Source organism: Bacillus sp. LR--39 (assembly GCF_053613335.1).
Genome location: NZ_JBSIOT010000006.1, coordinates 1 through 55165, shown reverse-complemented (window position 1 = coordinate 55165; position 55165 = coordinate 1). Strand labels below are relative to the sequence as shown.

Here is a 55165-nt window from a genome sequence, read left to right as displayed (position 1 = left end):
ATCAAACTCTCCGATAAAGTAGTTTGACTGACTACGCACATCGCTGTGCGATTTATTTAAAACTTTGAATTAACAGGTACGTTTTGTCTTGTTTAGTTTTCAAAGATCATTTTGTCTTTCGTTCAAGCGACTTTATTATTTTATCTTATCAATCTCTTGAAGTCAATAACTTTTTAAATTTCTTTTTTTTCGTCAGCGCCTTGTTTAGCGGCAACGAATAATAATATACCACCTCGCAAATAATAGTGCAATAGTTTTTCAAAAGAAAATCAAAAAAGTTTTATGAGCGGCTTGTTTCTAAAAAAGCGCCGTACTGCGATAAGCAGAAACGGCGCCTTCCCTTTTATTAGCGTTGTCTCATTTGAGGGAATAATAAAACGTCTCTGATAGACGGAGCATTTGTTAACAGCATGACAAGGCGGTCGATACCGATACCCAATCCCCCGGTCGGCGGCATGCCGTATTCAAGAGCTTCAACGAAGTCTTCATCCATCATATGCGCTTCATCGTTTCCTTCTTCTCTTTCTTTTAATTGCGCTTCAAAGCGTTCCCTCTGGTCAATAGGGTCATTCAGCTCCGTAAACGCATTAGCGTGCTCACGGCCGACGATAAACAGCTCAAAACGGTCTGTAAAGCGAGGGTCCTCCGGATTTTTCTTAGCAAGAGGAGAAATCTCTACAGGGTGGCCGTAAATAAATGTAGGCTGAATGAGTGTTTCTTCAATTTTTTGTTCGAAGAATTCATTGATGATATGACCTACCGTCATTGAATTTGTGATCTCGATACCATGCTCTTTTGCATGACCGCGCGCTTCTTCAACAGTCATCTCATTCCAGAAATCTACACCTGTCGCTTCTTTGACCGCATCTACCATGTGGAGTCGTTTCCATTCAGGTTTCAGATCAATCTGCTCTTCTCCGTACTGGATTGTGGTGCTTCCAAGCACTTCCTGCGCAATATGTGCTACGAGGTTTTCCGTAAGACTCATAATATCTTTATAATCGGCGTACGCTTCATACAGCTCGATCATCGTGAATTCAGGGTTATGGCGTGTAGAAACACCTTCATTACGGAACACACGGCCGATTTCGTAGACTTTTTCCAATCCGCCGACAATCAGGCGTTTTAGGTGCAGTTCAATCGCAATACGCATATAAAGAGGCATGTCGAGCGCGTTATGGTGCGTGATGAACGGGCGTGCAGACGCTCCTCCCGGTATGCTGTGCATCGTAGGTGTTTCAACTTCTAAGTATCCATGGTCATCTAAGTATCTTCTCATCGCTTGGATGATTTTGCTGCGTGTGATAAACGTTTGTTTGCTGTCAGGGTTTACGATGAGATCGAGATAGCGCTGGCGGTAACGCTGTTCAACGTCTTTTAACCCATGATATTTATCAGGAAGAGGACGCAGTGCTTTTGTCAGCAGTTCAAAAGATGTCGCTTTGACAGAAAGCTCGCCTACGTTTGTTTTGAAAACTTTCCCCGTGATGCCGATAACGTCTCCCAGGTCTGAAGATTTAAAGATTTCATATTGTTCTTCGCCGACACTGTCTTTTCTTACGTAAATTTGAATTTGACCTTCTAAGTCCTGCAGATGCGCAAAGCCGGCTTTCCCTTTTCCGCGCTTTGTCATCATACGGCCTGCAATGGTCACTTCGATCGCTTTTTCTTCCAGTTCTTCTTTAGAAAGATCCTGGTAGGCGTCAATGATCTGTTGAGATTGATGCGTTCTCTCGAAACGTTCGCCGAAAGGGTCAATGCCGTTTTCTCTCAGCTGGTTCATTTTATCTCGTCTGACTTGCAGCTGGTCGTTCAATTCCTCATGATTTTGCTCTTCTTGACTCATTGGTATCACTCCGTTACATTTTGTTTTCACGAAAAAGCAGAAAAACTGCCAGCGGCAAGCTGGCAGTGAGCAGCAATAGAGGGTGTATATTAACCTACTTTTGCATCTTGAAGCTCTTTTGCCTCTGCTTCGGCGGTAAATGCATCTAAAAGCTGCACAACTTCTTCACGCGTCTCACATTGGTTAATTTCGTTGCGTACATTCGCATTGCCTCTGACACCTTTCAGATACCAGGCAGCGTGTTTTCTCATTTCTCTGACTGCCACATTTTCGCCTTTTAACTTAATCAGGCGATCTAAGTGCAGTTTGCATACCGACATTTTTTCACGGACTTTCGGTTCGTCTTTTAACTCACCGGTTTCAAGGTAGTGCACCGTACGGTAAATCATCCACGGGTTGCCGAGTGCGGCCCGGCCGATCATGACGCCGTCAACTCCTGTTTCCTCAAGCATGCGTTTCGCGTCCTGAGGCGTTTTGACATCCCCGTTTCCGATGACGGGAATGGAGACGGATTGCTTCACTTCTTTAATGATATCCCAGTTCGCAGTGCCTTCATACATTTGCACTCTTGTGCGGCCGTGCAGGGCAACGGCTTTTCCGCCGGCACGTTCAACGGCTTGGGCATTTTTCACTGCATAAATGTGCTCTTCATCCCAACCCATTCTCATCTTCACTGTAACCGGCTTATCAACAGCATCTACTACTGCGGATACCATTTCATAAATCTTATCAGGATCGAGTAGCCATTTGGCGCCCGCATCGCATTTTGTAATCTTGGGTACGGGACAACCCATGTTAATATCAATAATATCAGCAGTCGTGTTTTGATCTACAAACTTCGCCGCTTCCACAAGGGTTTCCTTTTTTCCTCCAAAAATCTGAAGGCTGAGCGGTTTTTCACGTTCATCAATGTAAAGCATCCCCATTGTTCTTGCGTTGTTGTAAAGAATCGCTTTGTCACTGACCATTTCAGCGCATACCAATCCGGCTCCGAATTCCTTTACAGTCAATCTGAACGCTGAGTTGCAGACACCGGCCATAGGGGCAAGCACGACCCGGTTTTTCAATTGAATATCACCGATTTTAAACATTTTTCCCCTCCTTTCATTATTTGTCTATTTTTCAGGCGGGGCCAATTCGTCCGCACTTATATTTAAAACATCTGCCGCATCTTGAATGATGGCATCTGACGGCAATCGGTTTCCGCGTTCAATTTCACCGACAATAGAAACTGATACACCTAATGCTTTTGCAAATCCTTCTTGAGTATAACCTTTCAGCTTTCTGAATGCACGAATTCGCCTACCCCAGATTTCTGCTTCCATACTCTTACACCTTCTTGGTTTGTTTCAGCGCTTACCGTGATATGATCCGCCTGCGGACATATTTCTTTTAACGGCGCAAGGACAAATAAGCGCTCATACATTCTCGGATGCGGAACAATCAGCCGCTCTGTTTCAATATTTTCACGATTATACAGCAAAATGTCAAGGTCTGCCGTCCGCGGTCCCCAGCGAATCTCTCTCGTTCTGCCTAATTCAGCTTCAATGCTCTGCGTTACGTCAAGAAGTTCAAAAGGAGATAACGCCGTTTTCACTTCAACCGCCATATTGAGAAACTGATCTTGATCCTCATAGCCGACGGGATCTGTTTCATATATGGAGGACACCTTTGACACCGTCACGCCATGATGACGGCTGAGCATGGCCACTGCCTGGCGCAAATAATGTTCACGGTCGCCCATATTGGAACCGAGGCCGATATATGCCGTATTGTTCATGATTTCTTTCTCGTCATTTCTATGGCTACTGATTTATAATGGCCAGGAATCGGCGGGTCAGGCTTAACAACCTTTACCGTACATTGCTGCACCGGCTCAAATTTCTCAAGGACGGTGTCTGCGATCCGTTCCGCAAGGGTCTCGACCAAATTAACGGGCTCGCCCTCAACGATGCCGCGGCAGACACTGTACAATTCCGCATAGTTAATGGTATAAGAAAGGTCATCCGTTTTTCCCGCTTTGCTCAAATCCAGTTCGGCAGTCAGGTCTACTTTGAAGCGCTGGCCGAGTTTGTTTTCTTCTTCGAATACGCCGTGATATCCGTAAAACTCCATACCTTCTACATATACTTTATCCATAATGTACGCCTCCTTTGTTCAACATAGCATCCATCATCTTAGTCATTCTTGCGATCTCTTTGACATCGTGCACCCTCACAATGTCGCAGCCTTTCTGGACGCCAAGGCATACTGTCGCTCCCGTTCCCTCGGCACGTTCTTCAGGGGGAAGGTCAAGCACACGGCCGATGAACCTTTTTCTCGATGTCGCCAGGAGCAGCGGATAACCTAACCCGCTGAACACCTCCAGCTTGTTCATGACAGCCAGATTGTCCTCATAGTTTTTCGCAAAGCCGATCCCCGGATCCAGAATCATGTTTTCATCTGTGACGCCGGCTTCTGCGGCAATTTTTACGCTTTCCATCAAGTCTGCAAGCATATCAGGAATAAGATCGTTGTAGTTTCTTTCCATGCGATTATGCATTAAGATAATCGGAACCCCGTGTGCGGCGGCTACTGACGCCATGTCAGGATCACCTTTCGCCCCCCAGATGTCATTAAGGATAGAGGCTCCCGCTTTGACCGCTTCGTCTGCCACGGACGCTTTATACGTATCGATTGAAAGCGGAATGTCCAGCTCGCTTGTAATCCGTTCTATGACGGGGATGACTCGTGACATTTCCTCATCAGCCGACACGAGTGATGCGCCGGGCCTTGTCGATTCGCCGCCGATATCTATGATATGCGCCCCTTCTTCAGCCATCTTCGCCGCATGCAGAAGCGCCCTTTCCGTACTGTCGTATTTGCCGCCGTCTGAGAAGGAGTCTGGCGTTACATTTAATATCCCCATAACGAGCGTCTTCTCTTTATAGGACAGAGCGCCTTTTTTTGTATGAATCAGTTTAGGCTGTTCAATTGTTTGCTGCGCCATTTTGTTCCTCCTCCTGTACATTCATTTTGTTTATTTCCTGCTGATACTGCTTACAGAGCAATTGCACCGTTTTTCCGCTCATTCCGGGCAGCGGAACTTCCTCTATTTTAGAAAACGGGATGATTTCAAGCACGGAGTTTGTCAACCATGCTTCATCTGCTTCAAGCATTGATTGAAAACGGAATCGGCCTTCGGTGACTTCTGTCCCCTGCCGTTTCAATTCATCAATGACAAACTGTCTTGTTACCCCATCGAGAATTCCCGTATCCAAAGATGGCGTAAAGACCTTGTCTCCTTTTCGCCAAAACACGTTGGAGACAATGCCTTCCGCGACATCTCCTTCTCCGGTCAGGAAAATCCCTTCAAGATTAGGATCATTCCCGATCTCCCGTTTAGCGTACATGTTGTTTAAATAGTGATGGGATTTTAACCGAAAAGTTCCTTCAGGCGTATTTCTCCGGACAGAGAGAAGCCTGCCTTCTTTTTGAACAGGCAGAGTTTCCGGATTGAGCCGGTTGACGAAACAAAGGACGGTCGGCTTTTCATAAGTCTGCGCGGCAAACCCCTTATCGCTGACGCCTGCCGAGATGTTAAGCCGGACACGCGCGCTGCCGTCCTTTATGTCATTGAGGTGCAACAGTCTCCGAAGCATATCAAGCAGCTCCTGTTCGTTCACCTCATATGCAATCTGCAGATCCCGAAGCGCCCTGTTGAGCCTGGCGACATGCGCATCCGGCAGAAACGGCCGGCCGCTGTAAAGCCTGAACGTCTCGAACGCGCCGATCCCGTACAGATAACCATGGTCAAAAGGAGAAAGCGCCGCTTCTTTCTCCTCTATATATTGACCATTCAAATATATAATCACACCGACACTTCCTTTTTGCGGTGTGTCTCTATAAAGTTTCTGAGCATCTCTTTGCCGAAGGAGGTCATGATGGATTCCGGATGGAACTGAACACCTTCAACAGGCAGCTCATGATGGCGGATTGCCATAATTTCTCCTTCTTTGGTTTGAGCGGATACCGTAAAACAATCCGGCAGCGTGTCCGCTTTGACAATAAGTGAATGGTACCGGGTGGCGACCAGCGGATTTTGCAGGCCTTTAAAAATCGTCTGGCCGTCATGCATAACTTCTGACGTTTTGCCATGCATGAGCCGCTCTGCTCTGACGACATCGCCGCCGAATACTTGCGCAATCGACTGATGCCCGAGACATACGCCGAAAATAGGAATACTGCCGGCAAAATGTTTGATGGCTTCGAGGCTGATCCCCGCTTCAGCAGGACTGCACGGCCCGGGAGAAATCATTAAGAAGTCCGGACCCAGCTCTTCAATCTGCTCAATCGTAATCTCGTCATTCCGTCTGACGATCAGTTCCTCCCCGAGCTCACCCAAATATTGAACCAAGTTGTACGTAAATGAATCATAATTGTCAATCATTAAAATCATCTCTGCTCACCTCGTCTGATTTTTTGTCTCTTCTTCACTCAGCTCTAACGCCTTTTTCATCGCAAAAGCTTTTTTGAACGATTCCTTGTATTCATGCTTCGGAACCGAATCAATAACCACTCCTGCTCCGGACTGCATAAAAGCATGTCCGCCGGCTGCATAGATCGTCCGGATCACAATGTTAAACTGCAAATCTCCGTTGAATCCGAACCAGCCTATAGATCCAGTATAAAGCCCCCGTCTTGTCGGCTCAAGCTCTTCTATAATTTCCATCGTTCTCACTTTGGGCGCTCCCGTGATGGTGCCCCCCGGGAACACCGCATGAATAATGTCTGTCGCGTCATATCCGTCCTGCAGCTCTCCCTGTACGTTTGACACGATATGCATGACGTGGGAATACTTTTCGATCGCCATAAACTCGTTAACCCGCACGGAGCCGTAGCGCGATACGCGCCCGAGGTCATTGCGCTCAAGATCAACAAGCATGACGTGTTCCGCACGTTCTTTTTCGTTGTGAATTAATTCATCAGCCAAAGCCTTGTCTTCAGCATCGTCTTTTCCTCTTGAACGCGTACCCGCGATCGGTCTCGTTTCAAGCTTCTTCCCCTTCTTTGTCACCAATAGCTCCGGCGACCCGCATATCACTTGAAACCCCGGTGTCTCGAGATAGGCCATGTAAGGAGACGGATTGACGTTTCTCAAGTGTTTATACACCTCATACGGATGAACGGATAAAGACTGAGACTGCCTGATGGACAAATTAACCTGGAACACATCGCCGCTCGCGATATATTGTTTAATTTGTTCTACAGCCTGTGAAAATCCTTCCTCAGTGAACGGAGCGGCGTACGATCCGTCCCCATTCCGATTCAGCGGTGAAAAAGGCTCGTCCGCCGTTTGGAGGGAACACCACATGTCCTCTAAGCCGGACAGCTTTTCTTTTGCAAGATCCGCTTCTTCCGCTTCAGTATGGGTAATGAGCCATAACGCCTCTTCCTCATGGTCATAAACGGCCACATCATCAAAAACAAGAAAGTAAATATCGGGTGTTTCCAGATCATCTAACGACAGCATCTTAAAATTCTCAATATATCGGGCATAGTCGTAACTGATAAAACCAATCGCACCGCCCTGAAAGTCCGGAAACTCAACGTTTGTTTCCGTTCCGAGCGTTCCAAACCATTCATGAAAGGCCCGCAGCGGGTCACCTTCTTTAAACAGTGTTTCTCCCTCATGCTTGATCGTAGTAATTCCGTCTTTCCCTCTGACGGACGCAATCGGATCTAGACCGGCTATACTGAATCTTCCCCCTCTCGCGCTTTCGAGCAGAACATGCCGTTTTCTCGATTTCGAAAGGTTTTCATATCGCTGTAAAAATGCTTGTTTCGTAAAAGGTATTTTTCTTCCTGCCGGTCTGCGTTGTGCCATCATATCAATCCTCTGCTTCGTTTTACTGTAGTTTTATTTTAAAGCAATCACACTGGTGAAAAAAGTGAATTTCACTTCCAACCATAAAATTCGAAACGTTTTTTGGATTTTCGATGCTTCAGGCACAAAAAAACTCCCGGATACAGCCGGGAGCCGTGTGTATGTCTCTATTCAAACTGATAAAGCGGTGTGCTTAAGTAACGTTCTCCGTTACTAGGGATGATCGCAAGCACTTTCTTGCCTTTCCCGAGTTTTTTCGCGATTTCCAGCGCCGCGTAAATGGCCGCTCCGGAAGAAATGCCGCCGAGAATCCCTTCTTCTTTTGCCGTTTTACGGGCATATTCAAATGCATCCTCATTTTTGACGGGAATGATTTGATCATAGATGTCCGTATTCAATGTTTCAGGGACAAATCCCGCTCCGATACCCTGAATTTTATGCGGGCCCGGTTTTCCGCCGGAAAGAACCGGAGAATCAGCCGGCTCTACCGCATAGATTTTGATGGATGGATATGCTTCTTTCAGCACTTCGCCCGCTCCCGTGATGGTTCCGCCGGTACCGATTCCGGCCACGAACGCATCAAGCTGGTCGTCACCAAACTGTTCTACGATTTCTTTCCCCGTCGTTTGACGGTGAATTTCCGGGTTTGCCGCATTGTTGAATTGCTGAGGCACAAAGTATCCGTTTTCCTCCGCAAGTTCTTCCGCCTTTTTAATGGCGCCCTTCATTCCTTCTGCGCCGGGAGTCAGCACAAGCTCCGCTCCGTATGCGCGCAGCAGATTGCGTCGTTCCATACTCATTGTATCAGGCATAACGAGAATGGCTCTGAGACCTTTAGCCGCTGCCACCATCGCAAGACCGATCCCTGTATTTCCGCTTGTCGGTTCAATGATTGTGTCGCCGGCTTTTAATTTTCCTTCTTTTTCAGCCGCTTCAATCATCGCCGCTCCGATACGGTCTTTTACGCTGCTGCCCGGATTCATGTATTCAAGCTTCAGATATACATCTGCACTGTTTTCATCCGTCAGGCGATTCAATTTCACAATAGGAGTATTTCCGATTAGTTCAGTAATAGAATTTGCAATACGCACCATGTTGGACACCTCAATTTCCGACTAAATTTATTGGTATTATAAATATAAGTTATCAATTTCAAAATTTTTTGTCAATCATTTAGTTCTTTTTTCCCCGTAGAACCAAGAGACCCCCGCCTCTTTCCACAGCGTTTTGACTGTCGCCTTGTCACCTAATTGATCCATCGCGATCTGGCGTCTGATTTGACTTCTCACTTCATTGTATGAGAAAGTTCTTGCTTTAAGCTTTTCTTTCAGCTGAATGACGGCATATCCTGAAGAAACTTTAATCGGTTCAGCGGACCATTCATCTTCTTTGAGATTTTTAGCTTCTGTGATATATGCCTGCGGGATATTTTCCTGGTTTTCTGTCACAAAGCCGAGGTCTCCGCCATACTGAGACGTGTATCTGTCCGTGGAACGCTCAGCGGCGACGGCTTCAAAGCTGGAACCGCCTTTCAAATCAGCAAGCACCCTGTCCGCCTCTTCCTTGTTTTTGACGACAATGTGCCTGATTCTGTAGGAATCATCGAAATGGTACAGTTCTTTATTTTTATTATAAAATGATTGCATTTCCTTATCCGATATATCGATGTCCTTCGTCAGCAGTTCTTCAAGAAGAATGTTGTAGCGGATCTGGTCTCTCCATTCTTTTTCGGTAATATGGCTGTCTTCATAAAATGAATTATTCACCGCTTTGATTAAAAGAAATTCACGTTCCAATTCGGTGTTTGAAACTGTGAGTTTATTCTTTTTCGCAAGTTCTTCCACTACTTGTGCATTAATCATGTCTTCCAGAGTTGATTTTCCGTACTCGTCTTCCATCTTTTTCATCCAGTCCTGCCGTGTGATATGTTTATCACCGATTGTCGCGATGGATTCTTCAGATGACCCTGCAGCTTGGGATTTTGTTAACTTATACGCCACTGCTACACTGCATACCAACAGCGCCGCTACAATAATCGTCAAAAGTGTTCTCGATTTCAAAATCTACCCCATCCCTTTTACAAAATAGAACAACCCGCTAAAGAGCTAGCGGGTTGTTTCGTCACGAAGCTCTTCCAGTTCTTCTTTTGTAAATAAATATTTCTCATTACAAAAATGGCAAACCGCTTCGGCTTTTCCGTCTTCTTCTATCATATCTTGTATTTCTTTTTTGCCTAGTCCTAAAATGGCCGTTTCGAATCGATCTTTTGAACAAGAACAGTGAAATTTGACCGGCATTGTTTCGAGAACGTCCGGTTTTTGACCCAGAACTTCTTCTAAGATTTCTTCCGGTGTCAGGCCTTTTTGAATCAATTTTGAAATCGGTTCGATTTGAGATAATTGCTTTTCAATTGTTGAAATGGTTTCTTCATCAGTCCCCGGAAGAAGCTGAATGATGAACCCGCCCGCAGCGAGAATCGTGTTATCAGGATTTACTAGAACACCTACGCCGACAGATGAAGGGACTTGTTCAGAAGAAACAAGGTAATACGTGAAGTCATCACCGAGTTCACCCGAGACAATCTCTACTTGCCCCGTAAAATAATCACGCAAGCCCAAATCTTTTACGACACTGAGTGTTCCGTCAGTTCCGACCGCCCGTCTGACATCCAGTTTCCCTTGTTCATTGAGGTCAAAATGAACGTGCGGGTTTGATACGTATGCTCTTACCTCACCCTTTGCGTTCGCATCTGCGACAATGGCTCCGATCGGGCCGCCGCCTTCTATTTTGACTGTCAGCTTATCTTCACCCTTAAGCATCGCTCCGAGTATCAGAGACGCTGTCATCGTCCGGCCGATTGCGGCTGATGCCGTCGGCCACGTGTCATGCCTTCTTTGCGCTTCATTTACCATATCTGTCGTTCTGGCTGCATAAGCCCGCACTTTACCGTCATATGCAATTGCTTTAATTAAATAATCCATCGTTTACCTCCTATACGTGACCCACGCGATTTCGCTCATAAATGATTTCCAGCCCTTTTAAAGTAAGAAACGGGTCAACAATATCAATACAGTCTGATTCGTTTGCGATTAATGACGCAAGCCCCCCTGTCGCAATGACTTTCGGTTCTTGTGTGGCCTGCCATTTCATCCGCTTTACAATGCCTTCAACTTGTCCGACATAGCCGAAAAGGATGCCGGACTGCATGGCGCTTACCGTGTTTTTGCCGATGATATTGTCCGGTCGGGCGATTTCAATTCTCGGAAGCTTGGCCGCGCGTGAGTACAGCGCTTCCGTTGAAATTGTAATGCCGGGAGCAATCGCGCCGCCCATGTATTGTTTGTTTTCATCGATGTAGCAATACGTCGTCGCCGTTCCGAAATCAACAACAATTAAGGGGCCGCCATACTGCTGAATCGCCGCAACGGCATTGACGATTCTGTCAGCTCCCACTTCTTTCGGATTGTCATATTTTATATTTAAACCTGTTTTCATTCCCGGGCCGACAACCTGCGGCTCGATGTGAAAGTATTTTGTGCACATTCTTTCTAAAGAGAACATAATCGGCGGCACTACGGATGAGATGATAATCCCTTCAATCTGTTCAAACATCAGTCCGGAATGTTCAAATAAGGAGCGGAGCAGCATGCCGAATTCGTCTTCTGTTTTGTGCCTGCTCGTTTCTATGCGCCAATGATATTCTAGTTCCCCATCATGATATACACCAATCACGGTGTTGGTGTTCCCCACATCTATAACCAGTAACAACCTCTATCACCACTTTTGAATAGTTTCTAATCATAACATTTTCAACATTCTACAATACCATACACGATCTGCGGCTCTTTTGTAAACAAAACGAAACCAGTAAAAAAACCGCCGGTATACGCCGGCGGTTTTTATATCAGAAAGCGAACTATTCTTTCGGCTCGTCTTTCTTTTCGTCTTCTGTTTTAGACAGGATGTTTACTTTCACATCGTCTTTTTGAAGATGGTCATCTGAGAAATTGCGCTCAGGGAGTTTTCCGTGATCCACGAGATGCTTGATTTGTTCCGCATCTAATGTTTCCACATCAAGCAATGTCTGAGCAATCAATTCAAGCTTATCGCGATTTTCAGTCAGGATGGTTTTCGCACGCTCATAACATTCTTTAATGATGCGCTGAATTTCCTGATCGATTTCGTAAGCGATCTGATCACTGTAGTTTTGCTCGTTGTTGAAATCCCGGCCCAGGAATACTTGACCGCCTTGAGATTGACCGAACTGAAGCGGTCCGAGTTTTTCTGACATACCGAACTCTGTCACCATTCTTCTGGCAATGTTCGTTGCCCGCTGGAAGTCATTGTGAGCCCCCGTGCTGACTTCGCCGAAGATAATTTCCTCCGCAACACGTCCGCCCAGAAGACCGACAATTTTATCGAGAAGTTCAGGTTTTGTCTGGAAGTAACGGTCTTCTCTCGGAAGCATGACCGCGTATCCGCCCGCCTGCCCCCTTGGAACGATCGTTACTTTATGAACCATATCGGCTTCATCCAGCACAAGTCCGATAACGGTGTGACCGCCCTCGTGGTACGCCACGATATTGCGTTCTTTTTTCGAGATGACGCGGCTCTTCTTCGCAGGACCCGCAATGACACGGTCCGTTGCTTCATCAATGTCGCGCATATCAATTTTCTTCTTGTTTTGACGGGCAGCAACGAGTGCCGCTTCGTTAAGAAGGTTTTCTAAATCTGCGCCTGAGAAGCCAGGTGTTCTTGAAGCGATTGCTTTTAAGTTCACCGTCTCATCAAGCGGTTTGTTTCTCGCATGCACCTGCAATACGGCTTCACGGCCGATGACATCCGGACGGTCTACCGTAATCTGACGGTCAAAACGTCCCGGACGGAGCAATGCAGGGTCAAGAATGTCCGCACGGTTTGTCGCAGCGATAATAATGATTCCTTCATTCGCACTGAAACCGTCCATCTCTACAAGCAGCTGGTTCAGCGTCTGTTCGCGTTCATCATGCCCGCCGCCAAGACCGGCGCCGCGCTGACGTCCTACCGCGTCGATCTCATCAATGAAGATCAGGCAAGGCGCATTCTTTTTCGCATTTTCGAATAAATCACGCACACGGGAAGCACCGACACCGACAAACATTTCAACGAAGTCAGATCCGCTGATGCTGAAGAAAGGAACGCCCGCTTCACCGGCTGAGGCTCTCGCAAGCAATGTCTTACCGGTTCCCGGAGGTCCGACCAGCAGCACGCCTTTAGGGATTCTGGCGCCAAGCTCGGCGAATTTGCGGGGATCTTTCAGAAACTCAACAACCTCAACGAGCTCCTGCTTCTCCTCATCCGCGCCGGCTACATCTTTAAACTTCACGCGTTTCTTTTCTTCCGTATACAGCTTCGCTTTGCTCTTTCCGAAGTTCATGACACGGCTTCCGCCGCCCTGAGCCTGATTGAGCAGGAAGAAAAACAGAATAAAGATGATGACAAACGGAATGATCGTCGTTAAGAACGTCACCCACCCGCTTGTTTCCTGTGCGGGATCAACTTTTACGTCCGTCTTTTTAATTGCGTCAAATATCTGGTCTGCTCCTTTTCCTTCAGGAACATGTGTTAAAAAGTACTGGTCTTTGTCGTATTTTTTCAGCTGTCCTTTTACCTCATAAACACCTCTGACAGGCTGAACCGATACGCTATCAACTTTCCCTTCATCGAGGTTCTTGATAAACGTACTGTACGACATATTTTCTGTTTTCGGGTTTGAGGTCTGGAAGTAACTCACAACCCCGATTACTACTAATAAAATAAGTAAATAAAAAATGGTATTACGGAAGACCCGATTCATTCCTTACCTCCTCCCACAGTAAGCACAACTATGTTCAATAGTACCATAGAAAATCATTCCAATACAACCGATAACCATCTCGGAAGCAGGCAGCCGATCAGCTTTCATAAATCGCCGGTTTTAATACTCCGATGTAAGGCAGATTGCGATAGCGTTCGGCATAATCAAGTCCGTAACCCACAACAAACGCGTCAGGAACTTCAAAGCCTACGAAGTCTGCTTTAATGTCCGCTTTTCTTCCGCTTGGTTTATCCAACAGGGTAACAATCTTAATTGATTTCGCTTTACGATATCGGAAGAGTTCTACGAGATAGCTCAAGGTTAACCCACTGTCGATAATATCTTCAATGATTAAGATGTCCCGGCCTTCTACAGATGTATCCAAATCTTTGATGATTTTGACTTCTCCGGAAGAAACCGTGGAATTTCCGTAGCTTGATACATCCATGAAGTCCATTTCCAAATATGTATCAATATGCTTTATAAGATCAGCCATAAAAGGAAGCGCTCCCTTTAACACACCGATTGCCAACGGAAACGTGTCGCTGTACTCGCTTGTTAATTGTTCTCCAAGCTGTTTTACTTTCTGCTGGATCTCATCTTCTGAGATCAGCACTTTTTCGATATCCTGTTTCATGTTAATGCTTGCCCCCTACACTTTTCATGCTGTCTATATTGTAATACAATGCGGTCACTGTTTGAAATCACAAGATCGTCAAAGATGGATTTTTTCAAGCCAGGCAGCCAGATAATTTCACCGCTCGCATCCGTTACAATCGGCCATTCGTCCCGATCCCGCAGAGGCAGTTTATGATCAATAAATATATCTTTCACCTTTTTCGAGCCATTCATCCCTTTAAGTTTGATCCGGTCGCCGATTTTTCTCGTCCGGATTGTTAAAGGAAATTGCACCTTGTTTCTGCTTGTCATAAAAACAGCATTCCCATTTTTGATATGAGGGTCAGCTTGAACGGCCACCTCTATCATAAAGCCGTTGGGGAGAACAGCAGTCTCGCCTTCCGCTCCTTGCAGCTGCAGCTCAAAGGGAACTTTTTCACATTGCCATTGTTCAAATGTAAACAAACATGTCTGATATGATTTGACCACCTTCAGCCCTTTCGGAAAATCAAGCACTCCCGAGGCGCTTCCATTTTCCGCCCATTCGAGAAACTGCTGTATGTGGCGGGCGGAAAACGACGATGGAACGTTTTCATAAAGATAGTTTAATATTAGTTGAACTCCTCTTCTTTGTAAAGGTATCGGAAGGGCAAGCAATTGAGAGGAATTGACTTCAACCGATGTGTCAGACTTGCTTGTAATAACCTTATTCATTCGTTCTTTCGTTAATGACTGCAGGTATTGTTCGTCTTCTGTCAGTGCTTCACTCACCTTTTGAAACATTTTATGAACGTCAGGTGATTCTTGTTTTAAAAAAGGAAGCACGGTCTTTCTGAATCTGTTTCTTGTATAATCGTCTTTTGCATTGCTCTCATCCGTTCTGTAGCTGAGCCCTTTTTGACGGCAGTATTCAAGGATTTCATCCTTTGCCGCATAAAGGAGAGGCCTGATCAGCCAGCCGGATGCAAATTCGCGGACGGGCTGCATTCCCGCAAGCCCTGCCCCGAGCGTACCTTTCGCAAGCCTCATGAGCATTGTCTCAACCTGGTCATCGCCGTGATGAGCCAGCGCCAAAAACTTCGCTTGGTGTTTCGCCATCAGATCTTCGAAAAACTGATATCTGCAATCACGCGCGGCAGCCTGCTTGTTCAGCCTATTCTTCTTTGCGTATGCAGAAACATCAATCTGTACCGTTTCACAGAGGATGTGTTCCGCTTCGCAATATGACTGCACAAACTTCATATCTTCTTCAGATTCAGGACCCCTGAACTGATGGTCGACATGCGCCGCTATGATAACGGAGGAATGCCCGAAGTGTTTATTCAGCATACTGAGAAGCGCCATTGAATCAGGGCCTCCGGAGACCCCGGCAATAATCGTTTCTCCCTCCGCCTGAAGATGATATGTTTTGAAAAAATCTTCCACGCTTTTCACAATGTCCCCCTCACAATGAGCAGGTTTTTTAAAGATATACATATCCTATCACTTTCATTCCCTCCAAGCAAAGAAGAAGCATGAGCGCAGGCGTCCGGCCGGCATTAGATGAGAAAAAAGACGATGTAAGCGAAATAAAGGGCGAGAACGCTGATTAAAATAAGTGTTGTTTCAAACAAACCATTGTGCTTTGCGGGTTTTTGTTTAGGTTTATACCGCGTTTGAGATACAGTGCCCTGCCGCGGTTTTGATTGCGGCGGCTTAGGCTTGGCGGCGGCTTTCCTTTTGCTCCCGGCGCTCTGCCCCGCCGTCAGGATGTCATGCTTCATGGCTTCCGCAGACGGATATTGGCCGTTTAAAGCAGAAAACAGAACCTTCTTATACTTATTCAGAAACGGGTGGCCTTCAATGATAGAACGAAGCTGTTCTTTCGGCTGTCCTGACTTTTTGCACTCTTTCTTCTGGACACAGTGGATCATGATCATTGCGACAGCAAACAGGTCATAGGATGGTTCTGCTTTTCTTGTTCCATACCCCCAATAGCCCCTGTCGTAAAACTCCGTATACTCTTTAATCGCGCGGCCCTGTTTTGTCGTTCCCCCTACATCAATGCAGCGAATGGCAGCCGGTGGTCCGGTTACAATGAGATTGTCCGGTTTGAGGTCACCAAAAACCCATCCCTGCTGATGAAGGACTGACAGGCTGGAAAGAAGCTGCACCATCAGCACCGGAATCCACTCCGCTCCCTTACTGCTGATATATTGCGGAAGAAGCGGCCCTTCTATGTACTCCATCACGTAAAAAGAGACATTTTTATTCAGCTGCGGAATAAACGCGTCGTCCGCATCAAAAAAAGAAGGCCCCATCGTTTGCGACCGGGCCTTTGAAAAGGATTTTAAGACATTCACTTCAGAGGTAACAGACATGCTGTCGCTGCTTATTTTCAAAGCGACCTGTCCGCCTGATGCTTCTGCCAGATATACAATACCGTTAGCCCCTTTTCCAAGCTGTTTGAGCAATCTGTAGGATTTGCCGTTCCATTTGCCCTGAATTGCCGTCCCCGGTGCCAGACTACATGCCAAACTCGTTAAAGCGTCGTTCATCATCTGCCAACATGCTCCTTCTTGAGCGGATTCTCTCAAACTGCTGCGTCGCTTCCCGGATAGCGGGGCCCGTAGGGGTGATACCGCCGGTCGACAGCTTCGCAAAGAGTGCAGAAAGAGATTCAAGCTTCGGCGTCCAATTCAGCACAAGCTCAACTTCCTGGCTTTTCCCGGGAAATATACACATGGCAAATTCATTTTGCCCGGCCCGGGAATTTAAACTGATGGAAAGATCGATCAGCGCTTCTTTCACCGTCGGCAGTTTCGGCGCCATACTCGCACTCGTATCAACCAGCACAAGCACTTGCAGATGAACCGTTTCGCCGAGTTCATCAACCACTTCCATCACTTCGCCGCGTTTTTCAGGAGAAAGCTCTTCCATTTCAACGTTTTTCCCTAAAATTTGTTTAAGCTCTTGATTGACGACGCCTTGCAGCGTCTGGGTCATTGCTTTTTTCGTCACCATTTGAACCGTCTGAGACAATTGTGACGCGTACACAACTTGATGGACGCCGCCTCCGGCCATGGCGATGCCTTCAACTTCCTTCATTGCCTCTTGGTCAATCGCGTTTTCTTCCATAATTCCTATAACATTCACCGTAATCCCCTGCTCCTTGGCGAAAGCCGCCATTGCGATCGGGTCTTCACCATGATTGGAGCAGCCATCTGTAACCAGCAGAACTTGATTTAAATGTCCCTTATTCACATACATTCCTCCCGGTGATACGATTAGTCCCATCTTCGCCAGAAGGAAAGTGATTTATACGAATGGATTAAGAAATCTCCTTTTTATTTTGGAAAACTGCCGGCACCGGTATGGAAGCCCATTTCGGCGTGTTGTGATCAATCCGGACAACAACCACTGTCATATCGTCTTCGATTTGGCCGGAACGCGTTCTGATGACCTCTTCCATTAATATATCAGCGATTTCCTGCGGATCTTCGGTTTTCAGCCCTTTCATTTTCCGCTTCATCCACAGGTCGTGGTTTTCAACGTGCTTCGGCCCTTCAAAAATACCGTCACTCATCATGACGAGCAGATCTCCCGCTTTTAACTGTTCACTTACAACCTCCACATCAAATTCATTGATGATGCCGATCGGCAGATTACTGGCCTGAACTTTCATGACTTGATCTCCCCGCTTGATAAAACTCGGCGTTGAACCGACCTTCAAGAATTTGCAGCTTGCATCCTGAAGATCAATGATAGAAAGATCGAGAGTTGAGTAGATTTCGTCTGTCGTCCGTAAAGACAGAATACTGTTGATCGTTTTGATCGCTATTTTTTCATCAATACCTGATTCGAGAATTTTTTCGAGCAGCTTAATCGTTTCATTGCTCTCATAATGGGCCCTCGCCCCATTGCCCATGCCGTCACTGATCGCGGCCGCATACTTTCTCGCCCCCAGTTCCATCATGCTGTAGCTGTCTCCGGAGACAAGGCCGCCGCCTTTTGCCGCATGAGCCGCGCCTGTCGATACCCGGTACGACTTGGTCGAACCGAACGCGACATGGCTGTAGCCATTCGGATGAGTCGAGTGCTGTTCGCTTTTGACAAGTATCTGCTCCTCAAGAATGTCAGACAGCATCGGGGCGATAATTTTCTCACTCTCACCGTGTCCTCCGCTGAACGGGATTGTCATTTCGATATCAATATTGCCCTGCTCCAAGCTGTATATCTCGACATGCTGAATCTCGATTCCGAAATGCTGAAGCGCCTCTATCATTTGTTCTTCCTGAATAAAATGCTGCTCCCTCTCCCGTTTTATTTCCCGAGAAAAGTCCGCCATGACCTCAGAAACCCCCAACAGCTGCTCGGCAACAAGCCTTCTGCTGTCCTGAACTTTTCTCTTCAGTGTCAGATGGGCGTGATGGTGGGCAAGTTCGTCCTCAATCAGCTCTTCCACCTGTCTGGATTTGGAACAGTGCTGTTGAAACTCCTTTTTTAATCTGCGGTTTGAGGCATACTGTTTTTCTTCTGTTTCATGCATAACTTGTTTCATTAAGTCATATGTTTTATCAAAGTTTTGAACCCAGCATTTGCTTTTCTTATAGCAGGATTGGCAGGAATGCTCGGTGATTTTGCTTAAAAAGAGATCCACTTCCCCTTCCTCTGCCTGCTCATCAGAAGACGTCTGATGAAAGGTGGCGAAGCTCTCCGACAAGGCATGAAACACATTGGAGAACTGGTCTACTTTCTGGGCGGTGACATCTCTGATTTTCCTCGCGTACTGCTGCTGTTCCTGACTGTGCTCAGCAGTGCCCGGTATGTATCGCGCCACCTTTTTCGTAATCGATTGGGGCGTAATCAAAAACAAAACAACGGCAATCAAAGATTCATAAAGAGTGGTCATTAATCCGGCAGACCCTTCTCCATATAATGAAATCAGCAATGAGCCGATCACTAACCCGACTGCGGCTCCGGCTTTCTTTCCTTCTTTCAGCAGCCCGCCAAGAAGCCCGGAAAACGCAAGCAGACTCATTTGATAGAGATTCCCGATATTCGCAAGCCCGAGGATCAGTCCGGTCACCACACCGACCGTACAGCCGATGCTCGCCCCGCCGACAAAGGAAAAACTCAGCACGACATAGCGGGCCAGGATATGCTCAGCCTGCATTCCCTGAAATGAAACACCGGCAAGCCCGGTTAAAACGGATGCGATCAAAATCATAAAACAGATGATTTCTTCTATTTTTAACGATTGCTTCACTTTTTTGATCGTGAAGATCGGCAGGCTTTGCAAAAAGATCAGCGTCAGAATAAAGGCCAGACCCGCCTCGACAACAGCCATCACATAATCATAGGTGGTAAAAGCGCCGCTCTCAAAATAAACAAATCCGATTCTCGCGGCAGCCATAGAGAAAAACACCACGATCGGCAGCATCTTCACCCGGTCCTGCACGATATATGTACCGATTTTTGAAAATAGAGTGAAGACGGCCAAAGCTGTGAGAATCAATAAAGAGTGTTTCGGCGAAATGGTTAAAGCGCCCGCAAGTAAAGACAGACAAGCATAGAAGGCTTTATCTCTTCTGATCAAAAGCATCGCTCCGAAAAACGGCAGCGCAAACGGAAGAACCTCAGATAATATGAAAGCCCGTCCAAGTAAAAAACCGATCACGACATAAATGAAACCCTTATAGAAAAAAAGTGAATGCGCTTGATGGACTGTAAGCTTTGCCGCCTTTTCAAAAAACGATTGCAGTTTTTCCAGAGCTTGTCCCGCCATCGGCCCGTTCACTCTTCTTTCCGCTTTTTCCATTGCTCTCATCCCCCACCTGTTTTATTCGTTGCTTGTCATTATAAATGAAAGCCCAGATAGGATTTTGTCAAAAGAAGGTAACATTTCCAAAGAACTCTTCGACGCTTTCTCCCTTGTTCCCCTTTCCTTTCGTATTTCCTCCGACATTTCTCAAAAAGTTGTCTAAATATGAAAAAACCGGCTTCTGCAACAGAAGCCGATTCGCTTGATGACCCGTACGGGATTCGAACCCGTGTTACCGCCGTGAAAGGGCGGTGTCTTAACCGCTTGACCAACGGGCCATATATATATGGTAGCGGCGGAGGGGATCGAACCCCCGACCTCACGGGTATGAACCGTACGCTCTAGCCAGCTGAGCTACACCGCCATATAGGTGCTTATAAGCACAAGTTATATAATACAAAGGTTTCTTCATTCCGTCAACAGGAACTTTAAAGTTTTAATTTTCTGACTATACGGACACATACAAAAAAAAGCACCCGCTGGGATAGACGGATGCTCCATGTATTTATAGAAAGCAGCAAGTTATCCTCTTCTTGCTCCGCGCCCTCCACGTTTTGATTCCGTGTTTCGTTTTAAAGATGATAAGCGGTCTTCGCTATCTTTAAGAAACTTGTTCATTTTCTGTTCAAAAGATTCTTTCGGACGGAAATCATTTCTAGGTCTGGCTTGCGGACGGTCTTTAGCTTTTTTAATTGATAAACCAATTTTCCCGTCTTTTTCAACGTTGATGACTTTCACTTCAACTTGATCGCCGACTTTTAAATGCTCGTTAATGTCTTTTACATAATTATCGGCTACCTCACTGATATGAACGAGACCGGTTGAGCCTCCAGGCAATTCAACAAATGCTCCGAAATTTGTAATACCTGTTATTTTCCCTTGCAACTTGCTGCCAACTTCAATCGACATAAAAAAAGTGCTCCTCCTTAGGCTTATAAAAAGATCGTTTGTTTAATTATACCTAAATAAAAATTTAAGTGTCAACAAGGCTACTTGCTCTTCTTCTCTACATTGAAGAGAATCTCACCATTTCCTGACATAAACAAGTCTCTTCTGGCAAGCTCTGTGACGTAATCCTCATCCTTTAATTTGGAAATTTCATCTTTTAAATCAGCCTGTTTTGCGTTCAATTTTTTCACTTGGTTTTCCAGCTGAGCTTTCTTTTCTTCGTTTGCGCTAAGGGAAGAGGTCTGTGACCAAAGAGAACCCGCTAAGACAATAGCCGTCAACAACACAAGGGCGCCGAATACGATCAACCGTCTGAAAAGCCCTTTCCGCCTTCTTTTCATAAGCTGGGATTGCCGTTCAACCTGCTCTTTATAGTCGTTTTGAATTTCAGTTATTGTACGTTCTCTAGATAGATTCAAATCAGACGGTCCTCCTTTCACCTTTTCAAAATACGTATCATGGTCGATCTGATTGTTATGATTAGTTTCTTGCTCTTTTGTAAAAATCCTGCACTTTTTTGAAAATATCGTTTGAAAGTAAGACGCCACTTTTCAGGAAGAAGTTTCAATAATTGTTTCAACAGGAAAAACAGCGGATACAGCAAAAACGCTACGATCTTAAAAAGACACTTCGCAAAAAAGGCACTCACCCGATAGGAGTATAAAGAAATAGCCGTGATCAGCCCGATGAGCAGCTTAAAGAGCAGAAGCACCGGACGGAACAGCACGTGCTGAATGAGCTTTTTTGCGAATTGGTAAAGAGACACCGCAAGATGAATGGCAAATTTCAGTATTTTTATATACATTCGTTTAAACAGGCTTTGGTACGTCGCAATACCCAGTAAGACAGCCAAGAAAATGTATACCCTGAGTTCTCCTTCATTCACGTTGAGCAGCACATAGAAAAACAGCAGACCTTGTACAATCCAAAAGAGAATGTCATGAATGAATAACAGCCATCTGGCCGTTTTGGCGCGGCTGACAAACAGCCTGTATGTATCAAGCGACGCTCCGAGCCAGGCGCCCATACCGGTCATTGCCAGCATCGTATAAAATTGGGTCGTCAGCGTCATTTAAACAACTTGCTAAAAAACCCTTTAGCTTTATCCCCTTGCTGCTCGTCTAAATATACAAGGTCAAACACCCTGCCTTTTATAGATACAATCCCTTTTTCCACATCAAGATTTTTCATCTGCAGGTTCTCGCCTCTGACGGAAAGCATTCCCATAACCGTTTCCAGCAAAAACTCTTCGTTGTCAAAACTTTCTACATGCTTGACGCCCGAAATGTCTAAATGCTTTCTCCCTTTCATCGTTACATCATGCTGTTCCGGAACAGAAGAAGAACCTTTTTGCTCATAATATGAATTCATCTATTCAGCCCCCATATCCTCGATACTTTTAGCATTATTACTGCATTGTATGAGGCGGGAGCTTTGTTTAGAACAAGCCTATTCGCCGAGTTTTTCTTCCTTGACGATTGTATACATGCCCGCGGCTTCTTCTTTTTTCGTTGTTTCTTTCAATTCGTTTACCTTCACGGTGACAAGCTTCTGGCCGAAGCGGACCGTCAGTTCATCACCGGCTTTTACGTCTGAGCTGGCTTTCGCCTGATTCCCGTTAACGGTGATTCTCCCTTGATCGGCGACCTCTTTCGCCAATGTGCGGCGTTTAATCAATCTGGATACTTTTAAAAACTTATCAAGTCTCATATCAGAATCTCCTCTCCATTTCTTTTGCTTCATCCCACAATTTGTCCATTTCCTCAAGTGACATTGCGGTCAATTCAAGTCCCTTTGCTGCCGCTTCTTTCTCAATATAAGCAAAGCGTCTGCGGAATTTGTCATTTGTCATGGCGAGCGCTTCCTCAGGCTCAATTTTATAGTATCGGCCGATATTGACCAATGCAAATAAAACATCGCCGAAATCAGCTTTTAAGCTGATTTCATCTGCTGATTCGGCGGAAGCCTCTGCAGAAAATTCCTTCAGCTCTTCATTTACTTTATCCCATATATCCTGAACGTCATCCCAGTCAAAGCCGGTTTTCGCGGCTTTTTTCTGAAGCTTGGCCGCTTTCGCAAGAGAAGGCAGTGTTTTCGGCACGGCATCCAGCAATGAAGAGGATGTTGTTTGCTTTTCCGCCTTTTTGATTTCTTCCCAGTTGGCGACGACATCATGTTCATCCTGAACCTTAACATCCTTAAACACATGCGGGTGCCGTCTGACCATCTTCGCACTGATGTCTCTGATGACATCATCAATTGAGAAATACCCCTCGTCTTCTCCTATCTGGGCGTGCAGCATAACCTGAAGCATGACGTCCCCGAGTTCTTCTATCATGTGATCCGTGTCCTCTTCGTCAATGGCCTCAAGCAGTTCGTAGCATTCCTCAATCATATATTTCTTTAATGACTGGTGTGTCTGCTTTTGATCCCACGGACAGCCGTTCGGCCCGCGAAGCTCGCGAATAATACTTCGGAATGCAGAAAATTCCTGGTAAAGGAGTTCTTCTTTTTTAATCGGCGGAACATACACGCTTGTTAAGTTATTTATTTCTACATTGCGGTCAAGTTCAAACAAAGGCACCTTGGTCATCTTTTCTCCCTTGCTTCCGGCTGCCGTGACGATGACCACTTCATAGTCGTCAGGCAATTTCTCCATAAGCGTCAGCTTCACCTCAGAGGCCGTCATTTGGTCATAAACCTGGCAAATGATCAGGTGATGGCGGAGTTCGAGCTCATCCGGCGTCATTGTTTGCGCATCCGTAAATTGAAACCCTTCAATCGGATCAATTCGCAATGCATTAAAAGTGGCATCCAAAAAGCTTTGCCCTCCGGCAGTATGAACAGCTACCTGTTGTTCTTCCCGGCGTTCAAATAACAGCTGAACGGTTTTCTCAGCGACAAACGGATGCCCGGGCACAGCGTAGACGACATCCTCTTGCTTCGCTTTTTCAAACAGAATGTCCGCGATCTCTTCATAGACCGCTTCAAACTGATCATGTTTTTCATAAATATCATCAAAATACCGGATGTCCGCTTCCGTCTCTTGCTCTAATTCCGGAATCAAAGGGTGGTCTTTCGTTCTTATATATAAATGCTTCGCCTGAGTCAGCAGCTTATGTACGCCCACTGTCAACTGATCCATGTCTCCGGCGCCGAGGCCGACGACCGTAATGTTACCTGCCATGTTTTTCTCTCCTCTTTTTCAATTTGCTTAAAGCACTGCCGAAAGGAAGGCCGCTCAGCTCTTCGTCCGTGAAAATCTTCATTCTTATCATACAATAAATAAACAATAGCCCTCCGATGACTGACGCAGACAGACTCTCGCATACAGCTCCGGCCCTGCTGACGGGAACAAATAACTGCCATAGCTTCATATATACGAGCAGAAAGAAGACCATCAGCAGACTGCACCAGCACAGACGGGCAATCACGCCTCCGATATTCGTCAGCCAGCCCTTCGACCAAATTCTCCGGAGATTCAGGCACGCAACTGCGGCAAATGCCAAGACGGTCGCCAGTGCCGCTCCTGTAATACCCCAGCCGGGGACCAGCCAAACATTCAGCACCCATTTCAGCGCCCCTCCCGCCAAAACGGATACGGCGGGGAAAACGGTATGTCCCGCTCCTTGCAGAATCGCGGCTGCCGTAAGCGCAATTGAGGCAAAAAAGATAGATAAGCTGAATATTTGTAAGGTCTGCGTCCCCTCACTGTTTTGGAAAAGCATGATATTCACCGGCTCTAAAATGCAAAAAAGCCCGGCTGATGCACCGATCCCTACCGCAAGGCAGAGCTTGACGGCTGATGTTGCTTTCTCTTTTATGATAAACGGCTTATTCTCATGCACCGCTTTTGAAATTGAAGGAACCAATGACGCGGCAATACTGACGGCAAACACAGTTCCCAGCTGAAGGAGCGGCTGTCCGCGGTCATATATGCCTTTCAGCCGTTTCGCGGCATGGCTCTCCGTCCCGTCTGAAAGCAGTGAATATAAGTTTAAGGCGTCTACAAGTTGAATCAAAAGCATGAGTACACTGCTGATACAGATGGTGACTGAATAAAGCAGCAGCTTTTTTACAATGACGGCCGTTTCGATATGTCCGCCGTCTTTCTTGCTTTCTTCCCGCTTATACCAAAAAACAGCCAATACACAAAGCGCCGCCAAGCTTCCGGCAATTGATCCCGAGGCCGCCCCCGCACCCGCCGCGTATAATGAACGGCCGCTTTTCAAAAGCCAGAAGGATAAACCGAGAAGCACCGCCACGCGAAGAAGCTGTTCCGTAATCTGGGATAAGGCTGACGGCATCATATCATGCACACCTTGGAAATACCCCCTGAAAACCGCCGTGAACGGAAACAGTATGAAACCGAACGCCGCGACCCTTATCAGCATCACAAGGCGGGCGTCACCCATAAAACCGGCCAACGGCGCCGCGCCGGCATACATGAGCGCAAACAGAACAAGTCCGGCCGCCGTGACATAAAGGGCGGAAATTTTCATTATTTTTTGTTTATGATTGCTATAATCGTTCATTAATTTTGAGATGATTACCGGAAAACCGGATGTTGACAGCATGACCGCGATCCCTAAAAACGGATACACCTGCTGATAAATGTAAAATCCGACGTCACCGACAATATTCTGAAAAGGAACCCTGTACACGGCGCTTAATATCTTCGTCACGATACCCGCAACGACGAGCACAAAAGCACCTTTCCATGCCGATTGCCGCTTGGCGCCAACTGAATCGTTCATCCAAAAGCTCCTTCCAGCCGCTAGAAAATTACGTCTATAAAACGAGCTTATTATATCACAATCCTAACGGCCGAACCGATAGAGAGCACATATGAATATGAAAAAGAACAGCACTTGTAAAAGAGCTGCTCTTTCTCCGTTTTCTTATTTCAATAATGGTAATAAGACCTACTGCTCCATTTGTCTCGCCAAAAAACTGGCTGCCGTTTCTACTGCTTTATGTTCTACTTCTCCAAGTGCCTGCTCCTTGGAAAAGATGACCACGGCGCCGATAGGATCGCCATTTGCCACGATCGGAGCTATTGTATAGGAGCTCATATCTTCATCAATGTCATTAACAAGCTGCGCGGACTTCACGTCGTTTTCTACCACTGAGCTGCGCTGATCCATCGTTTTTTCGAGCAAATCGCTGATGGCTTTGTTCAGAAATTCTTTTTTCGAACTGCCTGAAACGGCAATATACGCGTCACGGTCGCAAATCAAGACGGAATGGCCGAGACTGTCATACAATGCATCTGCATATTCTTTCGCAAAATCGCCAAGCTCACTGATAGGAGAATATTTTTTCAATATAACTTCTCCGTCGCGGTCAACGAATATTTCAAGCGGGTCTCCTTCCCTGATCCGCAGTGTTCTCCGAATTTCTTTAGGGATGACGACCCGTCCTAGATCATCAATACGACGTACGATACCTGTAGCTTTCATCTCTCTGGTGCCTCTCTTTCATGTGATGATATTTAAGGGAAAGTACTAAAGCTCTTTACTTTATGTAGCTTCCGCCACTCGCTTGAAATTAGTATCCGTCACATCAAATGTAATATACACCAGAGAGTAACAATTTTTATGAAGACGCGATTGTTTCTTTCTTCACATCCTGAAGGCCTTTCAGCATGCCGAGCACGGTCTCCAGCCACTCTTCCGTTTTGCGGCCTTTCGTCTGTACTGAGATTTTCAGCTTTTTCCCTTCCATTCCCAGTCCGATCTGCCGGCCGTATTTATTGCCGAGTTCGAACAATTTCTGGCCGTCAATCTGTGCGCTGGCCTCTTCAGAAATGGTAAATCTGATCGCGTCTTTATCCTGCTTGATGAGTTCGACGCGTTCATATTTTCCGTATACCTTCATCTCAGCAACCGTAAACAGCCATTCAACCTCTTTAGGATAGCTGCCGAACCTGTCGATGATTTCATCTTGAAGCTCATTTTTCTCCTCAATTGTGGCGATTGACCTGAAGCGTTTGTACATGTCGATTTTTTGCTTGCCGTCTTGTATATAGTTTTCAGGAATATACGCGTCCAGCTCGATATCGATTTCTGTCTCAAACTGTTCGCTTTTCGGAATATCGCCTTTCCGCTCTTCAATCGCTTCCTTGAGCATTTGCGAGTACAGGTCAAAACCGACTGAGTCGATAAAGCCGTGCTGCTGGGCGCCGAGAAGGTTCCCCGCTCCCCTGATCGTCAAGTCACGCATGGCGATTTTAAAGCCTGACCCCAGCTCGGTAAATTCTTTAATCGCCTGCAGCCGTTTCTCCGCCACCTCAGTGAGCACTTTGTCTCTGCGGTACGTAAAATACGCGTAAGCGACGCGGTTGGAACGGCCGACCCGTCCTCTCAGCTGATACAGCTGAGACAGCCCCATTTTGTCTCCGTCGAACACAATCAAGGTATTGACATTTGGTATATCTACGCCTGTCTCAATAATAGTCGTGCTGACAAGGACGTCTGATTCCCCTTCCAGAAAATTGAGCATGACGCTTTCCAATTCATTTTCGGTCATTTTTCCGTGGGCATATGCCACTTTCGCATCGGGAACAAGCATGGAAATTTCATCAGCCTTCCGCTCGATGTCATCCACGCGGTTGTACAAGAAATATACCTGTCCTCCGCGCGCCAGTTCTCTTTCGATGGCTTCCCGCACAAGCGCGCCGTTGTATTCCACGACATATGTCTGAACAGGGAAACGGTTTTCCGGCGGCGTTTCAATAACAGATAAGTCCCGCACACCGAGCATGGACATATGAAGCGTACGCGGTATCGGCGTCGCTGTAAGAGTCAGCACATCGACATTGGCTTTGATCTGTTTGATTTTTTCCTTATGCGTTACGCCAAAGCGCTGCTCTTCATCAATAATGAGCAAGCCGAGATCTTTATAGACGACGTCTTTAGATAAGAGCCTGTGGGTTCCTATTACGATGTCTACCGTTCCGTTTTTCAAGCCTTTTATCGTTTCATTGGATTCTTTTCTCGTTCTGAATCGGCTGAGAAGACCGATGTTAATCGGATAGTCTTGGAAACGCTCCATAATGGTTTCATAATGCTGCTGCGCGAGTATTGTCGTCGGCACAAGAAGCGCGACCTGCTTTCCGTCGGCGATCGCTTTAAAGGCCGCTCGGATGGCTACCTCCGTCTTCCCGTAACCGACATCACCGCAAAGCAAACGATCCATCGGGCGCTCTCTTTCCATATCCTTTTTAATCTCCTGAATGGAACGGAGCTGGTCCTCTGTTTCCTGATAAGGGAAAGCAGATTCGAACTGCCGCTGCATTTCATGATCCGGCGAGAACGCATAGCCCTTGCTTGCTTCCCGTTCCGCATAAAGCTTAATCAGATCATCGGCAATATCCTGAACGGAGTTTTCAACTTTTTTCTTCACCCGTTTCCATTCACTGCCGCCCAGTTTATAAAGCTTCGGTTCTTTTCCTTCAGAGCCGACGTACTTCTGCACCTGGTCGATTTGTTCTACAGGGACGTACAGCTTATCGCTGCCCTGATAATGAATGTTGAGGTAATCTTTATGAATGCCTTTGATTTCTAGTGTTTCGATCCCCAAATACTTACCGATCCCGTGGTTGACGTGGACGACATAGTCACCGACCTGAAGCTCGGAATAGCTTTTGATCCGTTCGGCATTTGTCAGCTTCTGCTTTCTCGGCTTTTTCTTAATTCGGTTCTTGAACAGCTCTTCCTCCGTAATAACGGCCAGCTTCATCAGTGGCAGTTCAAAACCGGATTGCAGCTCGCCTTCCATGACATAGACCTGTCCTTGCACAAGCGCTTTGGAGCTGTCCGTTTTTGCGGCTTCAATTTCGTAATCAGCCAGCACGGATGCCAATCTGTCGGTTCTGTCCTTATTTGCGCCTAAAAAGACGACGGTGAAGTTTGATTTCTTAAAGCGCTCCATTTCACCTGCGAGCACATTCATCTGCCCGTGAAAACTCTGCATCTGCCGGCTTGTCACATTCACGATATTCTGAGGGCTTGTATGCTGGACATGACGCAAAAATAATGAATAATAAATAGCCGGGCGCCGCTTTTCGCTCATAAGCTCCTGAAAGCTGAAGGATAAATGAATGTCATGCAGAATTTTCCCTTCCTCGAGCAGACTTGTCGTAAATTCGGCCTCTTCTTTTTGCAGCTGATCCTCCATTTCATGAATGCGGCTGACCTCGTCTAACAGTAACAACGTGTCTGCCGGTGTATAATCTAGCAAACTAGCAGGTTTTTCGTAAAAGTACGAGAGATACTTCACAAGTTCCTGATCAGTCTGTCCCGTTGATAACCGTTCTTTATCATGTGAGATATTGATATGAAGCATTTCCTTTTGTTTGTCCTGCTTCAGCTTTTTCAGACTGTCGGCAAGCCCTTTATCGAGCCTTTCCATTGCCCGGGCTTTTTCTTCCGCCCTGATGATCAATTCCTTCGCCGGTCCGATCGCCACATGTTTGAGCGTCTCAATTGATCTCTGGTCATCAGAATTGAAGCTTCTGATGGAATCGACCTCCGTATCAAACAGTTCAATTCGCACCGGATGCTCCGACGTCAGCGGATAAATGTCGATAATTCCGCCGCGAATACTGAATTCACCGGGTGCAGAAACCATATCGGAACGCTCATACCCCACCTCTACAAGGCGCGCGGACAGCTGATCCGGTTCTATTTCGTCTCCGAGTGAAATGACGAGCTGGCTGCTTTTCCACAGCTCCTTCGGCGGAAGCATTCTTCTCACTGCCGCAACGGGCGCCACAACGACCGGCGCTTCTCCGTTTGTTAATCTATTAATGACATCAAGCCGCTGAGCGCGCAGTTCAGGGCTCGCTACCGCAATTTCTGAAGAAATCAATTCATTCACGGGGTATAAAAAAACAGATTGATCCCCGAGAAGCGCCGTCAGATCTTCCGTCACTTTTTGGGCCTGATATAAATTATGGGTGATAAAGAAAATCGGCCTTTTCGTTTCCTGTGCAAGGGCGGAGGTAAAAACAGAACGCGCGGAACCTGACAGACCCGCAAGCAGCTGTTCCTTCAGCCCCTCATGTAAACCGTTGACAATGGATTTAAAATCATCGCTTTCTTTAATAAAGGTTTGAATGTTGTCCATATGGGCCCTCCTCTCTATTTTCTGCAAGAACAGAAAAACGCTTTGGTCTAGAATCTACACCAAAGCTTCTTATTGAATAAATGTGTTGTGTTCATGGTAGTGCGGATTGCGCTCCAGCGCCTCTTGGCAGTCTTCACAAATTGTAAGAACATGGACATCTCCATTGTCTTTATATGAAATCATATCGTTTCTTTCCTCATTTGTTAAGTGCTGAAATCCAAGTGACTGTGTCGGCACCGTCGAATATTCCAGGCTCCCTACCTTAAAGCCGCAGTGGCGGCAGAAATAATGCAAAGCCATACGTTGGACCTCCTGATGTGAAAAAATCATTTTTCCCTAGTATGGTCTCCCATTATTTATCTTATACATTTGCATTAAATTCGTTCATGACTTCTAAAAATGGTTTCGTTAAGGAAGCTTCGCAGGCTTTTACGGTTTTTGAGACGGCATCATTGATATGCGGCGCTTCTTCCTTCGTAAAAGCTCCCAGTACATAGTCAACGACTTTCATTCCGTTGACGGGGCGGCCGATTCCGATTCTGACCCGGTCAAATTCAGGGGTTCCGAGGTGCTGTATAAGCGATTTAATTCCGTTATGTCCGCCTGCGCTCCCCTTCGTCCGAAGTCTGATTTTTCCCGTCGGAAGATCAAGGTCATCGTATATGACTTTCAGATCTTCATGATCGGCATCATAATAATCCAGTAGCGGCCGCAAACATTCCCCTGATAAATTCATATATGTAAGCGGTTTAACAAGTAGAACTTTTTTTCCGGAAACAAACCCCATTCCGTAAAGTCCGTTGAATTTCGTTTTATTCAATTCAATATTCCATTCTTTAGAAAGCTCGTCAATGGCCATAAAGCCGACATTATGTCTCGTGTTCTCGTAGGTTTTCCCGGGGTTACCGAGACCGGCAATCACAAGCATCGTAAATCCTCCCTCAACATCGCTGTAATTCTTCTCATTCTAGCACAAAAGACGTAACCTCGGGCGGGTTACGTCTTAAAGCGCTTATTGATTTTCTCCTTCGGGCTCTTCCCCAGGAGACGGTTCTGCATCTTCTTCGAATGCTTCCTGCTTAGGAGGAAGGATGGAAGCCACGACTTCTTCCGGATCGTTTGCAAATGTATAATTGCCGTCAGCAGTCAGATCTGCGATGGTCAGCACATCATTCATCTCAAGTCCTGAAATATCAACATTGATTGTCTGAGGGATGTCCTTCGGTCTGGCCTTAATCGAAAGCTCATGCAGCGGCTGCTGGATGACGCCTCCGTCTTTGACTCCCTTCGCCTCTCCCGTCAGCTGAATCGGCACCTCGGCCTCCAGCTCCTCACTCATATTCACGACTTGAAAATCGGCGTGCGTCAATTCGTTTTTGAGCGGGTCTGTCTGAAGATCAGTCACCATAACCGATTGCTGATTTCCGTTGACATCAATTGTGATAATCGTGTTTTTTCCTTCGTCCCGCAATGTTTTAAGCAATTCGACACTGTCTAAAGAGACAGGCGTATTCGTTGTTTCTTTACCGTATATAATCCCTGGAACATGTCCTGAATGACGGATTTTCCGAAGCGTCGAACGTTTAAAATCTGTTCTTTCATTTGCTTTTAAAGTTGCCATATTCAGCACCATCCTAATTATCGTTTTATCGTCCTATTAGAACAATACCCACAATAACTGGGATTTAAACCTTAAAGTTTCGGCTTAGCTGAATAAATAGCTGACAGATTGTTTCTCGTGAACGCGGATAATCGCTTCAGCCAGAAGCGGTCCGACAGAAAGCTGCTTAAAGCGGTCGATTTTTTTCTCATCAGGAAGCTTAATGCTGTTCGTTACGACAAGCTCCTTGATTTTAGAGTTATTGATCCGCTCAACGGCAGGACCTGACAGTACAGGGTGCGTACAGCATGCATACACTTCTGCAGCTCCGTTTTCAACCAGCGCGTTAGCGGCAAGTGTGATTGTGCCGGCCGTATCAATAATATCATCGATCAGAATCGCTGTTTTTCCTTCCACGTTACCGACGATGTTCATCACTTCTACCTCATTCGGTCTAGGACGGCGTTTGTCGATAATCGCGATCGGCGCTTTCAGACGGTCCGCAAGTTTGCGGGCGCGCGTCACACCGCCGTGGTCAGGAGAAACAATGACGATATCTTTCAAGTCTTTACCTTCAAAGTAATGGCCTAAAATCGGAACACCCATTAAGTGGTCAATCGGAATATCAAAGAAACCTTGAATTTGCGGCGCGTGTAAATCAAGCGCGATCACGCGTGTCGCACCCGCTGTTTCAAGCAGGTTTGCAAAAAGTTTTGCCGTAATCGGTTCACGTGATCTTGCTTTTCTGTCCTGGCGCGCATAACCGTAGTACGGAATGACAATGTTGATTGTTTTCGCGGAAGCGCGCTTTAAAGCGTCAACCATAATCAGCAATTCCATGATGTGCTCGTTGACCGGCGCACTTGTAGACTGAATGATATAGCAATCACAGCCGCGAATACTTTCTTCTATGTTGATCTGGACCTCTCCGTCACTGAATCTTGTAACAGAGCACTTTCCTAATTGAACCCCTACATTATCCGCGATTTCTTTTGCAAGTTCTGGATTTGAATTCAAAGAAAAAATCTTTAAATTCTTATCTCCGTATTCGTTAGACATGGTAAACCTCCGATTTTAGGATTATTTTTTATGAATATTTTTCACATAATCTTCTTTATTTACTTGTCTTGCTCTGGCAATGGCAAGCGCTTCGCCCGGCACATCTTCAGTTACGGTTGAACCCGCAGCGACGTACGCGCCTTCTCCTACTGTAACAGGAGCGACCAGATTGGAGTTGCAGCCAATAAAGGCGCCGTCTTCAATTTTGGTTAAATACTTTTTCTTCCCATCATAATTGACCGTGATGGAGCCGCAGCCCAGATTCACATCCGTGCCCACTTCGGCATCACCGATATAGCTTAAATGAGATGCTTTGCTCCGGTCGCCGAATTGTGTTTTCTTGATTTCAACAAAGTTTCCGATCTTCACTTCATTGCCGATTGCGGAATCGGGTCTGATGTGAGCAAAAGGACCGATATTTACATCATTCCCAACTTTGCTGCGATTGACAACGGATTGTTTAATCACAGTGCGGCTGCCGATTGAGCTGTCCTCTATCTCAGTGTGAGGGCCGATGACACATTCATCGCCGATTTCAGCTTGTCCCTTTAACACAGTTCCGGGATAAATAACTGTATCTTGTCCGATACGTGCGTCAGGTGAGATGTACGTATTCATCGGATCGATTAAAGTGACTCCGTTCTGCATATGCCGTTTGTTAATACGCTCTTTCATATACATTTCAGCCTGAGAAAGAGCGACTCTATCATTCACTCCGAGCGTCTCTTGGAAGTTACCAGTCTGGTAAGCGGCAACAGTTTCGCCTTCGTCTTTGAGGATTTCGATCACATCCGGCAGATAATACTCGCCTTGGGCATTTTCATTCGAAACCTGTTCGATGACACGAAAAAGAGCCTCGTTATCAAAACAGTACGTTCCCGTGTTAATTTCTTTCACAAGACGTTCTTGTTCCGAAGCATCCTTGTGCTCCACTATTTTTTGAACGGCGCCGTCTTCACTGCGGATGATTCTTCCGTATCCGGCGGGATCGTCGGCAACGGCCGTTAACACCGTGGCTTTTGCACCTTTGTCTGTATGTTCATTCAGCATGGCTTCCATCGTCTCCGCCGTCAGAAGCGGTGTATCGCCGCAAATAACGATCGTGACACCCTTTTCTCCGTGAAGAAATGGTTTTGCCTGTTTGACCGCATGAGCCGTACCGAGCTGTTCTGCTTGGATAGCGTAATCGCTTTTCTGTCCGAGCTGCTTCTTCACATCTTCGGCGCCGTGTCCTACGATGGTGACAAGCTTCGCTAAAGATAATTTCAGAGCTTCGTCTGCGACGTGCTCTACCATAGGCTTTCCGCATACCGGATGAAGGACCTTGTAAAGCTTCGATTTCATTCTCGTTCCTTTTCCGGCAGCTAAAATCACTGCAAACCGCTTATCCATTTAATGGCCTCCAATATCCCTTTTATCCATAGAAAAATATATCCTAAATAGCTGTTGATTTCAAGAAGACATCAAAAAGTGCAAGAATTTTCTATGTAATCGCTTTATTACTGAAAAATCAGATTTAAAAAAGGACTGCCGGAAAAGGCCTTGTGTCAGCCTTTATCAGCAGTCCTTACATTTTGTTATGTTTAAGAAGCCCCGGCTTCTTCATATTCTAATGCTTCAGAATCACCCAAACGATGATACTCATTTAAAACAGCATCCTGGATCTTGCCCCGCGTGCTGGAATTAATAGGATGAGCAATATCGCGGAATTCTCCATCAGGGGTGCGTTTACTCGGCATCGCAACGAAAAGACCATTGTTTCCATCAATCACACGAATATCATGTACGACAAATTCGTGATCCAGCGTGATGGATGCAATCGCTCTCATGCGACCATCGGTATTCACGCGGCGTAATCTTACGTCAGTAACTTCCACAGTAGTTCACCACCTTTTCCCTATATAAAAGCATTAGTCTAACAATTCCACGATTCTTTTTAAATTCCTGCACGTTTCAAAAAGTTTTTTTGAAAATATAGGATATACATACACAATTAGGTGATAAACCATATTTGGGGATCATATACTGCATAAAAAAAGTGATCCCGGAGACCGGAACCACTTTTCTGAGATTTAAGATTTCACCAGCGCAATGACTTCAATTTCCACGAGAGCATCTTTCGGCAGTCTCGCCACTTCCACACAAGACCTTGCCGGCTTATGTACATCAAAGTATTGTCCGTACACTTCATTCACTTCCGCAAACTGCTCCATATCAGCAATAAATACCGTTGCTTTTACAACCGTCTCGAGAGAAGCGCCCGCTTCTTTCAGCACAGCTTTTAAATTGCTGAACACCTGATGCGTTTGTTCTGTGATATCACCGTTTACCATTTCTCCTTCAGCAGTAAGAGGAATCTGGCCTGAGCTGTAAAACATGTTGTTTACGATGATTCCCTGTGAATATGGCCCGATCGCTGCCGGCGCGTGTTTTGTATGGATTGCTTTTGTCATTTTTCTGTCTCCCCATTCTTTAAATGCTGTTCTTTAAAAAATCGCAGAAAATTGCCGTTTTGAATCTCAATCGTTTTGTCTTTCATATTGATGGTTGAAAGCGTGAGCAGTGACATGTATTCATCGACAAGCCGTTCATTCACTCCCTCGGCTTCAACCAAGACACCTATTCCCGCGACGTTTGCATTAAACTCATCAAGCAAACTGATCATGCCGTTAATGGTGCCGCCGGCTTTCATAAAGTCGTCAATAATCAAAACGTTCGAACCCGTAGCCAAACTTCTTTTCGCAAGTGACATCGTTTGAATGCGGTTAGATGACCCTGATACATAATTGATGCTCACCGTGGAGCCTTCCGTCACTTTATTGTCCTTTCGCACGATGACAACCGGAACGTTCAGATAACTGGCCGCTGCGTAAGCAAGAGGGATTCCTTTTGTCGCAACGGTCATCACCACATCAATCTCCCGCTCCGCAAAAACGGAAGCAAAAAGCCTGCCTACATGAGAGAGGACAGATGGTTTTCCTAAGATATCCGTTAAATATACATAACCGCCCGGAAGGATACGCTCAGGATTTACTAAAGACTGTCCCAGCTCCTGTATAAACGCTTCTGCTTCAGCCTGTTTCACTTTCGGAATGTATTTGACGCCTCCGGCAGCTCCCGGCACTGTAAGCAGCGTCCCAATGCCTTGCTGTTCAAAGGTCTGTTTAATAATCGTTAAATCTTCACTGATTGATGACTTTGCTGATTGATACCGTTCTGAGAAAAACGTTAACGGTATTAATTCATGCGGATGGGTTAACAAATAATTTGTTAAGTCCACCAATCTGCCGCTGCGACGAAACTTCATGAACTTACCCCCAAAATCCGAATAATTTAAAAATAATATAACTTAACATACGGATTTAATCAAGAGCATTCTGTTCGCCGATCATCCGCACTGCGTACACTTGATCACAGAAACCTCTTAACCCGTTATAAATCCGCTGCACTTTCGATTCGTATTGAACCAAACCGAATACAGTCGGTCCGCTTCCGCTCATTAACACCGCATCAGCGCCGAAGCGTTTCATTTGATTTTTAATCATCGCCACCTCGGGATGGAGGCTGAGCGTAACCGACTCCAATACGTTTCCTAATTGTCCGCATACCTTTTGGAAGCTTTTTTCTTCAATCGCGTCAATCATCGCCTGCACATCAGGATGCCGAACCTGCTGTAAGTTCAGCCGGCGGTATACTTCGGCAGTCGATACCCCGATCGTCGGTTTGGCGAGCACGACCCAGCAATGAGGCGGAGCACTGATGTGCCTGATCTTCTCACCGCGTCCGGTGGCCAGGGCAGTGCCTCCGTATACACAGAAGGACACGTCTGAACCGATTTCAGCTCCAAGCTCCGCGAGCTCTTCGACAGAAAGCTTTAAATCCCAAAGCCTGTTCAGCCCTCTGAGCGTGGCTGCCGCATCGCTGCTTCCGCCGGCAAGCCCTGCCGCTACAGGGATCACTTTTGTAATCATAATGGAAACGCCTTTTTTGACTTGAAACCGTTCTTTAAGCAGTTTGGCTGCCTGATAAGCCAGATTCCTTTGATCATCCGGAACAAAGCGGTTATGCGACGCCACTCTGATAACGTTTTCGGGCAGTTCTGTCAGTTCAATCCGATCTGCCAAATCAATTGTCGTCATGATCATCTCCACTTCGTGATAACCATCCGGGCGTTTACTCGTCACATCGAGGGACAGATTGATTTTGGCCGGCGCTTTTTCTAAAATACGCATAGCTTTCACCTACTTCTCCATCTAAACATAAGTATGAACATTGTATCACATTTGGAGACCCGGAGGTACTTATCCGAAATTGACGCCGGTTTTGACAGCCGATAGAAAAAACCGGGGAACGGATTGTCCCCCGGGCCACTGCATTATCGGTTATTTTGGTTCTGAGCCGCCATCTGCTGTTCGGCAATCTCAATCGCGCGCTTTACCATATTCCCGGCGTCACGCGCCCGAATGCCTCCCCAGCCCTCGTTTTTCACCGTATCGTAAAAACCAAGGTCCTTCGCCAGCTCATATTTGAACTCATCTGACATAACTCCACGACGTCTGCCCAAACGAAACAACCCCTTTTATAGAATTGATCACCATTCGTGCACGCCACGATAAAACATGTGACACCTATAGCTTTCGTTTAATCGGCAGAAACTTTCGAGGGAATAATTAGAAGAGCTTTAGAAGGCAAAACAAAAAGCAGTAAACAAAAGGTTCACTGCCCATTAAAATGCTACTGAGCTTGCCGTATCGTCATTGAATGTCAATTCAACAGTCTCAGTCAGAATATCAGCATAACTGTATGAAACTCTTTCAAACGAATTCTCGTCTTGATCTAGTTGTATCACAAAAACAGAAGGGTACGTCTCAGCTAAAATGCCCGAACGCTCAATCGTTTTTCGGCGGCCGCCGTTTGCTTTTAACGTAAGCCGTTTACCTAAATTCCCATCAAGCGATCTTTTTATATCGGACAACGTCTTCGCCATTGCATCCACCTCACTACATTTATTGTACAACAAGAGCCCAATTTTGTCAAATAAAATTTAAATTATATCAACGTTAATAAGTCATTGTCAACAAAATTATTTTGACAAAATTCTATTGATTTCTGCGTTATTTTTCACAAGTTCCGGAAATTTATGTATCAATATGTAAAATAATTAACCCGCATAGCGAAATATATGCGGGTTTTATCACTCATCCATTTGATTTATACGGCATACCGACACGCAGCACACCCTTCGTTTCAATTCCTCCCAGCCCTTTCTCTCTCGTCAGCGTATTTCTCAGGACATCCCATACATTGATCCGCTCCATAAACGGAGTGAAGCTGATTTTCGCGACAATATATACCGGGTCAAGCGCATGGATATTGACGCGTGAGGGCGAACTTGCAAAATTCGCGCCTGCTCTGATTAAAGACTCGAAATGAGATTGACAGGCCCCCGCGAATATGACCAGCTGATCCAAATGAGGGACTTTACGCCTCGCTTTTTGAACGGTTTCGACAAAGTGTTTAGAATGCCTGTAGGCGCTTAAATCGTTCACGTCACCCTTATGCTTGGAATATGCATCATGGCCGGTGATGACTAAAATATCCGGCCTGTATTTATCAAGCAGCTCGTCAATTGATGCCGGCATTTTTTTCTCATGGCAGTGAATTCCGTATACCGGCACACCGATTTTTTCATAAAAGTTCAGGCACTTTTTCAAATAGGCCTCATCGCCGTCCAGATGCAATACCTTTCCGGGCATATGAAAGTAGTGCTCCTGATGCTGATATTGATTTGTCGCATAATATTCCTGTTTTTCCCGAAGCAGCTTATAATCCTGGCGGAGCAGCTCGAGAGATTCATTCATCCTGCTTTCATCTCTTTTCTTTCTCATGGCCTGTTCGTCTTTTCTGACAGGCTCCAAATCAGAAAAATCAGCATCCGCAATCAATCTGACTTCGTCACCATGCAGGATGGCAATTGAATTTCCGTTGCTTGTTTGCTCTATACCGATAATGCGAAATAAAACATCCATTTGATAGGATTTCCTGGCTACCATATCTCCTATTTGAAATTGCACGTTACCCACTCCACAAATAGACTAAGCCTCATCATGAAAGAAGTCTTGGCAAATACACCTCTTTCCGCTGCGGCGCTTGACGTTTCAAGCTTTTCTTGCAGTTGAATGAATAAGGTTCTCCTCTAGCCTATGTAGCGGCAGTCCAAGTGGTGACGCAAAACAAAAAGCCCTCTTAGAAAAGGGCTTTATGCAATCCGTTGGACAGGAGCGCGAATTCTTCTATGGACAGGGATTCACCGCGCCGCTTTCCGTCAATATTCGTTTCTTGAAGAACTTCTTCAATTTGAGCTTTTTTCTCTTTTCCGCCCGGAAGATTGTTCACAAGGTTGTTCAGCAAGGTTTTCCGGCGCTGTGCGAAGCTTGCTTTAATCAGCTGGAAGAAAAACGGTTCATTATCGACGTCAACCGCCGGGCCGTCACGAAGCAAGAGACGGATGACGGCTGAATCGACATTAGGCTGAGGCACAAACACCGTTTTCGGGACGGTCATGACGGTTTTGGCCTCCGTATAGAACTGAACCGCAATGGAAAGCGATCCGTACTCCTTAGAGGAAGGATCAGCGGCCATCCGCTCAGCGACCTCTTTTTGCAGCATCACGACAATTCCTTTTAACGGAAGATGTTCTTCCAATAGCTTCATGATGATAGGCGTCGTCACATAATATGGGAGATTCGCCGTCACCATAATTTCATCACAATCCTGAAACTGCTCTTCAATGACAGATTTTACGTCTGCTTTCAGCACATCTTGATGAATGATCGTTACATTGTCATATGGAGACAGCGTATCATTGAGAATGGGCAGCAGGCGCTGATCAATTTCAAACGCGACGACCTTTTTCGCCCGTTTGGCAAGCTGCTCTGTCAGCGCGCCGATTCCGGGCCCGATTTCAATGACTCCGGTCCGATCCGTAATTTCCGCATGGTCCACAATTCTGTCCAATATATTTGTATCAATTAAGAAATTCTGTCCCAGACTCTTTTTAAAAGAGAAACCGTACTTTTTCAGAATTTCCTTCGTTCTGATAGGTGTCGCGATATCTTTATTGTTCATCCTGTTCCTCCTGCCTCATAGCATCGAGCGCATCAATAAAATCACTTCTTTTGATTTGAAACATTTGCAGCCGTTTTTGAAGCTGCTTGCCGTTTGTATAGCCGATCTTCAGCAGGTCGCCCAATCGTTCGCGGCGTCTTTTGGCAGCCGGTCCGCCGATCAGACCGGCCTGTATGACATCTTCAGCTGAAATCTCACTCGGCTTTGCCTCCATCTCTTCATGCACATTTTCCAGACATGCTCTGATGCTTTCAATGGATGCGTGCTCAACGCCAATGCCGCGCTTGTTTTTCGGTTTGGCAAGATGTTTGGGCAGAAATGCGTGTTTACAGCCGGGTACTGCTTCAGAAATGGTTTTCCGGATCTTTTCCCCCGGAAAATCCGGGTCCGTCAGCACGATGACCCCTCTCGTTTCCTGCGCCAGCCGAATCTGCCTGATGACTTCGTCTCCGATTGCGGAACCGTTTGTCTCGATCGTATCCGCATCAACGGCAAGTTTTATGCGCGCAGTGTCATCGCGTCCCTCGACTACAATAATTTCTTTAATTTTCATTACTTCCTCCAAAAAAACTTTTTATATCCAAAACGAAACCTTTGCTTGCATGTCACGTCTAATATACTGAAAATACACTTTACCTATTATAACGAAAAAAACAGAGGGCGCAAAACCCTCTGAGTGAATCGGAATTAATTTAAGATTTTTATTTTGACCTGTTTCTTTCCCCAGCGGTAAGCTGAAGATTTTTCAGGGAAAAAGACATCAATCCGTCTTCCTTTAATGGCTGAGCCCGTATCAGCGGCCACGGCTTCCCCGTATCCGTCTACGTGGACTCTTGTGCCGAGCGGGATGACGCTTGGGTCTACCGCAATGACTTTGGCATTCGGATTGCTTGTCAGGTTAACGCCTGTAGCCGTATGGCCGGAACAGCCGCTGCAGCTTGCGGTATAAGCCGTGGAAGACACGGTAATCACTTTACCGGAAGATCCGGTTTCGCTCGAAGATGCCTTCACAGGTGCACTGAGCTGCTCAATCTTGGGACTGTGCCGCTTTGTGCCGACCGCAATGATCTGATCTTTGCTTTTTTCAGATGTTTCTTCTTTAACAAGCTTTCTTGAAACTTCTTTTCCATTTTCTTTGACAACATGAAAATGCTTTTTAAGTTTGCCTTCTTTTCCTTTTTGAACGATCTTTTCTTTCCCGCTGTCGAGAGACGCATCTTCTTTTTCTTTCACTTGATACGCTATTTTTTCCTCAACTACATCGGTGACTTTTTCGATACGAGTGATTTGTATACCGGCCTGATTTTTTGTGAGCTTTTCGTGTAATGCCGGTTTTACTTTATCTTCGTCTTTCATGTCCATCTTATGCTGCGTTAAAAAGTCAGCGACCGTAGTCGAAGTCGTCCATATTTTCTTTTTCTTTCCCGCATCATTTACAGTGACCTGAAAAGCCGGGTCGACCGTGACTTTCATGCCGTTTGTCACTTTCGTATCTGCTGCTGGATCTATTTTATCGTGCTGATTCACAGGTGTATGCTGTTCGTTCAGAAATGCGCCGACTGTTTTTGCCGTTGACCATAAAGTCTTTTCTTCTCCGCCTCTTGTCACACGGATCTGCTTTGCAGCTTCATACACGACATTCATGTTGTCTGCCAATGCTGTCTGCTTAGACGGGGTAATCCGGTCTTCATTTCTCGTCTCTATATGTAAATCTTCCAGAAGTTCCCCAACCGTTTTTGCATGAGTGCGTATTTGCTTTTTCTTGCCATTGATGGAAACAGAAACTGATTGTTTTGAGAGCTCATGTGCCCCGTATGCAGTCCCGGTTCCGCCCAGCAGAATAATAGCTGCAATAAGAATAACCTTGCTTTTACCAAGCTTTACGGAAAACAGTTTTTTCATTTTTTGTGTGATGAAAAACGCCTCCTTCTCCTCGGAGAGATTATATAGAGTATCTAAAATGCTGTCAACCCTCCCATCTCGAAGATGAAAAACCTTCAGCGTATCCCTCATTATGCAAAAACAAAGCAAAAAAAGGAAGAGAGACATATCGACAACCTATCTTATGAGGAGAAGGAAGCTTGTAGAACCGTTTCACATATCCACTGAATCGGACAAGCTTTTACACGTTATGACAGCGCATTCTGTCAGTTCATGCGGAAAAGTCTTTTTGCGTTTTCGGTTGTAATTGAGGCAATTTCCTCATACGTCAGTCCTTTTAATTCGGCGAGCTGTTCAGCAACATATTTTACGTAGCTTGGCTCATTCCGTTTACCGCGGAAAGGATGCGGTGTCAGGAAAGGACAGTCCGTTTCAATCAGCAAACGGTCATTCGGAATTTCCTTTGCTACTTCTTTTGGTTTCTTCGCATTTTTGAAGGTAACCGGTCCGCCGAATGAAATATAGAAATTCATAGCCATACACTGCCGCGCAACCTCCGCGCTCCCCGTAAAGCAGTGCATAATACCGCCGACTTCTTCCGCTCCCTCTTCTTTCAAAATTGTGACAACATCTTCCGTTGCATCACGATTATGAATGATAATTGGAAGGTTCACTTCTTTGGCGAGAGCGATTTGTTTCCGGAATACTTCTTTCTGAACGTCTTTTGGTGATTTATCCCAGTGATAATCAAGGCCCATCTCTCCGATTGCCACGACTTTTTCATGAGAGGACAGTTCCTTAATCCATGATAAATCTTCCTCTGTCATGTCAATTGCGTCTACCGGATGCCAGCCGATCGCAGCGTATATAAAGTCATATTCCTCAATCAGCTCCATCGCACGCGTGATAGTGGGTTTGTCGAAACCGACAACGACGATCCGTTCAACTTTTTCAGCCTTTGCACGCGCAATGACTTCCTCTAAGTCTGTGTCAAATTGCTCGGCATTTAAGTGCGCATGTGTATCAAAAAGCATCATAAAAACTCCTTTCTTGTTGAAAAACAAAAGGTGTTCGACGGAATGTTACACGTGAAACACCTTTTGCATCTATTTATTTAATTCGAGTGCCTTTCGGTAATGACTGGTCGACAGCTACAACTTTGAGAACGCCGTCCGATTCTCCTGCCAGTATCATTCCTTGAGAAAGCTCGCCTCTCAGTTTTACCGGTTTTAGATTCGTTACACAAATGATCTTCATTCCCACAAGCTGATCCGGTGTGTAATGCTTTGCGATACCTGATACAACTTGGCGCTGTTCAAAGCCCAGATCAATTTGCAATTTCAGCAGCCGATCTGCTTTTTTCACCGGCTCTGCGGACAAGACTTCTGCGACGCGAAGTTCTGTATCCATAAATTGATCAAACGTAATTTCAGGAAGACGCTCTGCTTCTTGCGGCTCTTCCGCCTTTTCTTCTTTAGCAGGAGCAGTTCCTTGCATTTTTTGCTTGATGTAAGCTACTTCTTCTTCAGCTTCAAGACGAGGGAAAAGCGGTTCCCCTTTTTTCACTTTCGTGTTCTTCAATTGGCCGAATGTCTGAATACTGTCCCAAGCTTTTAGAGACTGATCCTCAACTCCGAGCTGGGCAAACATTTTTTCAGGCGTTTGCGTCAAGAAAGGCTGGAGCAATACGGCTGAGATACGTAAAGATTCAGCTAAATGATACATGACAGAACGTAATTCTTTTTCTTTTTCCTGGTCTTTAGCAAGCACCCACGGAGCAGTTTCATCAATATATTTGTTCGTACGGCTGATTAATTGCCATAGCGTTGATAAAGCGACTGAAAACTCCATGTTTTCCATTGCCTTTTCATAAGCTTTAACCGTTTCACCGGCTACAGAAGAAAGCTCTGAATCAAAATCGGTCACATTTCCTTCATATGAACCAATCTCGCCGTCAAAATATTTTTGGATCATTGCGACTGTACGATTCAGAAGGTTTCCTAAGTCGTTCGCCAAGTCATAATTAATTCGTTCTACGAAACCTTCCGGCGTAAAGACACCGTCTGAACCGAACGGTACTTCGCGAAGCAGATAATAGCGAAGTTCATCCAAGCCGTAGCGTTCAATTAACGTTACCGGATCAACGACATTTCCTTTTGATTTCGACATTTTTCCGTCTTTCATCAATAACCAGCCATGCGCGAATACTTGCTTAGGCAGCGGGAGATCAAGCGCCATCAGCATAATCGGCCAGTAAATGGTATGAAAACGGACAATTTCTTTACCGACAAGATGGACGTCAGCCGGCCAGTACTTTTTGTAAAGCTCATCATTTTCCGTATCGTAACCGAGCGCTGTAATATAGTTGAACAGTGCGTCAATCCATACATACACGACATGCTTCGGATTTCCCGGCACCTTTACGCCCCAGTCGAACGTCGTTCTGGAAACGGCCAAATCTTCAAGCCCCGGTTTAATGAAGTTGTTAATCATTTCATTTTTGCGTGATTCAGGCTGGATGAAAGAAGGATTTTCCTCATAAAACTTCAGCAGGCGGTCTGCGTATTTGCTCATGCGGAAGAAGTATGACTCCTCTTTGATTAATTCGACCGGGTGGCCGCTGTCCGGGCTTTTTCCGCCGACAACCTCACCCTTCTCATTTCTTTCCACATCCACCAGCTGTGTTTCCGTATAGAATGTTTCATCAGGGATGCTGTACCAGCCCTCATACTCATCCAGGTAAATGTCACCATTATCAAGAAGTTTTTGAAACACTTTCTCGATAATTTCTTTGTGCCGGCTTTCCGTCGTCCGGATGAAATCATCGTGAGAAATGTCGAGCTGCTTCCATAGTTTTTGGATTTCAGCAACTGCACGATCCACATAAGCTTGAGGCGTGATATTCTCTTCCTCCGCTTTCTGCTGGATTTTCTGTCCGTGCTCATCCGTTCCGGTTAAGTAGCGTACGTCAAATCCTTTTAATCTTTTGTAACGCGCCATCGCATCGCCGGCCACGGTAGTATAAGCATGGCCGATATGTAATTTTCCGCTCGGATAATATATCGGGGTTGTAATATAAAAAGTATTATTGTCTTGCGGCATGTTGCAACCTCCCATTCAGAATGTCGAAAAGCTCACGCCCAAAGGACGAGAGCGGTTTTATTTGATATACAATATTGATATTTGTCCTCTATCTATGATACCATCTTAGCCTTTAAGATCAAGGATATATACGTACTGCGCGTAAAAGAGTAAATAAAATTAAAAATTTTTATTGAAATTAAAAAAAGTCTTAACATGTCGAAATTTGTCGTATATAATCTACTAATATAAAACATCTTGGTTCGAAAGTCTTGATTTAAAAGGATTTTCAGTAGGATAATAGGTTCGAAAAAGCAGTCAAAAAGCCTGTTATTTCAGGATTTCCAAGGCTTTACTTACTATAAGAACTAATTCTTACAATCAATAGTAAACAAAAAGATTGACGATTATTGGAAACCTTGTTATGCTAGGAATGTAAGGAATTTTGTCGAATAATGACGAAGAAAAATATAAACTACAAAATAATTATCTCTCGGGAGGAGACTGTTAATGAAATCTACTGGTATCGTACGTAAAGTTGATGAACTTGGACGCGTAGTTATCCCTATCGAACTTCGCCGTACACTGGGCATCGCAGAAAAAGACGCTCTTGAAATTTATGTTGATGATGAAAAAATCATCCTTAAAAAATATAAACCAAACATGACTTGCCAAGTAACTGGTGAAGTTTCTGATGATAACCTTAAACTTGCCGGCGGCAAATTGGTACTCAGCAAAGAAGGCGCTGAGCAAATCATCTCTGAAATTCAAAACCAGCTTCAAAACCAAAAATAAGCTATTTCATACAAAAACCGTTCTTGTTACGATACAAGAACGGTTTTTTTTATGATTGAATGTGATAAGCGTCATAAATCTCGCGTTTCGGAACGCCCCGATCTACCGCTGTTTGTTTTATGGCCTGTTTGGAAGATGCTCCTTCGTTTATGTAATGCTCCACATGCTCTGTCTCAGAAAGCTCCGTCCACCAAGGCTTTTCATCTTCATCCGGTTCTGCGGTTTGATTTCCTTCGACAACGAGACAGAACTCACCGCGGATTTGATCTTCATTTGCCCATTCAATCACCTCGGCGATGGTTCCTCTGATGAATTCCTCATACTTTTTCGTTAATTCTCTCGTGACGGCGATGGTTCGATTACCCAAAACGTCATGCATTGCTGTTAATGTTTCTTTCAATCTGTGCGGCGCTTCGTAAAATATCATCGTTTCCTGCCGTTTTTTCAGGATTTCGAGTTCTTTCTTCTTTTCTTTTTTCTGTCTGTTTAAAAATCCGTAGAAGAAAAACGGCTGCGGGGTGATGCCTGATGCGGTCAGCGCGGTTAATGCCGCATTTGCACCCGGAAGCGGAACGACATATCCGCCGATTTGGGTGAAATCTCTCACAATCTCAGCCCCCGGGTCGGAAATTGTCGGCATGCCGGCATCACTGACCAATGCCACATTCTTTCCGCTTTTCAGCCATTCAATGATTTTATGGCCGCTGCTTTCTTTATTATGTTCATGATAGCTGATGAGAGATGTTTCTATATCATAAACATGGCACAGCTTTTTCGTCTGTCTCGTATCTTCGGCAGCTATGACATCAGCCGATTTCAGCGTCTCTACTGCACGAAAGGTCATGTCCTCCAAATTGCCGATCGGTGTAGGAACAAGGTACAGAGTTCCCATTTCAGATTTTCCGTTAAAACTCATCTGGCGTCTTAACATATACAGCCTCCTTGCTGCGTCGTTTTTCTTCTATATATTGCTCTTTTTTCTTTCGGGTCAGCTGCTTAAAACGGTATTCCGCCTGCATCGCTTCCCGTTTTGTTTCAAATGATTCCGCATGGCATAACGAAACCGGCCTTCTCGCCCTTGTATATTTCGCGCCCTTTCCCTCATTGTGGGTTTTCAGCCGTTTTTGCAGATCATTTGTATAACCGGCATACAGACTGTTGTCATTGCACAGCAGCACATAAAAGAAATGGCTATTTGTCTCCATATAAAATCGTGCGGATCTCTTTCGTATATTCATTTTGTTCATTGTATACAAAGAGCGGGGGAAGAATTTTGAGATCAGGGCGGCCGCCTTTAATTCCTTCAACCAAAATGGTATTCGCTTCTTTACCTTGTTTCGGATAAATAAACTGAACCCGTTTCGGTTCTATTCGGTACGCTTTCATTAGTTCAAAGATTTCCAAAAGCCTCCCCGGCCGATGAACGAGAGCCGCTTTTCCGCCTTGCTTCAGCAGTTTGCTGCTGACGGAAATCACATCTTCAAGCGTGCAAAGGATTTCGTGCCTTGCGATTCTGAGATGCTCGTTCAGGTTCTGCTCCGCCTCTTTCGGTGTTTTAAAATAAGGCGGATTGCAGGTGACAACATCGTATTTATTATGTCCGAGTCTTTCCGGCATATTTTTCAGATCATCATGAATGAGACTGATCTGACCGCCCAGCCCGTTGTATTCCACGCTTCGGAGCGCCATATCATACAAGCGTTCCTGAATTTCAACCCCGGTGATATCGGCTTTTGACCTTGTGCTGAGCAAAAGCGGCACAATGCCGTTCCCCGTGCATAAATCAACGATGTTCCCCTTTTGAATCGGAACGTATGCAAACTTAGACAGCAGCACGGCATCTAATGAAAAAGCGAAAACCGTCGGACTCTGTACTATTTTCATATCCTCTGCTAATAAATAATCCAATCTTTCATCATCACGTAATGAAACCATAATCTTATTCCTTTCGGCACTCTTTGAAAAAGGCTTCCGACATCAGCGGAAGCCTTTTCCTTATTTTTTATTTAAGAAGGACAGACAAAAAAGGCAATCTCCCTTGCGGACGCTCCCATAATGGACGTTGCAAATATGAAAGCCTTCTTGATACAGCCGGGCCAGATTGTCGTACCCTTCTCCTATATCACTCTGCTCTGCCTTCTGTGTTTTTGTTTCTTTCTGATCGGCTTTGAATTTCTCAATTTGCTCCGTCGTGTCATCAAGCCGCTTACGCAAATGCTTATTTTCAAGCTGAAGATGGTGATTCTCTTCAATCATTTCGCCGATATGCTGCTTTAAGTCACCCAGCTGACGGTACAGCGAACCGATTTGTTCCTCCAGGTTTATGACAGTATCAAATAACTCTTTTTTATCCAAGGTTCCACACCTCGTTAATCTGTGGTTTGTGCGGATACGACGCCCTCTTCCAAGAGCTCTTCCCAAGTATATTCTATCACTTTTTCACGATTCTTCAGTTCCACCTGAAGCACCCGTTCCAGAATATTAAGACCGACAACCTTTGCGGGGCCGTTTGCCGTCGTAATCATTTCGCCTAAATCCGGCAGCTGTTCTTTTGCCGTCTCATACTCATCATTTTCGTACTTCAAACAGCACATCAAACGGCCGCACAGACCGGAGATCTTCGTTGGGTTCAACGATAAATTTTGATCCTTCGCCATTTTGATGGACACCGGTTCAAAATCACCGAGGAACGTGGAGCAGCAAAGCATTCTCCCGCATGGTCCGATACCGCCGAGCATTTTCGCCTCGTCCCTCACCCCGATTTGGCGCAATTCGATTCTCGTTTTAAAGATAGAAGCCAAGTCTTTGACCAATTCCCTGAAATCAACCCGTCCGTCTGCCGTAAAGTAAAAAATGACTTTATTGCGGTCAAACGTAAATTCAACATCAACCAGCTTCATATCTAAGCCGTGGTCAGCCACTTTTTTCTGACAGACTTCAAAAGCGGACAGGGCCTCCTGTTTGTTTTCTTCTACAATGAGAAGATCGCGTTCATCAGCAACGCGAATGACCTTTCGAAGCGGAAGCACAACATCATGCTCGTCCACTTGTTTATTTGCGATGACAACCTGCCCGTATTCGACACCTCTTACGGTTTCAACAATGACGCAGCTGTCTTGTTCTATATCAAATCCGTTCGGATCAAAATAATAAATTTTCCCCGCTTTTTTAAAGCGGACGCCTATTACGTTGTACAAGCTTATCCCTCCTGCAACGTTAACACCAAGTGCTCCATTAATCCCTGCACATTCACATTGGAATGAAGCCGTTTTTTTGCTTCTAAAACAGCGAGAATTTGGTTCGTAACGCTTTGTTGTGTAAATTGCAGCGCATGCTGTTTTATTGATTGGAATAAGTCTTGATAAATCAGTTTATCTTCATTTCCAATTTGGATGGATAATACATCACGGTATATCAATAAGAGCATATCAAGACCCATTTCTTGATGGGTTTTTTCTTTGAAAAAGGGCACCCACTGATCCTGAATGAAGAAAAAGGCATGTCCTTTCCGCTGATGTAAGACTTCATACAATTTTATCACTTTCGCTCTGGACTCTGCAAACTCATCATTTCGACTTAATTCGACTGCTTCCGCAATATTATTTGTCATATTTGCTAAGAGCCGGGCCATGTGAGGGCTCACTTCCTGTTCAATCAGTCTTTCTTCTATGGCTTTCGGCTGAAGCGGCTGGAACGGAAGAACCTGACATCTCGAAACGATGGTATCCAGTATTCGGTGGAGCTGCTCAGTAATAAGAATTGCGATGGTGTCTTGACTCGGCTCCTCTAAAAATTTCAGCAGACTGTTTGCCGCATTTGTCGTCATTTGATCCGCATGGGATATAATGTATAGCTTTTTATGCGATTCCAGTCCTGTTTTAGAAAACTCTTCCTGAAGCGATTGGATCTGAGCCTTTTTAATGGATAATCCGTCGGGCTGAACCACATGCAGGTCGGGATGGTTTCCGGATTCAATACGCTTACAGTTCCGGCATTTCCCGCAAGGCTCAGTCCCGCCTTCAAGGCAAAAAAAGCTTTTTGCGAGAAGCAGTGCGGCATCCAATTTGCCCGTACCTTTTTTGCCTTCAAACAGATAGGCGTGAGAAAGCCTTTTCTTTTCAATACTGTTATGCAAAAGCCGCATTACTCTGGGCTGCTGCCCGGTCATTTCCTTCCATGATATTGCCATTGTATCACTCTCTATGTGTAAAGGTTAATCAATAAACCTTTTATTTCTCCGATTCGATCCAGCAAATCAATTGCCGGTTTTTCCTGATCTAACATTTCTTCTGTCAGCTGGAGCAGTTTTTCATCTATTTCTTTCACAAGCCCCAGAGTCCGGCTGCTGCCGTACAGGTCAAAGCTTTTCTCCGTCTCATGCGATAATCCGCTGTCTACGGCCTCTTTTACAAAACGTTTTACCAATCCTTTGAATTTCGCTAAGTCTTTGAAGTTTCTCGACTTCGTCAGCCTTTTCCCGAACGTTTCTATATCCGTTAAGAACCTGCTCAGCTGATCAAATTTCAGCTTGCTGCTTTGGCTGTCCATTGAACTTTTAAATGTTCCGGAAAGCTCTGCCGCTTTATAAGCAGGCTGCTGCTTTTTCTCAATAAATGTACGTAAGTCAGAATTTATTTTCACGTCGTCAAATCCTTAAAATTGATGAAATTCATCGACCGGGAGGACAAAGACCGTCGCTCCGCCGACTTCCACTTCGACGGGATATGGAACGTAGGAATCCGCATTCCCGCCCATCGGGGATACCGGGGCAATCATCTGATCACGTTTACAGCCATTCTCTTTAATAAGGCTGAGCGCTTTATCGACACGGATATCTTCCACCCCGATCATAAACGTCGTATTGCCTGATTTAAGGAATCCGCCTGTTGTCGCAAGCTTCGTCACCCTGAAGTTGTGGTCGGTTAATACTTTCAAAAGCCTGTTGCTGTCCTGATCCTGCACCACTGCCACTATTAGTTTCATTCTCTAGGCCCCCTTTAGGTTGGAAAGAACATTGTCGTTACATTCATTATAGCAACTTATGAGAAACAGGTCACAACTGAATTTTTTTCAATGCTTCATTTATCACTTGAAGTGCGTCCTGAATGACGAGTTCCTTCTTTTTCGAAGCGTCGATTGTATGAAATCTTTCCGGAAAACGCTGCATGACCTTTTGGTATCCTTCCCGTACTTTCGTGTGAAAGTGCAGGGCCTCGAGATCGAGACGATTCTTCTCTCTTGAATCATTCGACGTAATCCGTTTCAACCCTTCTTCCGGCTCAATAGAAAAATAGATGGTGACATCAGGCATCGTATCGCCGATTGCAAACTGATTAATAGAAAGGACTTCATCAATGCCGAGCCCTCTCGCATAGCCTTGATAAGCCAGCGAACTGTCGATGAAACGATCGCACAGCACAATGCGGCCTTCTTTCAATGCAGGCTGCACCTTTTCGGCTAAATGCTGTCTTCTCGCCGCGGCGTAAAGCAGCGCCTCCGTTTTTGCATCCATCAGTGTATTGTTTTTATTTAAGATCACTTCTCTGATCTGTTCCGCAATGTCGATGCCGCCCGGTTCTCTTGTCGCTGTCACCGGGAGCCCCTCTGCCGACAGAATCTCTTTCATTTCCTGAAGCACAGTCGTTTTCCCTGCACCTTCAGGACCTTCAAATGTTATAAATAAACCGCTCATGATTTCTCCTCTTCTATATAGACAAGTAATTGTTCCCCGTTTAACAAGCCTTGAATATGCGTGTCCATGCCGATTAAACGGGAAAGCTTTTGTACGATCTCTTCTGTTATCCGTTCTCCGTCCATGATCAGCGGAATTCCCGGCGGATAAGGAATAATGTTCCCCGCATGCAAGCGCCCGGCAGCCTTATTTATATCTGTAAGCTCTTTTTTAAACTTCCGCATCTCATTTTGCGGGTATTCAAGTGTCGATATGGACGGAAATGTCCATCTCACGGCATCCGGCAATTTATCGGGCGGTGTATTCTCCAGTTTCTGCTGTATGTTTCTTACGGCTGCCTGTTCTATCATCCGCCGGCCGCCTATCGGCAGTACGAGCAATACTTGGTACTCGTCAGCCAGCTCGGCAACAATGCCTTCACTCTCCAAAATCCGTTGTAATGAATAGCCGGAATGTCCGAGCTTTGACCGAAGAATTAATTTTAACGGGTCCGCCCGCAGTCCATATCCGGAAGGCTCGATTATTTCAATAGAAGAAATTGATGCGAACCTTCGTTTGATTTTCTCAATGTGCTCCATATGAACGGGAAGTGTCCCTTTTTCAGCAATATCCTGCACATAAGCGCGCGCCGTATCTAAAGATGCCATAATCGGGTATGACGGGCTGCTGCTTTGCAAACTGCTTATATAATAAGTTAATCGATCTCTGTCAATTCTGGTGCTGTTCAAATGAAAGTAAGACCCCATTGTCATAGCCGGAAGCGTTTTATGAGCCGATTGAACAACGGCGTCCGCCCCCATAGCCAATGATGAAGGCGGGAAAGGCTGCCCTAACACAAAGTGAGCCCCATGAGCCTCATCCACCAGTACAGGAACGCCGTATGAATGGGCTTTTTTAACTGCCGCAGTCAAATCGGCGGCATGCCCGTAGTAAGTCGGATTGGTCAGAACAAGTCCTTTCGCGTTCGGATATGACGCCAGCGCTTTTTCGATGACTGAAAGGGATACATGTGCCGGCACATGCATGTTTTCATCGATTTCCGGTGCCAAATAAACCGGCTTGGCTCCCGTCAATGCCGCCGCATGGAAAACAGACTTGTGACAATTACGCTGGATCAGAATGGGTTCTCCCGGTTCACAAACAGCTAAAATCATCGCCAGATTGCCGACGGTCGTTCCATTGACGAGAAAGAAACTTTCCTGAGAGCCGTAAAATCTGCTCACCAAATCCTGCGCTTCCTTAATGACCCCCGTCGGGTGATGCAAGTCATCAAGACCCGTGATCTCAGTCATATCAATAGATAAAAGAGATTGATATACAGATTTGGCTTCATCAAAAAAGACATCTCCATTGTGATGTCCCGGAACATGAAAAGAATACGTATTTCGGTGCGCATGCTTCATCAGCGCTGTATATAAAGGTGTGTCCATTTTTAAACAAATCCTTTGCCTGTCTTTCTTATTATATCGTGACTGCGAGCCAACTTAAAGCTAAGACTTTTTGCCATCTAGCCGTTATCCCGGCCTGACCCCATATCAAGCAGCTTCTTTTTTAAATCGCCTTCCATGATAATAAGCTCCTCCTCGGCACGCCTGCGTTTCATCCTGCCTTCTTCTTGAATAGACATGATTTCTTCAAGTGTGCTGACTAAGCTTTCCTGCACTTTTTTGAGGGTTTCTGCCTCAACAAGTCCGCGCTCATTGGCTTTGGCGGTCTCGACTGTACTTGTTTTCAGAAGTTCGGCGTTTTTCAGCAGCAATTGATTTGTCGTATCCGCCGCCTTCTGCTGCACATCTGCCGCACTCCGCTGCCTCATAAGCGTCAGCGCGATGGCGACTTGATTCTTCCATAAAGGAATAGCCGTAACAATGGAGGACTGAATTTTCTCTGCCAGTGCCTGATTCGTGTTTTGAATCAGGCGGATTTGCGGCGCACTCTGAAGCGTAATCTGCCTGCTCAGCAGCAGATCATGCACCCTCTTATCCAGACGGTCGGCAAACTGGCGAAGATCATTCACTCCCTGCGCGGCCATTTGATTGTGTTCTTGTAATTCGGCTTTTCTTGCCGCTTCGGGTATCAGCTTTGTTTTCAGCTCATCTAATTTTAATTCCCCCGCTGCTATATACATAGTTAAATCAGAAAAGTATTGTTTATTTTGGGCGTACAGCTGATCTAACAATTTATTGTCACCCAACAGCACATTTTTAGAATGTTCCAGCCTTCTGCTGATACGGTCAATCTGCACACTTGTCTTTTGATATTTCGAAAGCACTTCCTGTACAGAACCGGACACCCTTTTAAACAGCCGGGCGAAAAACCCTTTGTTCTTCATCTGCAGATCATCAGAGTTGACCTGGTCAAGCTTCAGCATCAAATCAGCCAGTATCTGTCCCATCTCTCCTGCATCTTTTCTTTGCACGTGCTCTATCATCGTGTGGGAAAATTCCAGAAGATTCGCCTGCGCCTGTGAACCAAACAGAACAATGCTTTGCATGTTCTCAGGGTCCAGTTTTTCAGCGAGCCGAAGTGCCGCTTCCCTTTTTTCTTCCGGCAGCGTATCTGCAAGCTTTAGAGGGGTCTGGTCATTTTGGGCGTCCATGCTGTCGTCGGAACGGTCTTTGGCCATTTCCTTCTTCCTTTCTTATTTTCTCAGTGAATGCTTTGCCATATCTAATTCAAAGTGCAGGTCGTCGATGTCCTCCTTCATCAGTTCATGAAGATCCTCTTCCAGCCTTCTGGAAAGCTCTGCTAGAGTCATCCTCGTCTCACTCAAGGACATTGATAAATCTTTATTTTTTCGCGGCTGTGAGGAGAGCAGAGCATACTTTTCCGTCAGTTCCACAACAGAATCAAGCGTTTGATAATAGAAACGCTCTGCCTGATAAAAACGCTTCGGCTCTTGCTTTGTGAGCAGATATATTCGTCGGGTTATCCGCAGTATCTCTGCATTCTGCTTCAGCATTTGTATACTTTTAGAGCGAAAAAGCGCCCTGCGTAATCGGATGATTTTACCCTTTGCTTCCTCAAGATTTTCCTTGATATAAGCATATTCTTTTCTTGTCAGCCGGTGTTTTTTCAAAAAGAGACGCTTCGCATTCCACAGGCCGGCCGCACTGACAGCGGCTCCGCCGGCCGCCCCGTATAAAAGCGAATACAGAAAAGGCTGATGCCCTATCGTAAAGAAGGTTATCCCCGCTAATACAAAAACTGTGCTGCCGCAAAGCGTCCATTTCATATATTGAATAAACGGTTTCATACTTGATCGACTCCTATTTATTCACTTTTATCAGTATTATCTATTACATTCCATGTCTAAACAAGTTCCTCTTCTTATCGTATCAGTTCTTTTATAAAAAGTGTAAAAACTCCTCTGATTTCAGGCAAAAAAAAGACCCTTTTCAGGGTTAAGAATATAACGTCGGTGTATGAAGGCTTTTCAGTTTACGAACGAAAAATTCATAATTTGGATCAGAGGTCGGAGTGGAAACTACTTTCTTCTCACACTCTAAACATATAAATTTCGTATAAATATGGATTCCCCTGCTTTTTTTGGTTTCACACACAATACATGTTTCTTCATGGCTGGACGTTTCATTCATTTTGCCCACCTCCGTATGAATAGCCTTCCCTTAAGCTGTTGATTGTATACACAATTTGGACCTTTTTGAAGTTTGCAATTAGTATATGGGTGTTTCCGTATTTCGGTGTTTGTTTTGTTTTTATTCAAAAACAAAAAAGGCAGCTCATAATGAGCTGCCTTTACCGTAACATAGCTTGGCGGCGTCCTACTCTCACAGGGGGAAACCCCCGACTACCATCGGCGCTGAAGAGCTTAACTTCCGTGTTCGGCATGGGAACGGGTGTGACCTCTTCGCTATCG

59 protein-coding genes, 2 tRNA genes and 1 rRNA gene are annotated in these 55165 nt (G+C 45.5%); 1 reads left to right on the top strand and 61 read right to left on the bottom strand.

Going from position 1 to position 55165, the window contains the following annotated elements; all coding sequences use genetic code 11:
• Nucleotides 1–346: 346 nt before the first annotated feature.
• The 47 genes from lysS to metG form a co-directional block, all read right to left on the bottom strand.
• A complete protein-coding gene (gene lysS, locus ACWHAR_RS18925) occupies nt 347–1846 on the bottom strand; it encodes a lysine--tRNA ligase (protein WP_032872208.1) in 1500 nt (499 codons plus the stop codon).
• Between the two features lie 89 nt (nt 1847–1935).
• A complete protein-coding gene (gene dusB, locus ACWHAR_RS18920) occupies nt 1936–2937 on the bottom strand; it encodes a tRNA dihydrouridine synthase DusB (RefSeq protein ID WP_007409948.1) in 1002 nt (333 codons plus the stop codon).
• A gap of 24 nt (nt 2938–2961) precedes the next feature.
• Nucleotides 2962–3171 (bottom strand): helix-turn-helix domain-containing protein, encoded by a 210-nt coding sequence (locus ACWHAR_RS18915; protein WP_032872207.1) that lies wholly within the window; start codon nt 3169–3171, stop codon nt 2962–2964.
• Complete coding sequence (gene folK / locus ACWHAR_RS18910; RefSeq protein ID WP_032872206.1) at nt 3123–3626, bottom strand: 2-amino-4-hydroxy-6-hydroxymethyldihydropteridine diphosphokinase; 504 nt, start codon at nt 3624–3626, stop codon at nt 3123–3125. Before folK ends, ACWHAR_RS18915 begins: the two co-directional genes overlap by 49 nt.
• The gene (folB, locus tag ACWHAR_RS18905) at nt 3623–3985 is read right to left on the bottom strand and encodes a dihydroneopterin aldolase (protein ID WP_003150671.1); all 363 of its coding nucleotides are present in this window, start codon (nt 3983–3985) and stop codon (nt 3623–3625) included. Before folB ends, folK begins: the two co-directional genes overlap by 4 nt.
• On the bottom strand, nt 3978–4835 hold the full coding sequence (gene folP, locus ACWHAR_RS18900) for a dihydropteroate synthase (RefSeq protein ID WP_007409946.1): 858 nt from the start codon (nt 4833–4835) through the stop codon (nt 3978–3980). The genes folB and folP overlap by 8 nt, the downstream gene beginning before the upstream one ends.
• A complete protein-coding gene (pabC, locus tag ACWHAR_RS18895; RefSeq protein WP_032872205.1) occupies nt 4816–5700 on the bottom strand; it encodes an aminodeoxychorismate lyase in 885 nt (294 codons plus the stop codon). The genes folP and pabC overlap by 20 nt, the downstream gene beginning before the upstream one ends.
• Nucleotides 5697–6284 (bottom strand): aminodeoxychorismate/anthranilate synthase component II, encoded by a 588-nt coding sequence (gene pabA / locus ACWHAR_RS18890; RefSeq protein ID WP_032872204.1) that lies wholly within the window; start codon nt 6282–6284, stop codon nt 5697–5699. Before pabA ends, pabC begins: the two co-directional genes overlap by 4 nt.
• A gap of 6 nt (nt 6285–6290) precedes the next feature.
• Nucleotides 6291–7712 carry an aminodeoxychorismate synthase, component I gene (gene pabB / locus ACWHAR_RS18885; RefSeq protein WP_032872212.1) on the bottom strand — a complete coding sequence of 474 codons (1422 nt, stop codon included), beginning with the start codon at nt 7710–7712 and terminating at the stop codon, nt 6291–6293.
• A gap of 167 nt (nt 7713–7879) precedes the next feature.
• Nucleotides 7880–8806, bottom strand: coding sequence for a cysteine synthase A (gene cysK / locus ACWHAR_RS18880; RefSeq protein WP_032872203.1), 927 nt, complete (start codon nt 8804–8806; stop codon nt 7880–7882).
• 75 nt (nt 8807–8881) lie between these two features.
• Nucleotides 8882–9772, bottom strand: a complete 891-nt coding sequence (locus ACWHAR_RS18875; protein ID WP_032872202.1) for a peptidyl-prolyl cis-trans isomerase — start codon at nt 9770–9772, stop codon at nt 8882–8884.
• Nucleotides 9773–9817: 45 nt separating this feature from the next.
• The gene (hslO, locus tag ACWHAR_RS18870; protein ID WP_014304205.1) at nt 9818–10693 is read right to left on the bottom strand and encodes an Hsp33 family molecular chaperone HslO; all 876 of its coding nucleotides are present in this window, start codon (nt 10691–10693) and stop codon (nt 9818–9820) included.
• Between the two features lie 10 nt (nt 10694–10703).
• Nucleotides 10704–11480, bottom strand: coding sequence for a type III pantothenate kinase (locus ACWHAR_RS18865; RefSeq protein WP_007409940.1), 777 nt, complete (start codon nt 11478–11480; stop codon nt 10704–10706).
• Nucleotides 11481–11628: 148 nt separating this feature from the next.
• The gene (gene ftsH / locus ACWHAR_RS18860) at nt 11629–13548 is read right to left on the bottom strand and encodes an ATP-dependent zinc metalloprotease FtsH (protein ID WP_004264608.1); all 1920 of its coding nucleotides are present in this window, start codon (nt 13546–13548) and stop codon (nt 11629–11631) included.
• 97 nt (nt 13549–13645) lie between these two features.
• Nucleotides 13646–14185: a hypoxanthine phosphoribosyltransferase gene (gene hpt / locus ACWHAR_RS18855; RefSeq protein WP_004264611.1), complete on the bottom strand. Its 540-nt coding sequence runs from the start codon at nt 14183–14185 to the stop codon at nt 13646–13648.
• Entirely contained in the window at nt 14182–15600 is a 1419-nt protein-coding gene (tilS, locus tag ACWHAR_RS18850; RefSeq protein ID WP_032872210.1) for a tRNA lysidine(34) synthetase TilS, read from the bottom strand. Before tilS ends, hpt begins: the two co-directional genes overlap by 4 nt.
• Before the next feature lie 104 nt (nt 15601–15704).
• On the bottom strand, nt 15705–16706 hold the full coding sequence (locus ACWHAR_RS18845; protein ID WP_007615197.1) for a protein kinase domain-containing protein: 1002 nt from the start codon (nt 16704–16706) through the stop codon (nt 15705–15707).
• Nucleotides 16672–17409: a vWA domain-containing protein gene (locus ACWHAR_RS18840; protein WP_032872200.1), complete on the bottom strand. Its 738-nt coding sequence runs from the start codon at nt 17407–17409 to the stop codon at nt 16672–16674. The genes ACWHAR_RS18845 and ACWHAR_RS18840 overlap by 35 nt, the downstream gene beginning before the upstream one ends.
• A 67-nt stretch (nt 17410–17476) precedes the next feature.
• Nucleotides 17477–19966, bottom strand: a complete 2490-nt coding sequence (gene spoIIE, locus ACWHAR_RS18835) for a stage II sporulation protein E (RefSeq protein WP_007409936.1) — start codon at nt 19964–19966, stop codon at nt 17477–17479.
• Between the two features lie 209 nt (nt 19967–20175).
• Nucleotides 20176–20247: transfer RNA gene (locus tag ACWHAR_RS18830), tRNA-Glu, on the bottom strand.
• Nucleotides 20248–20256: 9 nt separating this feature from the next.
• Nucleotides 20257–20333, bottom strand: a tRNA-Met gene (locus ACWHAR_RS18825).
• 158 nt (nt 20334–20491) lie between these two features.
• Entirely contained in the window at nt 20492–20878 is a 387-nt protein-coding gene (locus tag ACWHAR_RS18820; RefSeq protein ID WP_004264630.1) for a S1 domain-containing RNA-binding protein, read from the bottom strand.
• 80 nt (nt 20879–20958) lie between these two features.
• Complete coding sequence (divIC, locus tag ACWHAR_RS18815) at nt 20959–21336, bottom strand: cell division protein DivIC (protein WP_032872199.1); 378 nt, start codon at nt 21334–21336, stop codon at nt 20959–20961.
• A 17-nt stretch (nt 21337–21353) separates the two neighbouring features.
• Nucleotides 21354–21989: a spore cortex biosynthesis protein YabQ gene (yabQ, locus tag ACWHAR_RS18810; RefSeq protein WP_032872196.1), complete on the bottom strand. Its 636-nt coding sequence runs from the start codon at nt 21987–21989 to the stop codon at nt 21354–21356.
• Nucleotides 21986–22288, bottom strand: coding sequence for a sporulation protein YabP (gene yabP, locus ACWHAR_RS18805; RefSeq protein WP_004264638.1), 303 nt, complete (start codon nt 22286–22288; stop codon nt 21986–21988). Before yabP ends, yabQ begins: the two co-directional genes overlap by 4 nt.
• Nucleotides 22289–22366: 78 nt before the next feature.
• Nucleotides 22367–22627 carry an RNA-binding S4 domain-containing protein gene (locus ACWHAR_RS18800; protein WP_007409934.1) on the bottom strand — a complete coding sequence of 87 codons (261 nt, stop codon included), beginning with the start codon at nt 22625–22627 and terminating at the stop codon, nt 22367–22369.
• A 1-nt stretch (nt 22628) separates the two neighbouring features.
• Nucleotides 22629–24104 (bottom strand): bifunctional methyltransferase/pyrophosphohydrolase YabN, encoded by a 1476-nt coding sequence (locus tag ACWHAR_RS18795; RefSeq protein ID WP_032872194.1) that lies wholly within the window; start codon nt 24102–24104, stop codon nt 22629–22631.
• The gene (locus ACWHAR_RS18790) at nt 24094–25674 is read right to left on the bottom strand and encodes a putative polysaccharide biosynthesis protein (RefSeq protein WP_032872192.1); all 1581 of its coding nucleotides are present in this window, start codon (nt 25672–25674) and stop codon (nt 24094–24096) included. The genes ACWHAR_RS18795 and ACWHAR_RS18790 overlap by 11 nt, the downstream gene beginning before the upstream one ends.
• A 168-nt stretch (nt 25675–25842) precedes the next feature.
• Entirely contained in the window at nt 25843–26379 is a 537-nt protein-coding gene (spoVT, locus tag ACWHAR_RS18785) for a stage V sporulation protein T (RefSeq protein ID WP_004264646.1), read from the bottom strand.
• Between the two features lie 136 nt (nt 26380–26515).
• The gene (mfd, locus tag ACWHAR_RS18780) at nt 26516–30049 is read right to left on the bottom strand and encodes a transcription-repair coupling factor (protein WP_025650339.1); all 3534 of its coding nucleotides are present in this window, start codon (nt 30047–30049) and stop codon (nt 26516–26518) included.
• A 69-nt stretch (nt 30050–30118) separates the two neighbouring features.
• Nucleotides 30119–30349, bottom strand: coding sequence for an anti-sigma-F factor Fin family protein (locus tag ACWHAR_RS18775; RefSeq protein WP_004264650.1), 231 nt, complete (start codon nt 30347–30349; stop codon nt 30119–30121).
• Between the two features lie 61 nt (nt 30350–30410).
• Nucleotides 30411–30977, bottom strand: coding sequence for an aminoacyl-tRNA hydrolase (gene pth, locus ACWHAR_RS18770; protein WP_004264652.1), 567 nt, complete (start codon nt 30975–30977; stop codon nt 30411–30413).
• Nucleotides 30978–31061: 84 nt separating this feature from the next.
• The gene (locus tag ACWHAR_RS18765; RefSeq protein ID WP_032872190.1) at nt 31062–31670 is read right to left on the bottom strand and encodes a 50S ribosomal protein L25/general stress protein Ctc; all 609 of its coding nucleotides are present in this window, start codon (nt 31668–31670) and stop codon (nt 31062–31064) included.
• A gap of 84 nt (nt 31671–31754) precedes the next feature.
• The gene (locus ACWHAR_RS18760) at nt 31755–32708 is read right to left on the bottom strand and encodes a ribose-phosphate diphosphokinase (protein ID WP_004264656.1); all 954 of its coding nucleotides are present in this window, start codon (nt 32706–32708) and stop codon (nt 31755–31757) included.
• Between the two features lie 21 nt (nt 32709–32729).
• Nucleotides 32730–34100 (bottom strand): bifunctional UDP-N-acetylglucosamine diphosphorylase/glucosamine-1-phosphate N-acetyltransferase GlmU, encoded by a 1371-nt coding sequence (glmU, locus tag ACWHAR_RS18755; protein ID WP_032872188.1) that lies wholly within the window; start codon nt 34098–34100, stop codon nt 32730–32732.
• A gap of 191 nt (nt 34101–34291) precedes the next feature.
• Nucleotides 34292–34585, bottom strand: a complete 294-nt coding sequence (spoVG, locus tag ACWHAR_RS18750; RefSeq protein ID WP_004264660.1) for a septation regulator SpoVG — start codon at nt 34583–34585, stop codon at nt 34292–34294.
• A gap of 195 nt (nt 34586–34780) precedes the next feature.
• The gene (ridA, locus tag ACWHAR_RS18745) at nt 34781–35161 is read right to left on the bottom strand and encodes a 2-iminobutanoate/2-iminopropanoate deaminase (protein WP_004264663.1); all 381 of its coding nucleotides are present in this window, start codon (nt 35159–35161) and stop codon (nt 34781–34783) included.
• On the bottom strand, nt 35158–36015 hold the full coding sequence (purR, locus tag ACWHAR_RS18740) for a pur operon repressor (protein WP_004264666.1): 858 nt from the start codon (nt 36013–36015) through the stop codon (nt 35158–35160). Before purR ends, ridA begins: the two co-directional genes overlap by 4 nt.
• A gap of 55 nt (nt 36016–36070) precedes the next feature.
• Nucleotides 36071–36940, bottom strand: coding sequence for a 4-(cytidine 5'-diphospho)-2-C-methyl-D-erythritol kinase (gene ispE, locus ACWHAR_RS18735; protein WP_007409927.1), 870 nt, complete (start codon nt 36938–36940; stop codon nt 36071–36073).
• 143 nt (nt 36941–37083) lie between these two features.
• A complete protein-coding gene (locus tag ACWHAR_RS18730; protein WP_011996172.1) occupies nt 37084–37272 on the bottom strand; it encodes a small, acid-soluble spore protein, alpha/beta type in 189 nt (62 codons plus the stop codon).
• A 162-nt stretch (nt 37273–37434) separates the two neighbouring features.
• A complete protein-coding gene (gene veg, locus ACWHAR_RS18725; protein ID WP_007615173.1) occupies nt 37435–37695 on the bottom strand; it encodes a biofilm formation stimulator Veg in 261 nt (86 codons plus the stop codon).
• Between the two features lie 211 nt (nt 37696–37906).
• Nucleotides 37907–38782 carry a sporulation peptidase YabG gene (yabG, locus tag ACWHAR_RS18720; protein ID WP_032872185.1) on the bottom strand — a complete coding sequence of 292 codons (876 nt, stop codon included), beginning with the start codon at nt 38780–38782 and terminating at the stop codon, nt 37907–37909.
• A gap of 172 nt (nt 38783–38954) precedes the next feature.
• Entirely contained in the window at nt 38955–39836 is an 882-nt protein-coding gene (gene rsmA / locus ACWHAR_RS18715; protein ID WP_004264694.1) for a 16S rRNA (adenine(1518)-N(6)/adenine(1519)-N(6))-dimethyltransferase RsmA, read from the bottom strand.
• Nucleotides 39826–40389, bottom strand: a complete 564-nt coding sequence (rnmV, locus tag ACWHAR_RS18710) for a ribonuclease M5 (protein WP_004264696.1) — start codon at nt 40387–40389, stop codon at nt 39826–39828. The genes rsmA and rnmV overlap by 11 nt, the downstream gene beginning before the upstream one ends.
• 134 nt (nt 40390–40523) lie before the next feature.
• The gene (locus ACWHAR_RS18705; RefSeq protein WP_087920785.1) at nt 40524–41849 is read right to left on the bottom strand and encodes a G5 and 3D domain-containing protein; all 1326 of its coding nucleotides are present in this window, start codon (nt 41847–41849) and stop codon (nt 40524–40526) included.
• A 134-nt stretch (nt 41850–41983) separates the two neighbouring features.
• Entirely contained in the window at nt 41984–42751 is a 768-nt protein-coding gene (locus tag ACWHAR_RS18700) for a TatD family hydrolase (RefSeq protein WP_032872179.1), read from the bottom strand.
• 76 nt (nt 42752–42827) lie between these two features.
• The gene (metG, locus tag ACWHAR_RS18695) at nt 42828–44819 is read right to left on the bottom strand and encodes a methionine--tRNA ligase (RefSeq protein WP_022552471.1); all 1992 of its coding nucleotides are present in this window, start codon (nt 44817–44819) and stop codon (nt 42828–42830) included.
• Nucleotides 44820–45302: 483 nt separating this feature from the next.
• On the opposite strand from metG, the gene abrB reads away from it, so the two are divergent.
• The gene (gene abrB, locus ACWHAR_RS18690; protein ID WP_169510469.1) at nt 45303–45593 is read left to right on the top strand and encodes a transition state genes transcriptional regulator AbrB; all 291 of its coding nucleotides are present in this window, start codon (nt 45303–45305) and stop codon (nt 45591–45593) included.
• 49 nt (nt 45594–45642) lie between these two features.
• On the opposite strand, the gene rsmI is transcribed toward abrB, so the two are convergent.
• From rsmI to rrf, 14 genes are all read right to left on the bottom strand, one after another.
• Nucleotides 45643–46524, bottom strand: coding sequence for a 16S rRNA (cytidine(1402)-2'-O)-methyltransferase (gene rsmI / locus ACWHAR_RS18685; protein ID WP_032872176.1), 882 nt, complete (start codon nt 46522–46524; stop codon nt 45643–45645).
• Nucleotides 46499–46798: a GIY-YIG nuclease family protein gene (locus ACWHAR_RS18680; protein WP_007409921.1), complete on the bottom strand. Its 300-nt coding sequence runs from the start codon at nt 46796–46798 to the stop codon at nt 46499–46501. The genes rsmI and ACWHAR_RS18680 overlap by 26 nt, the downstream gene beginning before the upstream one ends.
• The gene (locus ACWHAR_RS18675; protein ID WP_004264717.1) at nt 46785–47528 is read right to left on the bottom strand and encodes a tRNA1(Val) (adenine(37)-N6)-methyltransferase; all 744 of its coding nucleotides are present in this window, start codon (nt 47526–47528) and stop codon (nt 46785–46787) included. Before ACWHAR_RS18675 ends, ACWHAR_RS18680 begins: the two co-directional genes overlap by 14 nt.
• 60 nt (nt 47529–47588) lie before the next feature.
• Nucleotides 47589–47948 (bottom strand): replication initiation-control protein YabA, encoded by a 360-nt coding sequence (yabA, locus tag ACWHAR_RS18670; protein ID WP_004264720.1) that lies wholly within the window; start codon nt 47946–47948, stop codon nt 47589–47591.
• A gap of 14 nt (nt 47949–47962) precedes the next feature.
• Nucleotides 47963–48790 carry a competence/sporulation regulator complex protein RicT gene (ricT, locus tag ACWHAR_RS18665; protein ID WP_004264723.1) on the bottom strand — a complete coding sequence of 276 codons (828 nt, stop codon included), beginning with the start codon at nt 48788–48790 and terminating at the stop codon, nt 47963–47965.
• Between the two features lie 2 nt (nt 48791–48792).
• Nucleotides 48793–49782, bottom strand: coding sequence for a DNA polymerase III subunit delta' (gene holB / locus ACWHAR_RS18660; protein WP_032872173.1), 990 nt, complete (start codon nt 49780–49782; stop codon nt 48793–48795).
• 11 nt (nt 49783–49793) lie between these two features.
• Nucleotides 49794–50234, bottom strand: coding sequence for a YaaR family protein (locus ACWHAR_RS18655; RefSeq protein WP_004264730.1), 441 nt, complete (start codon nt 50232–50234; stop codon nt 49794–49796).
• Nucleotides 50235–50246: 12 nt separating this feature from the next.
• Nucleotides 50247–50576, bottom strand: coding sequence for a cyclic di-AMP receptor DarA (gene darA, locus ACWHAR_RS18650; RefSeq protein WP_004264734.1), 330 nt, complete (start codon nt 50574–50576; stop codon nt 50247–50249).
• Between the two features lie 70 nt (nt 50577–50646).
• The gene (tmk, locus tag ACWHAR_RS18645; protein WP_007615155.1) at nt 50647–51285 is read right to left on the bottom strand and encodes a dTMP kinase; all 639 of its coding nucleotides are present in this window, start codon (nt 51283–51285) and stop codon (nt 50647–50649) included.
• A complete protein-coding gene (locus ACWHAR_RS18640) occupies nt 51282–52715 on the bottom strand; it encodes an aminotransferase class I/II-fold pyridoxal phosphate-dependent enzyme (RefSeq protein WP_032872170.1) in 1434 nt (477 codons plus the stop codon). The genes tmk and ACWHAR_RS18640 overlap by 4 nt, the downstream gene beginning before the upstream one ends.
• A 77-nt stretch (nt 52716–52792) precedes the next feature.
• A complete protein-coding gene (locus ACWHAR_RS18635) occupies nt 52793–53911 on the bottom strand; it encodes a toxic anion resistance protein (RefSeq protein ID WP_032872168.1) in 1119 nt (372 codons plus the stop codon).
• Between the two features lie 15 nt (nt 53912–53926).
• Nucleotides 53927–54541, bottom strand: a complete 615-nt coding sequence (locus ACWHAR_RS18630; protein ID WP_032872166.1) for a 5-bromo-4-chloroindolyl phosphate hydrolysis family protein — start codon at nt 54539–54541, stop codon at nt 53927–53929.
• Between the two features lie 148 nt (nt 54542–54689).
• Nucleotides 54690–54884, bottom strand: a complete 195-nt coding sequence (locus ACWHAR_RS18625) for a sigma factor G inhibitor Gin (RefSeq protein WP_007409914.1) — start codon at nt 54882–54884, stop codon at nt 54690–54692.
• A 173-nt stretch (nt 54885–55057) separates the two neighbouring features.
• Nucleotides 55058–55165: ribosomal RNA gene (gene rrf, locus ACWHAR_RS18620) — 5S ribosomal RNA — on the bottom strand; the annotation flags it as partial.

What these genes read in the sequence shown, in the direction of transcription:
- lysS (WP_032872208.1), bottom strand. Translation starts at nt 1,846, where the DNA reads ATGAGTCAAGAAGAGCAAAATCATGAGGAATTGAACGACCAGCTGCAA.
- dusB (WP_007409948.1), bottom strand. Translation starts at nt 2,937, where the DNA reads ATGTTTAAAATCGGTGATATTCAATTGAAAAACCGGGTCGTGCTTGCC.
- ACWHAR_RS18915 (WP_032872207.1), bottom strand. Translation starts at nt 3,171, where the DNA reads ATGGAAGCAGAAATCTGGGGTAGGCGAATTCGTGCATTCAGAAAGCTG.
- folK (WP_032872206.1), bottom strand. Translation starts at nt 3,626, where the DNA reads ATGAACAATACGGCATATATCGGCCTCGGTTCCAATATGGGCGACCGT.
- folB (WP_003150671.1), bottom strand. Translation starts at nt 3,985, where the DNA reads ATGGATAAAGTATATGTAGAAGGTATGGAGTTTTACGGATATCACGGC.
- folP (WP_007409946.1), bottom strand. Translation starts at nt 4,835, where the DNA reads ATGGCGCAGCAAACAATTGAACAGCCTAAACTGATTCATACAAAAAAA.
- pabA (WP_032872204.1), bottom strand. Translation starts at nt 6,284, where the DNA reads ATGATTTTAATGATTGACAATTATGATTCATTTACGTACAACTTGGTT.
- pabB (WP_032872212.1), bottom strand. Translation starts at nt 7,712, where the DNA reads ATGGCACAACGCAGACCGGCAGGAAGAAAAATACCTTTTACGAAACAA.
- cysK (WP_032872203.1), bottom strand. Translation starts at nt 8,806, where the DNA reads ATGGTGCGTATTGCAAATTCTATTACTGAACTAATCGGAAATACTCCT.
- hslO (WP_014304205.1), bottom strand. Translation starts at nt 10,693, where the DNA reads ATGGATTATTTAATTAAAGCAATTGCATATGACGGTAAAGTGCGGGCT.
- ftsH (WP_004264608.1), bottom strand. Translation starts at nt 13,548, where the DNA reads ATGAATCGGGTCTTCCGTAATACCATTTTTTATTTACTTATTTTATTA.
- hpt (WP_004264611.1), bottom strand. Translation starts at nt 14,185, where the DNA reads ATGAAACAGGATATCGAAAAAGTGCTGATCTCAGAAGATGAGATCCAG.
- ACWHAR_RS18845 (WP_007615197.1), bottom strand. Translation starts at nt 16,706, where the DNA reads ATGATGAACGACGCTTTAACGAGTTTGGCATGTAGTCTGGCACCGGGG.
- spoIIE (WP_007409936.1), bottom strand. Translation starts at nt 19,966, where the DNA reads ATGGAAAAAGCGGAAAGAAGAGTGAACGGGCCGATGGCGGGACAAGCT.
- ACWHAR_RS18820 (WP_004264630.1), bottom strand. Translation starts at nt 20,878, where the DNA reads ATGTCGATTGAAGTTGGCAGCAAGTTGCAAGGGAAAATAACAGGTATT.
- yabQ (WP_032872196.1), bottom strand. Translation starts at nt 21,989, where the DNA reads ATGACGCTGACGACCCAATTTTATACGATGCTGGCAATGACCGGTATG.
- yabP (WP_004264638.1), bottom strand. Translation starts at nt 22,288, where the DNA reads ATGAATTCATATTATGAGCAAAAAGGTTCTTCTTCTGTTCCGGAACAG.
- ACWHAR_RS18800 (WP_007409934.1), bottom strand. Translation starts at nt 22,627, where the DNA reads ATGAGACTTGATAAGTTTTTAAAAGTATCCAGATTGATTAAACGCCGC.
- ACWHAR_RS18795 (WP_032872194.1), bottom strand. Translation starts at nt 24,104, where the DNA reads ATGGCAGGTAACATTACGGTCGTCGGCCTCGGCGCCGGAGACATGGAT.
- ACWHAR_RS18790 (WP_032872192.1), bottom strand. Translation starts at nt 25,674, where the DNA reads ATGAACGATTCAGTTGGCGCCAAGCGGCAATCGGCATGGAAAGGTGCT.
- spoVT (WP_004264646.1), bottom strand. Translation starts at nt 26,379, where the DNA reads ATGAAAGCTACAGGTATCGTACGTCGTATTGATGATCTAGGACGGGTC.
- mfd (WP_025650339.1), bottom strand. Translation starts at nt 30,049, where the DNA reads ATGGACAACATTCAAACCTTTATTAAAGAAAGCGATGATTTTAAATCC.
- ACWHAR_RS18775 (WP_004264650.1), bottom strand. Translation starts at nt 30,349, where the DNA reads ATGGCTTTGCATTATTTCTGCCGCCACTGCGGCTTTAAGGTAGGGAGC.
- pth (WP_004264652.1), bottom strand. Translation starts at nt 30,977, where the DNA reads ATGCTTGTGATTGCCGGTCTCGGTAACCCCGGGAAAACCTACGAGAAC.
- ACWHAR_RS18765 (WP_032872190.1), bottom strand. Translation starts at nt 31,670, where the DNA reads ATGGCAACTTTAAAAGCAAATGAAAGAACAGATTTTAAACGTTCGACG.
- ACWHAR_RS18760 (WP_004264656.1), bottom strand. Translation starts at nt 32,708, where the DNA reads ATGTCTAACGAATACGGAGATAAGAATTTAAAGATTTTTTCTTTGAAT.
- glmU (WP_032872188.1), bottom strand. Translation starts at nt 34,100, where the DNA reads ATGGATAAGCGGTTTGCAGTGATTTTAGCTGCCGGAAAAGGAACGAGA.
- ridA (WP_004264663.1), bottom strand. Translation starts at nt 35,161, where the DNA reads ATGACAAAAGCAATCCATACAAAACACGCGCCGGCAGCGATCGGGCCA.
- purR (WP_004264666.1), bottom strand. Translation starts at nt 36,015, where the DNA reads ATGAAGTTTCGTCGCAGCGGCAGATTGGTGGACTTAACAAATTATTTG.
- ispE (WP_007409927.1), bottom strand. Translation starts at nt 36,940, where the DNA reads ATGCGTATTTTAGAAAAAGCGCCGGCCAAAATCAATCTGTCCCTCGAT.
- veg (WP_007615173.1), bottom strand. Translation starts at nt 37,695, where the DNA reads ATGGCGAAGACGTTGTCCGATATAAAAAGATCGCTTGATGGGAATTTA.
- rsmA (WP_004264694.1), bottom strand. Translation starts at nt 39,836, where the DNA reads ATGAACAATAAAGATATCGCGACACCTATCAGAACGAAGGAAATTCTG.
- rnmV (WP_004264696.1), bottom strand. Translation starts at nt 40,389, where the DNA reads ATGAAAATTAAAGAAATTATTGTAGTCGAGGGACGCGATGACACTGCG.
- ACWHAR_RS18705 (WP_087920785.1), bottom strand. Translation starts at nt 41,849, where the DNA reads ATGAGGGATACGCTGAAGGTTTTTCATCTTCGAGATGGGAGGGTTGAC.
- ACWHAR_RS18700 (WP_032872179.1), bottom strand. Translation starts at nt 42,751, where the DNA reads ATGCTTTTTGATACACATGCGCACTTAAATGCCGAGCAATTTGACACA.
- metG (WP_022552471.1), bottom strand. Translation starts at nt 44,819, where the DNA reads ATGCCGCAAGACAATAATACTTTTTATATTACAACCCCGATATATTAT.
- rsmI (WP_032872176.1), bottom strand. Translation starts at nt 46,524, where the DNA reads ATGTTAAGACGCCAGATGAGTTTTAACGGAAAATCTGAAATGGGAACT.
- ACWHAR_RS18680 (WP_007409921.1), bottom strand. Translation starts at nt 46,798, where the DNA reads ATGGAGACAAATAGCCATTTCTTTTATGTGCTGCTGTGCAATGACAAC.
- ACWHAR_RS18675 (WP_004264717.1), bottom strand. Translation starts at nt 47,528, where the DNA reads ATGGTTTCATTACGTGATGATGAAAGATTGGATTATTTATTAGCAGAG.
- holB (WP_032872173.1), bottom strand. Translation starts at nt 49,782, where the DNA reads ATGGCAATATCATGGAAGGAAATGACCGGGCAGCAGCCCAGAGTAATG.
- darA (WP_004264734.1), bottom strand. Translation starts at nt 50,576, where the DNA reads ATGAAACTAATAGTGGCAGTGGTGCAGGATCAGGACAGCAACAGGCTT.
- tmk (WP_007615155.1), bottom strand. Translation starts at nt 51,285, where the DNA reads ATGAGCGGTTTATTTATAACATTTGAAGGTCCTGAAGGTGCAGGGAAA.
- ACWHAR_RS18640 (WP_032872170.1), bottom strand. Translation starts at nt 52,715, where the DNA reads ATGGACACACCTTTATATACAGCGCTGATGAAGCATGCGCACCGAAAT.
- ACWHAR_RS18635 (WP_032872168.1), bottom strand. Translation starts at nt 53,911, where the DNA reads ATGGCCAAAGACCGTTCCGACGACAGCATGGACGCCCAAAATGACCAG.
- ACWHAR_RS18630 (WP_032872166.1), bottom strand. Translation starts at nt 54,541, where the DNA reads ATGAAACCGTTTATTCAATATATGAAATGGACGCTTTGCGGCAGCACA.
- ACWHAR_RS18625 (WP_007409914.1), bottom strand. Translation starts at nt 54,884, where the DNA reads ATGAATGAAACGTCCAGCCATGAAGAAACATGTATTGTGTGTGAAACC.